The organism is Curtobacterium sp. MCSS17_007 (assembly GCF_003234175.2).
Lineage (GTDB): Bacteria > Actinomycetota > Actinomycetes > Actinomycetales > Microbacteriaceae > Curtobacterium.
The window spans coordinates 1,190,440-1,244,849 of sequence record NZ_CP126257.1 but is presented as its reverse complement, the minus strand read 5'-3'; the positions used below and the strand labels follow the sequence as shown (position 1 = coordinate 1,244,849).

Below are 54,410 nucleotides of genomic sequence, written 5' to 3'. Positions count from 1 at the left end.
CGACGGCGATGGAGTTCATCGCCAGACCGGACTGCACCCCGATGAACGTCGACACGCCGGCGTCGATCCGACCGAGTTCGAGCGCCGCCCAGCCGCGGTACACGGCCGAGTTCTCGAAGTGCCGCACGAGCGGGATGCCCGGCCCGTACATGCCGAGTTCGGCGAGCGGCGCGATGGTCTGCGTCGGGAACTCCGCCCGCGCCCAGTACTGGTCGGCGATCGGGCGCACCTCGGCCTCGAGGTACGCGCGCAGCTGCCCCAGCGACTCCCGCTCGCGGGGCGTGAGCCCCTCCTGGAACCGGTAGAAGTCGGACTCGAGCAGGGGCGTGTCGGTGATCGACGTTGACATGGCACCAACGATGCATCATTCTCAAAAACGTTGCAAGACCGGCGTCGGCACTCAGGGGGAACGGTGAGGAACGAACCACTCGGAACGCTCGGCTCGACGCTCGTCCCGAGCGCGCTGGCCGCCAGACTGGAGGCCCACGGCGACGCCCAGCGCGCGTTCCGTTCCGCACGCCGCGCGTTCATCGACGGTGCACGCATCGACATGGGGTCGCTCGCCGCGTCCCTCGGTGTCGACCGGACGTCGCTGTTCCGCTGGGTCGGCAACCGCGACCAGCTGCTCTCGGAGATCCTGTGGTCGCTGGCCGTCCCGACGCTCGACGCGGCGGGGCGGGCGGCGGCCCCGTCCGGCGCTGCGCGGATCGTCGACGTGCTCGACCACTTCACGGCGGACCTCATCCGGGCGCCGTACTTCCGCGCATTCCTGACCCGCGAGCCCACGCGGGCGCTCCGCCTGCTCACCACGACGGACAGCGACGTGCAGCGCCGGTTCGTGGCCGTCACGTCCTCCGTGATCGCGACCGAACAGGAAGCGGGGACGTTCGACCCGGCACCCCTGTCCGCCGAGGAGCTGGCGCGGCTGCTCGTCCGGGTCTCGGAGTCGTTCACCTACGCCGATCTGATCTCCGGCGACACCCCGGACCCCGAGCGCGCCCGGACGACGTTCGAGTACATCTTGCGGCCCTGACGCTCGAGCATCCTCACCCCCGACGGTCACGGATGGTCGCGGATGATCACCACGGTCGGTACGACGTGTCCGTCCCGTCGTCCGACGCGCTATCGTGAAGCGAGCCTTCGGCTCACCGGGGGGGGGGGGGGAAGCACGTCTGCTCTGGGCAGGCACGGAACGTCCTGCCGCAGGAGTGGGGGCACGGCGACCCTCTTGCGATCGTCGGACGAAACTTGAGTTCGGACCACCACGTCGATCCGACCGACCCCGACTTCAACGCGACGACCTTCGGCGTGGACGGGACCGTGGACGCTGAAGGCGGGCCTCTGTTGACGGGCGTGAAGGACCACGGCGTGCACACGACGGCAGGCAACGGCTACCTCGACCCGAACACCGAGTCGTTGCAAAACGTCGCACTCGCTACCACAGGCCAAGGAGACGCCGTGAGCCCGTACCTCCCGAAGGGCCCGACGCCCGTCGAGATCTTCAGTGGTGCGCCCGGAGGACTCGCATCACGATGACGATCACCAACAACACCACCAGATTGCTTGCCGCGATCGCGATCGCCACCTCGGCCGCGGTCATGTTCGTCGGCTGTACCGGAGGGACCACCATGAACGCCGCCCCGACGAAGGCCAGTGACGAAGCCAAGCATCTCGTCGTCGACATCGTCGACCGATCGACGGCTGCGCTCGGCGGCGAGTGGACGGTCCGAAGTGGTCCAGCCGTGCAGGCGTGTGCCCTCCCGTCCGGAGGCTCAGGCGCTGCATTCGCGTACATCGTCGACCGGGCGGCAGGTGGCGAGCCGACAGCAGACATCGGAAAGCTCAAGACCCTCTGGGAACGAGAGGGCGTCACCACCGAGGTCTACCAGAACGGCGGGTCGAACCCCGTCGGAGGAGTGCGCGGTACCGGCGGTCCGACGACCTCGATCGACCTCTACGCCGATCCGAAGGGCTACACGGTCGAGGGCCTGTCCGTCTGCACGGAGGGCGACGCTGCGGAGATGCAGCGCAACGGGGAGTAGCGCACGGCTCAGACCTCGCAGTGCGTCACCTCTGCGCGGCGAGTTCCAGGTTGATGTCGTCCGGGTCCTGCACTGACAGGATGACCATGCCGGCGTCGCCGAGGTCGGTGACCTCGCCGTGCTCGATGCCGGCGGCGTCGAGACGCTCGGCAGCAGCGTGCAGCTCGTCGACCGACCCGACGACGAAGCTCACGTGGTCGAGGCCGACCGTGTCCGGGTCGAAGCGCTGTCCGCTCGGGGCGACCGGACGCAGCCCGAAGAGCTGGTCGCCGACCGGGAAGATCGCACCGCCGTAGAGCCGCTCGCGGTCCTCGCTGATGCCGGGCTCGTCGATGTGGTCACTGAAGTCCATTGCGGGCGCGGTGCCGAGCAGCTGCTCGTAGAAGCCCTTGCTGCGGTGGATGTCGGTGACGGTGACCCGGACGTGTGCGAGGCCGAGGGGCTTGACGATCTGTTCACTCATGCACCAGAGCCAACGCCGTCAGACTGGGCGGCTCCGGGCAGCGTGCGGCTACTGGCCAGCACGGCCGCGCGCCGGCCGCTCAGGCGTCACACGGTCGTGGTGCCGCGAGCTCGAGGTTGATGTCGTCCGGGTCCTGCAGTGACAGGATGACCAGGCCGAACGGTTCGAGGTCCGTGACCGCTCCGTGCACGATGCCCGCCGCGCCGAGACGATCGACTGCGCCGTGCAGGTCGCCAACGGAGCGGACCCGCAGACTCACGTGGTCGAGACCGACCCGGTCGGGGTCGAAGCGGTCCCGGCGGGCGCCACCGGACGGAGCCCGAGCGTCTGCCCGTGGAACGTGAACGAGCACCCGCCGTAGGTCCGCCGCGGGTCGTCGTGGATCGTCGGGTCGTCGATCTGGTCGCTGGAGTCGCTCCCCGGCGGCATGCCGAACAGCTGCTGGTAGAAGGCCTTGCTCCGACGGATGTCCGTCACCGTGAGTCGGACGTGCGCGAACCCTTGCGGGTCGGCGATTCCCCCGTCGGCGGTGCTCACCGGAAGCCGGCGGCGTCGAAGACGTGCCGAGGGAGTCCGTGGCCCGTGCAGCGGTCCCGGCGACGGACACCGCGGAAGACGTCGCGGACGTGTTCCCCGCAGCCGGTCCACGAGGTCTTGCCGCACACCGGGCACTGGACGGACTCGCACATGGGACCGACGGTACGCACCGGCCCTGCCGGAGGGCACGAGGCAGTGTCCCCCGCACGCTCGACGGTCCGGAACACGCACTCCGCACTCCTCGCTCAGCTGATGCACACCTCGCCGGACACGGCCACTCCGTACTCCGCCCTCACATGGGGTGAGCAAGTCGTCATCCGCGGCGAGGCCGACCGGCAGGGCGTCACGCCCGAAGCGCTGTACGCCGCGCAGCTCGCCGCCGTCGCCGAGCACCAGACCGCAGAGCGGGCACGCATCGCCAGCACCGAAGCCATCGCCGCAGCCATCCGCGACGCACGCCGATGACGCACACCACCGACCGTCCGGCATACCCGGCTGCCGTTACCAACTACCCGCGCCCGAAACCGCACCCGCTGACACATGGCTAGGTCCGAAAGCCCGAAGATTCGTTGCGGCGCGGGACTCGTCGAATCGACAGTCTAGTATCCCCGCCCATGTGGAAGCCCGCCCCGGGCCCGAGCGCTGCGGCGCGGGGAATCAGCGCCCCCGCGGATGCGCCCGCAAAATCCATCTAGCCTCGGCTTTCTGGGTCAAAACGGTTCGTCCCGGATTTCGAGTTCGTCTATGGCATAGCCTTGCCTACCTTCCGACGTAGACACAACAACGTCCATAACGTTATCTGATCGGTTATAGACGACGTCCTGCACGTACCCGACGAAAGATTCATCTCGATAAGCGGGCCTCCCGTGCAGACCCGCGGAGAGCTCAAAAGCCTCTTTGTCCCGAGATGCGATGAACGCATTCACGGCTTGTCGCGCGGCCCCGAGCTTGGCTACGGCAAGTGCCGGGCTTCCGCCGGTGACGGGGAGCGCGGCCTGGTAAACGAAAGGGTTGCCCTGGTTTCGGTCGCGTAACAGATCGAGTATCTCGTCAATCTTGTCTTCCACGGTGCGCGGCCCTGCCGGCTCGCGCGGTGGAACAGCCTCGGTCGAAGCAGTCTTCACGGCATCCTTGGTCGCTTCTTCCAATGCGGGCCAGCGCAGGTTGAACTGCTTTTCCAATCGCTCCTTGTCCAGGGGTCGATCCGCCCCGTCATTGATCGTCGCGACCATCTTCAGCATGTCGTCTTGATCCGAGAAGTGCGTCATTTGAAACCCCTTCATCGGACCCTGATAGTCGGCAGTCTTCATACCGACGAACACCGAGCAGAGTCGCTTTGCGGTTGGCAGCGTGCGCAGCGCTCCGGCTTCGTAATTGAGCCAAGGCTCGTCTTTATTCATGGGCGTGATGAAGAGCACGCCCACGGTCGAGTCCGCAAGGTTCTTGTGGATGGTCTCAAACCAGGCGTCCCCTTTCGTGGTCTCCGTTGAGATATAAACATCTGCCTCTTGGATGACGTCGGGCAGCCATTTAGCGAATTCCAGCGCAACCGCTCGGCTAGCGTCTTTCGACCAGCTCACGAAAACCTTCACATCGAGAGTCTAGCCCGATGCCATGCCCCCCAATGCAGCGGCGCGGACGGCGGCTTCCGCACCCGCGACACCCGATGTTCCAGTTCTTCTGGAGGCACAACTCAAATCCTGCTTGCGGTCGCGGTCACCATTCGTCGCTCGCCGTTCCGACACTCGCCGCATTCGACGGTCCCGCGAGAAGGCTGGCCCCTCCCCACCCCGTGCGTCCTGATCGGGACGGCATAGCGCCTGAGTGTGCGCCTCGTAAGCCCTCTGGTTTTGAAGTCGCTCAGAGCCGCACTGGCCTCTCATCTGCGGTTTCCGCGCAACTGATGTCCCGCAGTCGGGTGCAGAAACCGCGACTTAGAGCACGACTCGCCGCCACTGCCGCCCTAGCGCCACCACCTGATCCCCGAACGGATACCCCATGACCTCCGACCTCTACCTGCCGATGGCCGCGCCGGACGACGACGCGGCTCCGGCGCTCCCGCGCCACTGGAGCGCCGAGGCCAAGCGTGTCCACGTCCGCATCCTCGCCGAGCGCCCCGCCATCGCCGGTGCCGACCTGTCGTCGCTCCACCAGGCATGCACGATGATCGCCACCGCCGACCGGTACGACCGGACGATTCGGGCCGCTGGCTCGACGGTCTCCGGCTCGACCGGCCAGCTCGTCGCTCATCCTCTCGTCTCCGAGGTCCGCCAGCTCCGGACTGCCGCGGCGTCGATCCTCGATCGCCTGTCACCGGTGCAGTCCCGCGCCGAGAAGCGCCAGCAGGCGGGCCTCAACCGCACCGGCCGGGCCACCCGATGATCGCCGTAGACGTTCCCACGCTGCCCCGCGTCGGCCCCCTGCCGACGCTCCGGCTCTACGCCCGGCCGACGACGCTCGACGCTGCCGCCGCGGTCGCCGTCGCCTATGCCGACGACGTCCGCACCGACTCAGCCGTGACGCGGGCCGACGTAGCGGACATCGCAATGCGCGCGCTGCTCTACAACGCCGGACCGGCTCAGGCTGGCCCCTCACCGCTGGCGTTCGCCGACCTCCGCGCCCTCATGGCGCGTGACCCGAGCGCCGACGACCGCCTACGGGCGGCACTCGCCCGCTAACCCCCATTTCAGAGCCCCGACCGCACTCCCTCGGCCGGGGCATTGTCTTGTCCGAAAGGCCCACATGCCCGACTACTCAACCCCGCTCTACTGGCGCGGTCACCGGTTCCTGGTCGAACACCGTCCGCTTGCTCGTGCCCTGAAGCGCGCAGAACGAGGCGCGACCCCGTCCCAGTTTCTGGACGCAGCGCTCAGCGACCGCGACGCCGCCGTCCTGTTCGGCAGCCGGCCGACGGCGATGAGTTCGCCGCACTGGCCGCGCTCCTCTACGAGGACGCCCGGGACCTGTGGCCAGCGAGCCATAACGATGAGATGAGCTGACAGCACAGCAGGGCAAGCACCGCCGAGCTGCACACACTGAGATTTCGGGACGTCAGCTGCGAGCGGAGCGGGGGGACGCAGGGCAGCCCGTCCGCAGGGAGGATGCTGACCTGCGGGAGTATCTCCTGCTCCACCCGTCCAGCGGCGACACCGATTCACTGTTCGGACGATCCAGGAGCAACTGGTCTAGCCGGCCGGACTGGTCGCGCGACATCGACTGCGGGGAGTGTGCACCTACTACCTCGTGCCAGTTGCCCAGCAGGCGGGTGCAGTGCTGCACATGCGCTTCCATGACCTATGCCTCACGTACGCCTCGCTCATGTGAGCCGCGGCTTCAAGCCGTACGAGGTGGGCCGCCGGATGGGGCACTCGTCGGTTTCCACGACAGACACCATCTACGGCCACCTGTACCCGACCGACTACGACGAACAGATCACGCGGTTCGAGGCCTACGTCGCGGAGGTGTGATCCCCGTACTGATCCCAGAATCTCGGGTAGAAGAGGGATAGGGGTGATTCTGCGTCACCGTGCTCGCTGAGCGCCGCCCGACACTGTCGAGCAATCTCCGCCCTGTAGGTGTCGATCTGCGGCACCAGCGTGAAGATGCTCGTCATATCGATCGGAACAGTGCGGAACTGCCCGACGTCGAATGGTAGATGGTCGCCCGACCGGATTAGCTGGACCGCCGGTAGCCGACTCGCGTGCCGCAAAGCGAGCTCGTAGAACACGTTCGGATTGCCGAAGGAAAGGTCCGCGATCACGAGCGGAGCTCGAACGAGATGGTCAATGATCTGAGCAGTGATCATGCCCGGTGTGCTGATGCGATCTGCGCGGACTATTCGCAGCCCAAGCGTCTCCAGCGCTGGTTCAATGAGAGAGCCCAACATGAGGTCCGCATGCATCCGTTGCTCCGACCCCTCCTCCCCGATCGGCGTTACCAAGAAGCAAACGTCCGTGAGGTCAGCGGCGTTGGCTATCACCTGCGCAGGTGACTTGGCACTCTTGCGGGGTGCCGGGGGTGCCCGGTGGAACTCTCGGTGCGGCAGATCAGCCTCAGCTTCGTCCACATCGTTCTCGTCGTCCTCCGGTAGTTCTTCAGCGACCTCGTCCAGGAGGATCTCGAAGGTGAGGAGTCGCTCGGCACCGGCGTACGTCGTGAGTAGTCCGAGGTCACGGGCGTTCGCGAGGAACGTCTCAACGCACTCGTTGGAGTGCGCCTTCGACGTAAGGGCTTGTTCCACGACAAAGTCGACCATGACTGAAGCGGCAGGCATGCGGTTGTTCTTGAACTGTTCGTACAGGGCGTTGAACGGCACGACGTCCGCGATGGCCAGCTGGAGCCGCGCTGCCAGCTTGGCTTGGCCGAGGGACTCGTCGCCTGATGCCAGTGAACCCTTTTCAGTCAGCTCCAAAAACTCAGCCTGATAGCTCCCCTTAGTCAGCCCGTATTGGGAGGAATTCGTCACCAGCTGTCGGCTGGTGCCGGAATCCGCCGAGCGGCCCATCTGGTCGAAGAGCGTCAGCCTCCGCACACGTTGACCAGCGGCGTATCGCTGGATGGCCTCTGCCAGAGGCAAAGACTCGAGGAAAGACGCAGCTGGGTAGGACCGAGGCGTCCGCGTCTTCCGCGGCTTCTTGCTGGGATCCGTTGTCTTTGAGGTCGCGTCGGCACTGGCTTCGGGGATCTCCGTCGTAGGGCCTTCAACTTGCGGCGAGTCGGGTTCGTTCGGCTGAGCTTCGTCAGCTCCCGATTGTTCCGAATCCGCGTTAGGGGCGCTCGCGGTTGTAGTGGGCGACGGGACGTCGGTGTCCGAAGGCATGGCTGCGTTCCTAATGATGGAAGGTGAGGGCTGCTCCTCACAACCTACAGCGGCTGCGCTCCGTCGCCTGGCACCCATCCGGGGGCTGCGCCTCCGCCACGCGTTGACCCGCACAGAGGGGTTTCGGAGGGGTTCGGCCTGAGCGACCGTCACTCGGACGGGCCTAACTTCCCAGTAGCCACAAGAGAGGGGATGACGGGAATCGAACCCGCGTAGCCAGTTTGAAAGACTGGTTTCCACCTCCATACCTCGGCGGAAGCGTGCCCGGTCAGCAAAGCTCTCGGCCCGCTGGAGGTCCTAACGCCCGCCCCCTCGGCGCGCAACGTTCCACGGGCTTCGGGCGTCCGGCATTGTCGTCTTTCGCCACGCCCGTTTTCAACTTCTACCTACCCCGTTCGCATCGATGGCCATCGATGCAATACGAAATCACCCCCTCCCGAGCACACGCCGTCGCCATCCATACCCCGCGCGCTGTGCGCGAAGCTCAGGCCCGCGGCGGCGACCTCGCGTCGATCAGGCGTGCCCAGCAGTACGGCACGCAGCCTGCCGCACCGCGAGGCTGGGACCCGTCTATACCCGGGCTCGGGTACGTCTACTAGCCGGCTAGGGCTGGCCCGTTCCGTTGTCTCGTATTGCATGTCGGTCCTACTCTCGTTCCACCCGAATGAAATTGGACCCTCATGGCGCGCACCGCGGCCTACATCGATGACGCCGTCGGCCTCGATGACCTCTGGGAGAACGACGGCACGGGCACCGCCGCGTTGCCAGCCGACGCCATCGCACTCATCGCCGCCCGCCTCGATGCATGCCGTCGCCAGGTAGACCAGGCCGTCACAACAGCAACGAGCGCAGACCTCGACGCAACATTCTGGGCCTCGCGTCTCGACACGCTCGCATGAAGCCACCGCGCGAGCGCCCCCCACTCATCCGCCTGCGCACCAGCGCGCCAGACCCGACGCCGCGGCTGGCACTTGTCAGCCCCGACGTCTACGAGAAACTGCACCCGGGCCAGACCCTCATCGGCCTCATCAGTGAGGTCGCCGCGCTCTACCCAATCGGGACCGAGGGGACACTCCTCGTGCACACGGTCAAATCGGTCGATCGTCCGCCCTACACCGTGGGCTACACATCGGTCACGTTCGGCGACGAGCACGACGAGTTTCCGATTATCAACCGCATCCGAGAGCGCCGACAGAGCGAATCGGAGTGAGACAAGCGCCGCCCGACCACAACGAATAGCCCCCGTCCCTGCTCCGGTAATGGCGGGGCACTCGTTGTGTCGGCCGCTCATGCTTCACTCGCAACGTGAGCGTTTCCGTGGTGACCGACCTGGCGATCCCGGTCGCCTCCATCCTTGTTCCAACGGCTGTCGCAATCGTGCTCGCTGCCGGCGAGCGTCGGCGATCGATCAGCGAACGCGCAGAGGAGCGGCGACAGGCGCAGCTCGACGCACGCGAGGAACGCCGTCGAGCCGCCATCGACCGCGTGTTCGACTGCTTGCTCGATTCGCTTATCAGCGATCAGGAACTCGATTCCGACGCCGCGGTGATGAAGGCGCGCAGGCTCAACAGCGCGATCGGGCGTCTTCAGTTCGCGCTCGACGGTACGGAGCCGTGGCTAATCGACTGGCTTGCCGTCGAACACAAGGCGCTCGGGATAATCCAGACCGCCGCAAAGCTGCGCAAGACGCGCGCGGACGCAGCGACGGACGTCGCGAACCGTACCGGCCTACTGAGCCTTTACGTCCTGCGGGCTAACCAGCTGTCGCAGCACATCCTCGATTACGAAGCGGCGGGACGCTCTGAGGTGTTGGCACGCGACTGGCAAGCGGAAGCAACAGCCTTCGCTGACGATCCCGTCGGAGGCGCCCAACCGGGTTGATCGGGCCCGATCCGCTGGCATCGATCGCGAGAAGCAATCGACACACGGGCAGCCTCGATGTTGCGGCTGCGCTCAGCTGCCAGTCCTCGTTCGAGCGCGCGGACGTGCGTTCGGTTCGACCGGGTCCGAAGCCCGGTGGCGCCGACGAAGGCCGCAGGACTTCCCCTCATGTCGACGCGGTTGCGAAGATACGAGGATGACTTCCGTTTCCAGGCCCGATCCCGCTATCAGTCAACGACTGAAGGACGCCCTCGCGACCGACGAAGAAGTACTGAAGCTCAGCCTGTCTCGCGCTCGCGCTCATTTCAATCACTCGGGCATGAAGGGTGACGCCGTAGAGGAAGCTGCTCGCGACTTCTTGATGACACACCTGCCCCGACGCTTCGGAGTCGGGCGAGGCGAGGTGATCGACCGGAAGGGGAACCGCACGAGTCAGCTTGACATCTTGATCCTCAACGAGGACCAACCCTTTAACTACCCGACTGATCAACCGGGGGTCTATCTCGCGGAGGGCGTCTCCGCGATCGGTGAGGTGAAGTCGGCCCTGACGAGGACCGAGCTTGCTGACATCGTGAAGAAGGGAGCGCAGGTTCGCGCGCTCCGCGTCGTCCCTCAGAAGGGGGAAATCATGTATTCGAATCCCTCCGACGGTCCGCGTTACATCGACTCGTTTCCTTACTTCGCTGTCGCGACGGAGACGACGATGAGCAGGGATTCGATTCTGGAAGCCCTCAATGACCTCGCGCCGGTGCCTGATTACGAGCCTGAGGACGCGAGCCCCGGACTGGCACCGCTCGATGCGCTCTTCGTGCTCGGCACGGGCGCGTTCCTCAACCTTGGGAACGGCAAGGGCGAGATATCCATGGAGGAGAGCGACGGCAGTCGGGTGAAGGGGTGGGAAGCGGTAGCCGACGACAAGGCCCTCGTGTGGATGTTCGGATGGCTCGATATCGTGATGCCGCGAAGGATTCGATGGAGCAGCATTGCTGCGCCTTACCTCTTCGCTACGACGGATGGAGCCTCGCGAGCCCCGGAGCCGCCAGCAGCCTAGGGACGACCTGATCGATCGTAGATGCTCCGTTGCAGACGGAACGTCACGATCGTGGCTCCTGGTCACCTCGTTGAGCGTCGCTGCGCGCTTCTCCGAACTTAGTGCCCAAGACGAACCGCACCGATCGCTTTCCAGAGGTGGTTCGGCGTCCCGAAGCGGTGCGCCGTGATCGACACCGCCTGCTCGCGGAGGAACGGGAGCAGCTCGATGCGGCCGGCCTCGGTGACGGGCTCCCCGTACACGGCGACGTCGGGGCGCCCGCCGATCGCGGTCGTCAGCGCTGCGGTCTCGCCGCCGATCAGCCGGACGCGGGTCGACTCCCCACGCTCGAGGTGCTTCGCGAAGGCCTCGTCGGACTGCCCCTCGGCGACGGAACGCACGTTCGGCAGCGCCCGGACCGCCGTGGCGACCGACGCGGGCAGGGACCCGACCGACGAGACGTGCACCTGGGTACCGGCTCGCACCGCTGCGGCGACGACGCGCACGAGGTCGGCGACCGCGGGCTCCTCCGCCGATGCCAGGCGGACGTGGACGCCCGGGTACGGCAGGTACCGCGCGATGTTCCGCTCGGCCGAGAGCGCCGAGACGTCGACCGCTGCGCCGAAGAGCGACGACCAGGCCTGCTCGTCGGACGCGGTCGCCCGGTCGAGCGACTCGGACGTGACCCCGGCGGCGCGGAGGAACGAGCGCACGGGCGCGGATGCCGACCCACCGGCCGAGGCCGCTGCGGGCGACCAGGACCCGAGCCCGAGCAGGTAGTTCAGCCCACCGGCCTTGGTGCCGGCACCGACGGCGGACTTCTTCCAGCCGCCGAAGGGCTGCCGCCGCACGATGGCGCCGGTGATCCCGCGGTTCACGTAGAGGTTGCCGGCCTCGATCCGGTCGAGCCAGGTGCCGATCTCGGTGGCGTCGAGCGAGTGCAGGCCCGAGGTCAGGCCGTAGTCGACCTCGTTGACGATGTCGATCGCCTCGTCGAGGGTGTTCGCGGTCATGATGCCGAGGATCGGACCGAAGTACTCGGTGCGGTGGAACGCCGAGCCACGGCGGACGCCGTCTCGGACACCGGGGCTCCAGAGCTTGCCCGTGTCGTCGAGGCGCTTCGGCGCGACGGCCCACGACTCCCCCGCGCCGAGCGTCGTCAGCCCCTCGAGCAGCTTGCCCGCGGCCGGCTCGATGACCGGGCCCATCTGCGTCGTCGGGTCGGTCGGGTACCCGACGGTGAGCGACGACACGGCGTCGAGGAGCTGCGAGCGGAAGCGGCGCGAGGTGGCGACGGATCCCACGAGCACCACGAGCGAGGCGGCGGAGCACTTCTGCCCGGCGTGCCCGAACGCCGAGGCGACGACGTCCTTCACGGCGAGGTCGAGGTCGGCCGACGGCGTGACGATGATCGCGTTCTTGCCCGAGGTCTCCGCGAGGAGCGGCAGGTCGGGACGGAACGACCGGAACAGCTCGGCGGTCTCGTACGCGCCGGTGAGGATCACCCGGTCGACCTGGGGCGCTGCGATGAGCTGCTTGCCGAGGTCGTCCTCGGCCACCTGCACGAAGGCGAGCACGTCGGCCGGCACCCCGTGGGCGTCGAGCGCGGTCTCGATCACCGACGCCAGCACCGCGCCGCAGCGCTCGGCCGGCGGCGCGGGCTTGAGCACCACGGCGGACCCGGCCGCGAGCGCCGCCAGGGTCGAGCCTGCCGGGATCGCGACCGGGAAGTTCCACGGCGGGGTGACGAGGGTGAGGGCGGCGGGGCTGAAGGACGCGCCGTCGACGTCGTCGAGCTGCGCCGCGAACTCGCCGTAGAAGTGGGCGAAGTCGATCGCCTCGGAGACCTCGGGGTCGGCCTGGTCGATCGTCTTGCCCGCCTCGGCCGCCATGACCTCGACGAGGGCGGCGCGGTTCGCCTCGAGCGCATCACCGACGGCGTGGAGCACCGCACCGCGGGCGGCGCCGGACCACGAGCCCCATTCCGCGCCGGCGGCACGGACGCGACCCAGCACGGACTCGAGCTGCTCGGCGGAGGTGAGCCGGGCCTCCTGGACGGCGCGCTCCCCGAGCGTCGAGGTGGCGACGCGAGACGTGATCGCTGCGCCCCACTCGCGGACCGCCGCGACCGACGGGTCGCTGTCCGGGGTGTTCTCGAAGTGACCCGGGCGCGGCCGTTCGACCGCCGCGTACCGGTCGGCGACGCGGTGCGGTGCGGGGGCGTCGAGTCCCCCGGGCTGCATGAGCGGGGCGAGCGAGTCGCGGAAGCGGGACTCCTCGCGTGCGAAGAGCTCGGGTGACGATGCCAGCGAGAACACCGCCGACATGAAGTTCTCCTGCGACGCGCCCTCTTCGAGTCGGCGGATCAGGTAGGCGATCGCCACGTCGAACTCGCCGGGGTGGACGACCGGCGTGTAGAGGAGGAGTGAACCGACGGTGCGGCGGACCGCCTCGGCCTGCCCCTGCGCCATCCCGAGCAGCATCTCGAACTCGATGCCGTCACGGACGCCGCGCTCCCCCGCGAGCAGCCAGGCGTGTGCGACGTCGAACAGGTTGTGCCCGGCGACGCCGACGCGCACGTTCGCGATGCGCTCGGGGGTGAGTGCCCAGTCGAGCACGCGCTTGTAGTTGGTGTCCGAGTCCTGCTTGGTGTGCCAGGTGGCGAGCGGCCACCCGTGCACGGAGGCCTCGACCTGCTCCATCGGCAGGTTCGCGCCCTTGACGAGCCGCACCTTGATGTCGGCACCGCCGCGGGCACGACGCGCGGCCGACCACTCCTGCAGCTGCTGCATCGCGGCGAGCGCGTCGGGCAGGTACGCCTGGAGCACGATGCCCGCCTCGAGGTCGGTGAACTCCGGCTCGTCGAGGAGCTTCGTGAAGACCGCGATCGTCAGGTCGAGGTCCTTGTACTCCTCCATGTCCAGGTTGATGAACTTGTGCGGGCTGCTCTGCACGGCCCGGCGGAAGAGCGGACGGAGCTTCGCGATGATGTCCTCGACCGCGTGGTCGAACGCCCACGGCGAGTGCGGGTGCACGGTCGACGACACCTTGATCGAGACGTAGTCGACGTCGGGACGGGCGAGCAGGCGCTCGGTGCCCTCGAGACGGCGGGAGGCTTCCCCCTCGCCGAGGACGGCCTCGCCGAGCAGGTTCACGTTGAGCCGGACGCCGTCGCGCTTGATCTTCGCGATCGCGGGGCCGAGCTTGGCGTCGGTCGCGTCGACGATCAGGTGGCCGACCATCTCGCGGAGCACCCGTCGCGCGATCGGTACCACGACGCCGGGCAGCACCGGCGCCATGCCGCCGCCGAGCCGGACGAGCCCACGGAGCGCGGCGGGCAGGAAGCCCGGTGCACCGGGCGCGATCTGCCGGAGCTTGCGCGCGGCCACACCGAGGTCCTCGGGGCGGACGACGCCGTCGACGAACCCGACCGCGAAGTCGAGCCCTGCCGGATCGGCGAGGACCCCTGCGAGCTGCTTCGCGGAACCGTCGACCGGGTAGGTCTCGGCCTCGGCCAACCACTGCCGCACCAGGGCGACGGACTGGTCCGCGAGGTCGTGGTGCTCGGTCGGTGCGGCTTCGGCGTCGCGCGCCTGCAGGTCGGTCATGGGATCAGTGTGGAGTTCCGGAAGCGTAAGCGGAAGCAACTCCTGCTGATGCGTACCGTTCAGTTCAGCTACTGTTCCGTCATGCTCGACGTCCGCCGTCTCGTGCTCCTCCGAGAGCTCTCGATCCGCGGCACCGTGGCCGCCGTGGCCGAGGCGATGAACTTCACCCCCTCGGCGGTCTCGCAGCAGCTCGCGGTGCTCGAGCGTGAGGCCGGCGTGCAGCTCTTCCGACGCTCGGGTCGCCGGCTGCAGCTCACCCCGCAGGCCGACGTCCTCGTGGCCGCGGCGGGCGAGGTGCTCGACGTGCTCGAACGTGCGCAGGCCAGCGTCGAGTCGACCCTGACGACGGTCCAGGGCCGGGTGCGCGTCGCGGTGTTCCAGTCCGCCGCGCTCGCCCTCATGCCGACGGCGCTCCGCACGATGGCGCTGAAGCACCCGGACGTCCGGGTCGAGATGGTGCAGCGCGAGCCGGAGACGGCGCTGAACGAGACCTGGGCGCGCGACTTCGACATGGTGATCGCCGAGCAGTACCCGGCGCATGCTGCCCCGCGTTTCCCGGGGCTGGACCAGCGTGACCTGACCACGGACGCGGTGCGGCTCGCGCTGCCGCCGGCGGACACGACCCTGGTGCCCCTGACAGACGACGACCCGGCCGTCGCCCTGGTCGACGCGGCCGAGATGCCGTGGGTGATGGAGCCGCGGGGCGCGGCGTCCCGGCACTTCGCAGAGCAGACCTGCCGCCGAGCCGGGTTCGAGCCGGACGTCCGGTACGAGACGGCCGACCTGCAGGCGCAGATCCGCCTCATCGAGTCGGGGAACGCCGTCGGCCTGATGCCGGACCTCGTCTGGGCCGGACGCTCGACGTCCTGTCGCCTGCTCGACCTCCCGGAACCGGCCCGACGCACGATCTTCACGGCGCAGCGGATGTCGAGCGCGGACTCCCCCGCGGTGACCGCGCTGCGGGCCGCCCTCGAGGGCGCGGCGACGGCGCAGCACGCCTGACGCCCTCCGTGCGTCCGACGGCACCGGGCGGACGGGAGGCTCCCCGCTGGCCACTGAGGAGCTCCTGTCCGTCGTCCGGTCGCCGTGGCTCCACGGCAGCAGCCGCCGTCCCAGCGTGCGGACTCCCGCACGTGCCCCCAGTCCAGGTCACGATCCGTGCGCACGCGCTCGCGTTCCGCGGCTGAACGGCTACGCTCCGATCACGCCGTGGATTCACGGCAGATTCTCACGATCCGGCACCCGACCGGACCTGAACCCTGGGGGAACAGTGCACCGCAGCACCTCCACGACCCGCCGCGCCTGCGCGCTGGGGACCACCATCGCGCTCATCGGCATGTCCACCGGCTTCGGCGTCCTCACGTCGACCGCCGCGTACGCCGACACCTCGACCGCCGCCGTCGCCTCGTCGACCGCGTCCCAGCCGACCGACACCACGGCCCAGCCGACCGACACGACCTCCGACCAGTCGGCCGGCAGCACGGCCTCGCCGGCCCCGACCTCGCCCACCTCGACGACGCCGGCCGACGGCTCCACGAACCCGTCCACGCCCGCGGGCACCGACACCGCAGCTGCGGAGCCGACGGGCACCTCGGACGCGCCGGCAGCCAGCACGGCCCCGGCGCCGAGCGGCGACACGGCCGCGACCGCGGACAGCTCGGCGGCGGCCGCGCCGGCCGAGCAGGACGCCGAGATCCTCGGCGACCCCGCCGTCGGCGAGCGGCTCAACGTCAGGACCGCCTTCACGGCCGAGGGCTGGTCGTGGACCGACGACCAGGGCACCGTGCTGTCGACCGGCCCCTTCCTGGAGGTGGGCACCGAGGCGATCGGTCACCGCATCTCCGTCGTCGTGACCGGGGCGGACGGCGAGATCGCGCGCGGCACCACCGACGCCGCGGTCGCACCGGTCTTCACCGACGCGGACGGCAACCAGTACGTGGACGGCGATTCCACCTCGATCCAGGCCGTAGCGGGCGAAGCGTTCAGCGGCACCTTCACCGCCGAGGGCACGCCCGCGGCCACCTACACGGCACAGTCCGTCTCTCCGGAGGACGGCGAGTACAGCTCGGTCCTGCCGGAGGGCATCACGTTCGACGCTGCGACGGGCACGGTCCGCGGCACGCTGACGTCGACCGACGAGTCCTACGAGATCCTCGTGACCGCGACGGTCGGCCAGGCGAGCTCGAGCCTGTTCGTGGACATCTCCGTCGAGGCGGCCGCACCGGCGGGCATCCTCGTCACCGCCATCGACGCGGGCACCCTGGACAGCGCGGGCCCGACGAACGCGTGGCTCATCGCGCCCGACGGGTCCGTCTCCAGCGGTGACATCACCGACTTCCCCGAGGACTTCACGCCCGGAGGGCGTCCGACCGTGGCCCAGGGCGGCTCGCTGGTCGTCTACGGCACGTCCGTCGACCGCTTCGGCAACGACGTCCTGCCGTTCGACGACGAGACCGGCGAGATCAACTGGCCGAAGACGACCGTCACCTCCGACGTGGCGTCCGACCTCATCGAGGAGCTCTCGGAGGGTGACGGGCCCGCCGTCGCGCAGGTGACGTTCCCGCACGCCTCGACGCACACGCTCACCGTCGCGAGCGCCGGACTGCCGAGCACGTCGTTCGCCGTGGAGGTCACGCCGACCGCCGTCCCGACCGTGCTGACCCCGGCCACGCCCGTCGCCGCCGCGGCACCGGTCACGCCGAAGCGCCCGACCGGACGCCTCGCCTACACCGGCACGGACGAGACCGCACCGATCGCCTGGGCCCTCGGCCTGATCGCCGCCGGTGCCGGTCTGGTCGGTGCTCGCGCCCTCCGTCGCCGTCGCGCCCAGCGCTGACCCGCTGCCTCCGGTTCCGCTCCGTCACGAGACGGTCGGACGGGAGGCACCTCCCGCGGCCCCGCCGTGTCCCGACCGGACACGACGGGGCCGTCCGGCGTCCTGCGGGACCGGATCGGTGGGCTGCCCGTCCACCACGGCTCGGCGTCGGTAGCGTTGGCGCATGCCCACCCTCCTGCACATCGACTCCTCCGCCGACCTCGCCCACTCGCGTTCGCGCGCACTGACCGCCGCGTTCGCAGACGCCTGGCGCGCGCGGGGCCCGGAGTACACCGTGGTGCGGCGGGACCTGCACGTCGACCAGCTCCCGCACCTCGAGACGTCCGCGCTGCACTGGGCAGCATCGGACCGCACGCCGGACGAGACCGTCGCCCCCGAGGCCGAGGCACTCCGCCAGCAGGTCATCGACGAGCTCCTCGCCGCAGACGCCGTGGTGGTGGGGGCTCCGCTGTACAACTACACGGTGCCGTCCACCCTCAAGGCGTGGATCGACCGTGTGCACGTCCCCGGGGTCCTCGCCGGTGACGTGCAGCCCCTCGCCGGACGCCCGGTCGTCACCGTCGTGAGCCGAGGCGCCACCTACGAGGCCGGCACCCCGACCGAGACGTGGGACCACGGCTCGCCCGTGCTGCACCTGATCCTCGGCACCGCCCTCGGCATGAAGCTCTACCCGGTCACCGTGAGCGCGACCCTGGCCGACCGGATCCCCGACCTCGCCCCGCTGGCCGAGCACGCATCGGCCGAGTTCGCCGACGCCAGGACCACGCTCGAGCGCCTCGCCGCCACCGTCGTCTGACGCCGACGCCGACGCCGACCTGACGGCCGTCCGGTCGCGACGACGCGGACAGCCCGCTCAGGCTCGACGGACCTCGTCCGCCCGACCGAGCAGGTCGGCGTGGAAGGCCGTCTGGGTCAGCGCGCTCGCGAGCAGGAACCCCCTCATCGAGCCGATGCCACCGCTGAACGGCACGCGCGACGCGACCTCGTACAGCGTCGGTGCGGACAGGGCGTCGAGCGCAGCGGCGACGTGCCGTGACCGTTCCTCGCGGTGCCGGGCCAGTGCCCGCGCCCGCGTGCCGACGTCGCGGAAGCGGTACTCGTGCCCCGGGCAGACCTCGAGGTCGGCGTACGGCTCGAGCCGGGCGAGCGAGGCCAGGTGGTCCCCCAACGGGTTGGACGTCGTCCGCCCGCCGAGCCCGATGCCCGGGTTGATCCGGGGCAGCACGTGGTCGCCGGTGAACAGCAGCCCGTCCCGCTCGTCGACGAGGCAGAGGTGTCCCGCGGTGTGGCCCGGGGTCCAGAGCGCGCGCAGCTCGCGTCCTGCGACGGGCAGCACGTCGCCGTCCTCGACGAACACGTCGGCGAAGGGCTCCTCCGTCCGCCCGAGCCCGATCCGGCGTCCGCTCCCCCAGGCCGCGACGACGCCGGCGAACAGCTCGTCCGGCAGCCCCCACCCGGCGATGTCGGCGTCGTTCGCGGCGGCGTCCTCGCGCTCGCGCCGGAGCGCCTCGACCTCGAGCCGGTGCATCGCGACGCGCGCGCCGCTGGCACGTCGGAGCGCGGCGGCCGCGCCCAGGTGGTCGGCGTGCAGGTGGGTCACGACCACGAGTCCGACCTCGTCGACCGTGTGCCCGATCGTGGCGAGGGACGCACGGAGGACCTCGAGCCGGTCATCGGCCGCCCAGCCGGGGTCGACGACCGTGAGCGCCCCGTCGGCGCCCTCGAGGACGTACGTCAGCGTGGCGTCGGGGACGCCGCCGCGGAACGGCACCGCGAGCGTCCACGTGCCCGGGCGGACCTCCTCGACGGGCGGCAGGACGCCGTCGCGGAGCGCGGCGGCCTGCACGGGGCTGATCGGTTCCGGTGCCGGCACTGCCGGCGGGGGCACGGTCGTCACGCGACCACCCTAGGACCCCGGCGTGCACGGAGCACCGCACCGCGCCTCCCGTCCGGTCCGTCCGACGCGCGCTCGGCGGCGCGCGCGGTCGCGTCGAGTAGACAGGGCACATGGAGATCGCACCGATGCTCGCCAAGGCCGTCGCCACCGTCCCCGATCCGGACAGCGTCCGCGGCGGCCTGCGGTACGAGCCGAAGTGGGACGGCTTCCGCGGGATCGTGACGGTCGACGGCGACGACGTCGAGATCGGCAGCCGCGGTGCCAAGCCGCTCACCCGGTACTTCCCGGAACTCGTCGACGCGTTCCGCGAGCAGTTCGGCGGACGCGATCACCCCGTGGTGCTCGACGGCGAGGTCGTGCTCCGATCCGGCGAGCCCGGTGCCGAGCACCTCGACTGGGAGGCCCTGTCCCAGCGCATCCACCCCGCCGAGTCACGCATCCGCAAGCTCAGCATCGAGACCCCCGCGCAGTTCGTCGCCTTCGACCTGCTCGCCGTCGACGGCCAGGAGCTCCTCGACCTGCCGTTCGACGAGCGCCGGGAGCGGCTCGAGGCACTCGCGAGCGGCATGGCCGATCCGCTGTTCGTCACCCGCACCACGCTCGACGTCGACCTCGCCCGCGAGTGGCTCACGACCTTCGAGGGTGCCGGTCTCGACGGCGTCGTCGCGAAGCCGCGCACGCGGCCGTACGAACCGAACAAGCGCTCGATGCTCAAGGTGAAGCACCACCGCACCGCCGACGTGGTCGCGATCGGCTACCGGGTGCACAAGAGCGGCACCGGCGTCGGCTCGCTGCTCGTGGGCCTGTACGGCGCCGACGGCGAGCTGCGGCAGGTCGGCGGCGTCTCCGCGTTCACCGACAGGGTGCGGCAGCAGTTGGTCGAGGAGCTCGACCCGGTCGTGCTGCGCGACGCGGACGGGAGGCCCGTCACCGGTGACGGGGAACGGTCGCGGTTCTCGTCGGGTCGCGACACCTCGTTCGTGCGGCTCGAGCCGTCGCGCGTACTCGAGGTGCGGTACGACCAGATGGAGGGCGACCGGTTCCGGCACACGGTGCAGTTCGCCCGCTGGCGCCCGGACCGCGATGCACGGTCGTGCGGGTTCGAGCAGCTCGATGTCCCTTCTGCGTACGACCTGCGCGACGTGTTGTCGTAGCGCTTGCACCGCCCGCTGCTCGTCAATATGCTCGCAGTAGTTAGGCTAACTAGTGACTTGCGGACGGGGATCCGCAGCACGGGGAGACGGGAGCGGGACATGATCATCGACGGCATCAGCGACGCACACCGCGGCACCTGGTCGCGACTGACCCGCCTGCACACGGCGAGCGTGACCCTGCCGATGCACACGACGCGCGTAGCGGAGAGCGACCGGCGCGAGGACCTCACCGCGGCCTGAACCGGCCCGGCCCGAACCTGCCCGGCGCCGGCGCCGGTCCCTCCCCGGTCTCAGGCCTTCTTCGCCCGCGAGGGCTGGACGCGTGGGGGCTCCCCCGGCATCTTCGGGAAGTCCGGAGGGAACGGCAACTCGCCGAGCCCGTCCGACAGGTCCCGCTCCCACCACCCGAGCAGCCCAGCGATGTCGCCCGGCTCGTCGTGCATGGTCTCCCACGGGTCGCCGATGGTGGCCAGGCGGTCCGGCACGGTCCGCACGGTGAAGGCCGTCGGATCCGTTCCGTCCAGTTCGTCCCACGAGATCGGGGTCGAGACGCTGGCGTGCGCGAGCGCTCGTGGGCTGTAGGCGCCGGCCATCGTCCGGTCGCGGTTCGCCTGGTTGAAGTCGACGAACACGCGCTGTCCGCGCTCCTCCTTCCACCAGGCCGTGGTCACCTGCTCCGGCATCCGCCGCTCGAGCTCCCTGGCCGCGGCGATCACCGCGTGCCGCACGTCGAGGAACTCGTGCTCGGGACGGATCGGCGCGAAGACGTGCAGGCCGCGGTTGCCGCTCGTCTTGATGAACGCGGTGAGCCCGACCTCGGCGAGCACCTTCCGGAGCTCGTGCGCGATCGGCACCGTGTCGTGGAAGTCGGTACCCGGCTGCGGGTCGAGGTCGATGCGGAGCTGGTCCGGGTGGTCGGAGTCCTCGGCGCGGGACGCCCACGGGTGGAACACGACGGTGTTCATCTGCGCCGCCCACACCGCCACGGCGGGCTCGTCGATCACGAGCTGCGGGTGCGACCGCGCGCTCGGGTACGTCACCACGACGTCGCGCACGTACTCCGGCGCGCCCTTCGGCGGGTTCTTCGAGAAGAACGAGTCCCCGTCGATCCCCGAGCCGAAGCGCTGCAGCGAGATCGGACGGTCGCCGTTCGCCCGGACGAAGGCGTCGCCGACGGTGACCAGGTACTGCGCGAGCTCCAGCTTCGTGATGCCGACCTCGGGGAAGAGCACCCGGGACGGGCTGCTGATCCGGACCTCCCGGTCGCCGTGGGGCCCCGGGACCGTCAGCGTCGTCGCCTCGCTCGCCATGCAGCGGAACCTACACGGCCCGCTCGGCCCGGGGTCACATCGTGTTCCAGTGCAGGTCGCCGTTCCCGTCCGGCCCGTGACCGCCACACCGGTACGACTTGCCCGTTGCCGCCTGTGCGACCGCGCCTGCCTGCGCCGGCGAGCAGTACGCACCGGGTCGGATCACCTCCTGCGCCGGCGCCTGCTGCACGGGTGCCGGCGCGGCGGGCGCCTGCTGCGCGGGTGCCGCCGGGGCGGGGGCCACGGGGGCCGGAGCGACGTACGAGCCGATCGCGGTCACCTCGGCGACGGGCGTCTTCGTGACCTCATTGCCCACCTCGACCCGGTCGGTCTCCACACCGTCGGTCGTGGTCACGCGCCAGGTGGTCGTCTCGACGCCGTCGACCCCGGCCGTGGTGACCTTCGTCTGTCCCTTCGGCAGCGCCGGGTCGTCGATGGTCGTCCGGTCGAACGGCACCGGAGCGTCCGACGTGACCTCGCTCACCTCGACGACCGGCGTCGGGGTGGGGGTGGGGGTCGGCGTGCGGGTGACCTCCGGCGCGGTGGTCGGGTCCGCTGCGGTCACGACCGCAGCCGGACGGGTCTCCCCGACGCTCGCTGCGACCGACCCGACGAGTGCGCCGGCCGAGCCGACTCCCCCGAGCCAGACCGCTGCGGCCACGGCGACGACGACCGTCGCCTTCGTCTTCGTCGTCAGTGCTGCCCACCGCATGTCGTCCGCCCCTTCCGGCTGTCCGACGAAGAGGATGACGACTGCTCACGGTCGAGGACGACCCCCCACAACGGGGCGCCGCGTTGCTCGGACACGGCGCCCTCGTGCACTCTGCCCGCTCGCCTGCCCTCCTCGATGGAGCAGATCCTGTCGGGTGAGCCGGACGCACCCGACGTCTCCTGCTCCGTCGACCGGGGCGACCAGCGGTCGGAGGTGGTGACAGGGGTGGGGGCGGCACGGTGCACGATGGTGGGGTGACGGCGTACCTCGGGGTGGACCTGGCGTGGGGGCTCGGCTCCGACCGGAAGCCCGCGAACGAGACCGGGCTCGCCGCGATGGCCGCCGACGGCACGATCACGGACGCTGGCTGGGCCCGCGGCGTCGATGCCGTGACGGACTGGATCGCGGCGCACCTCGGACCGACGACCCTGATCGCCGTCGACGCCTCCCTCGTCGTGACGAACCCCACCGGGATCCGCGAGGCCGAACGGCAGGTCGGGCAGCGCTACGGTCGGTGGAAGGTCGCCGCGAACCCGACGAACCTGGGCTCCGCGGCGAGCGCCGGCGCCCGGCTGCTCGACCAGCTGACCGCCCTCGGCGTCGACTACGTGTCCTCGACCGCGGCCATGCTGGAGCGCCGCGGTCCGGCGGTGTTCGAGTGCTACCCGTACACGACCCTCGTCGGCGTCGAGGAGCTCGGCTACGACGACGAGCGTCCGCGCTACAAGCGACTCGACCTGAAGGTGCCGGCGGCCGAAGCCCGGGCGGCCCGCGCCGTGGCGTTCGACGACCTCGTGCACCGGCTGCGCACGACCCCGCTCGACCCGCCGCTGCTGCTCGACGCGCACCCGCTCACGGCGGGGCTCGCCGAGCCCTCGGTGCTGCACGGGCCGACGCACAAGCACCGGGAGGATCTGCTCGACGGCGCCCTCTGTGCCTGGACGGCCGCGTTCTGGGAACGGCACGGCGACGGACGGGTGCAGGTGCTGGGCGGTGATCCGGCCCTCCCCACCGGCACGGCCGCGCCGCCGCTGGCGCGTTGCCGCGGAACCGGCGGCGTGGCCCCACCGTCCGACGCCCTGGACGAGGCCGGCCGACGGCCCGCCATCGTCGCGCCCGCGCGCCCGTCGCAGCGGCGACCCGCTCGGTAGGCTTGTCCGGTGAGCACCACCCCTGAACCCCTGCGCATCGGGCTGGTGTCGCTGCACACCTCCCCCGGCGACGAGCCCGGCTCCGGCGAGGTCGGCGGCATGAACGTCGTCGTCCGCCACCAGGCCGAGGCGCTGGCAGACCGGGGGCACCAGGTCGAGATCATCACGCGACGGTCCGCGCCGACGCAGCCGGACAGCGTCTCGCTGGTCCCGGGCGTGTGCCTGCGCTTCCTGTCCGCGGGGCCCGCGGAGCCGGTGCCGAAGGGCGAGCACGACGCGTTCATCGAGCCGTTCCGCCGAGGGCTCGAGGTGCTCGGACCCTACGACGTGCTGCACTCCCACCACTGGTTCTCCGGCGCGGCCGCGCTGCCCGTCGCCCGTGAGCGCGGCATCCCCCACGTGCAGTCCTTCCACTCGATCGCGGCCGACTCGGACACCCCGCTGTCGGAGGGCGAGCGCCCGGAGTCCGCGGGCCGCATGGCGGGTGAACGCCTGCTGGCGCGGGAGTCCGACGCCGTCGTCGTGGTCTCCGCGGCCGAGGCGTCGACGGTCCGCAGCCGCCTCGGGGGCGACGACGCCCGCACCTGGATCGTGCCGCCGGGCGTCGACGGGTCGGTCTTCCGCCCCGCGGGCTCCGGAGCTCGTCGTGCCGCGTCGCCCTACGTCGTCGCCGCGGCACGCGTGCAGCCGCTCAAGGGCCTCGACCTCGCGATCGAGGCGGTCGCGGGCATCGGCCAGGAGGCACGTCCCACCCTCGTCATCGCGGGCGACGCCTCGAGCGAGGCGGGCGACTACGTGGACGAGCTGCGTCGGCTCGCCTCGACGCACGGCATCGCCGACCGCGTCACCTTCGTCGGTCCGCAGTCGCGGGCCGACCTGGCGTTCCTGTTCCGCGGCGCGGCGGCCGTGCTCGTGCCGTCGCACTCCGAGACGTACGGCCTCGTCGCGCTCGAGGGTTCCGCTTCCGGGGTGCCCGTCGTCGCCGCGGCTGCCGGTGGCCTGCGCGAGGCCGTGGTCGACGGGGAGACCGGCGTCGTGCTCGAGTCCCGTGACCCGGGCGTCTGGGCGGCCGAGATCGAGCACATCCTGACCGATCCGGCCTACGCCTCGGGGCTGGCGGCCGCAGGGCGTGAGCACGCGGAACGGCTGAGCTGGGAGCGGTCGGCGGCCGGGCTCGAGGACGTCTACCGCCGGGTGCTCGGGCGCGCCTGATGCCCGACAGCGCAGGGACCGGAGCGGCGGCAGCGCGCTTCGACGCGTTCTGGGCGGCGCTGGATGCCGTGCCCGTCGCGGACGACGCCGAGGCCCTCTACGTGCCGGCCAGCGCCGAGGGGCGGCTCCGGCGGGCGAACCTCGCCGCCTACCTGGAGCACGTCGGGGCCACGGCGAACACCGTCCTCGTGGCCGAGGCGCCCGGCTGGCGCGGCATGACGAACACGGGCATCCCGTTCACGAGCATGCGGGAGCTCGACTCCCTGGGGTTCGACGTGCGCACCCCGTCCGCTCCGACGGCCCCGTGGGAGGCGTCGTCACGGATCGTGCACGCCGCGCTGCAGGACTGGACGGGCCCGCTCCCCCTCGCCTGGGCGATCTTCCCGCACCATCCCTTCGTCGCGCCGGACAGGTCGACGAACCGCACGCCGCGACCGGCGGAGGTGCGTGACGGTGCGCCCGTCGCGCTCGCACTGCTCGAGGCGCTCCGGCAGGCCCGCGGCGGTGCGGACCGGGTGCGCGTGGTCGCGGTCGGGCGGAAGGCGCAGGGGGCGCTCGCGCTGGCGGGCATCGACGCCGTCGCCGTGCGGCACCCGGCGCAGGGCGGGGCGGCGCAGTTCACCGAGCAGGTGCGGGCGCTGCAGGGGTAGGGGCGCGGGCGACGGGCGGCAACGCACCCTGGGCCCGCGTCGACCGGGTCAGGCGGAGCGGATCCGCCCTGGGCCCGCGTCGAGCAGGTCAGGCGGACTGTACCTCGACGCCCTTCGCAGCGAGCCGCTCGGTCACGTGCGCGGGCAGCGGCGCGGCGGCGTACACGATCGACAGGGCCGGCAGGTCGAGCACGTCGTCCCAGTTCTGCGGGTCGTAGCGGTCGTCCGAGCCGTCCCATCCGGGGTGGACGTCCTGCAGGACCTCGAGGTCCGAGTCGACCGTCAGCTCGGTGACCATCGCCAGGTGCGACGGCAGCAGGTCGAGGTCGTCGTAGTACTCGCGGGCGCGGTCGTCCTGCCCCTCGACGTCGAGGTCCTCGCCTGCGTCCTCGTCGTCGTCGCCGTCGTAGGGCTCCAGCACGTCGAGGTCGTAGCAGAGGACGTCGAGGACGAGCAGCTTGGCGTTGAAGTCGGCGAACTCGACGGGCTCTTCGGTGGTGTTGGACTCGTCGTACATGGCTCGGAGCGTAGCGACCGGCACCCGTGAGCGACCGCGCGATCGTGCGACGGGCGTGTTGCAGGCAGCGTCGACCTTCCTGTGCGAGTAGACAGAGTGCCACCCCGCGGGAAAGGCTGACGTATGACCACCACCAAGACGGACGGAACGCAGCAGGAGCAGCCCACGCTCAAGCGCGTCATCGGCCCCAAGCTGCTGCTGCTCTTCATCGTCGGCGACATCCTGGGAACGGGCGTCTACGCCCTGACCGGGCAGGTCGCGGCCGAGGTCGGCGGAGCGGCGTGGCTCCCCTTCCTCATCGCGTTCGCGGTCGCGCTGCTGACGGCGTTCTCGTACCTCGAACTCGTCACGAAGTACCCGCAGACCGCCGGTGCCGCGCTCTACGTGCACAAGGCGTTCGGCATCCACTTCGTGACGTTCATCGTGACCTTCATCGTCATGTGCTCGGGCATCACGTCCGCGTCCACGGCGTCGCGGGCCTTCGCGGCGAACCTCGGTGCCGGCTTCGGGCTGGAGCTGCCGAACGGTGTCGTGATGCTCATCGCGATGGGCTTCATGCTCGCCGTGATGGCGGTGAACTTCCGCGGCGTCAGCGAGAGCGTCAAGACGAACGTCGTGCTGACCCTGGTCGAACTGTCCGGTCTCGTGATGGTGATCCTCATCGGCTTCTGGGCGATCGCCGGCGGCAACGCCGACTTCTCGCGCGTGGTGATGTTCGAGACGCCGGAGGACAAGACCCTGCTGCTGTCGGTGTCCACGGCGACGTCGCTCGCCTTCTTCGCGATGGTCGGCTTCGAGGACTCGGTCAACATGGCCGAGGAGACGAAGGACCCCTCGCGCATCTTCCCGAAGGTGATGCTGACCGGGCTCGGGATCACGGCCGTCATCTACGTGCTCGTCTCGATCTGCGCCGTCGCCGTCGTGCCGATCGGTGAGCTGGCCGGCAACGAGACGCCGCTGGTCACCGTCGTGCAGACCGCCGCGCCGGACTTCCCGATCGCCGACCTGCTGCCCTTCATCTCGATGTTCGCCGTCGCCAACACCGCCCTGATCAACATGATGATGGCGTCGCGGCTGCTGTACGGCATGAGCAAGCAGGGCGTGCTGCCCGGGTTCCTGTCGCGGGTGTCGCCGGCTCGTCGCACCCCGTCGACCGCGATCGTCTTCACCACGGCGATCTCGCTGCTGCTCATCGGTTGGGTGTCCCTCGACCCGGACTCCCCCATCGTCGTCATCCTCGGTGGCACGACCTCGCTCCTGCTGCTGTCGGTATTCGCGGTCGTGAACCTCTCGGTGCTCGTGCTCCGGCGCGACCGGGTCGGCCACAAGCACTTCCGCGCCGGCGTGGTGATACCGGTCATCGGTGTCGTCACCTGCCTGTGGCTCGTGCTGCCGTTCTCGTCGGGTCGCGACCCGCAGCAGTACCAGATCGCCGGTGCCCTGCTCGCGCTCGGCGTGCTGCTCTGGCTCGTCACCTGGTTCACCCACGGCCGCAAGCAGACCGAGAAGGCACCGACCGGTCTCGTCACGGAGCCGACCGCGGTGATCCGCCCGGGCACCGGGCACCGCCACCACGAGGACGGCTCCCACGCGGCGGACCAGGACGGACGCGACCAGCACGCGGCACCTCGACGCTCCGACACGGGACGCGAGGACCGCGGACACCGGGACCACTGATGGTTGCGGCCGACGTGATCCTCGCGGTCGCGGACGGGACGATCGTCGTGCTCTCGCTGTCGGCAGCGGGCGTCCCCCACCGCCGCTGACCAGCGACAGCGGGGACGGTGGTCGCCGGCGGCGGGAGCGCCCAGCGCGCTCCCGCCGGTGGCACCGATCCGACACACCCCCGATCGGGCGGGTGTGGTTCCCAGCACGTGCCCGTACGCTCGTCCTGCCCTGCACTCGACCGTCCGCAGCACCGCCGTCGGACCGCCCCTCCCGGAAGGACCCGTCATGCGCCGCGTCGGCATCACGATCGCCTCGGTGTTCGGCGCCGGGGTGCTCGCTGCCGTCATCGGGGTCGTGGTGGTCGTGGTGATCGCGGTGCACTCGCTCACCGGAGCCGCGAAGCCCGTCACCGCCGCCCCGGCCTGCCCCGAGGTGGCGTCGAGGACGATCGGCGGGACCGTCGTGCCGGCCGGCCCGATCGCCGGGTTCTGCCAGGACCGTCTGGTCAACGCCGCGTACGTCATCGAGGCCGCGCAGGACCTGGGCATCGGACCGCACACGCAGGCGGTGGGCGTGATGACCGCCATCGGTGAGTCCAGCCTGGTGAACATCGACCACGGTGACGCCGCTGGGCCCGACAGCCGCGGGCTCTTCCAGCAGCGCGACAACGGCGCGTGGGGCACGTACGAGCAGCGGATGGACCCGTACACGGCGGCGACGATGTTCTACACGAAGCTGGTGAAGACGCCGGGCTGGAAGACGATGACGCCGACACAGATGGCGCACGCGGTGCAGATCAACTCGGACCCCGACCACTACGCCAGGTTCTGGCCCGAGGCGAAGGCCGTGGTCGAGGGCCTGACCGGCCAGACCGTCCCCGACACCGCTCCGCAGGGCTGACCGACACCGGTCTGAACCACACGGCGCTGACCGGCCCAGCGCTGACCGGCCCAGCGCCGACCGGCACGGCGCTGACCGACACGGCGCTCCCGGCCGCAGGGAGGACACCGCCGTCACGGCGCCGCCGGCAGGGCGTCGTCGTCGGCGCCGTCGGGCTCCACCACTGCCGTCCCGGACGCGAGCACGGCGACCTGCGCCCGCAGCCGCACGGCTCGCTCGGCGAAGGCACGTGCACAGGCGTCGATCCACTCACGGTCCACCGGGAACAGGTGCGTCTCCCCCGGACGCTCCCAGACGAGCACGACCTCGGCCGCGGCGTTGTCGACGCTGACCTCGGCCACCAGTGTCGCGAAGTCCTCGACGTGCTCGTCCGGCTGCAGCGGCAGTTCGCTCACGGGCAGGACGAACGGCACCGGCAGCGCCCGTTCGTCGAGGAACAACACCCAGCACTGCCGTCGCAGGGGGCGCCCGACGACCCCGGTGACGAGGGTGACAACGTCGTCGTCGGTACGGGCGGGCGTGGTGAACAGACGGTCCAGTGCTTCGGTTGCTGACATGCTCCGAGCTTCGCGCGCCGACGCCGCCGAGCACGGGCCACGCGGGCGACCTGTGGATCGGCTGCCTCCCGGACAGCGCTGTGCAGGAGGACCGTCAGAACCCGTGCCGCACGGCGCTGTCGACCAGCAGCAGGGCCGCCGAGAACACCACCACCTGCGCCGCGATCCCGACGAGCGCGACCGGCCACGCGAGCCGCCGCCGCACCAGGCGCAGCGTGCACCCGAGCAACGTCACCACGAGCACGAGGGCGACGAGCACCGGCCCGACGGAGACGACCGCACTGCTGAGCCCGAGGTCGCAGGTGTTCCCCGGGGCAGCGCAGGAGTGGAACGCCATCGACAGGAAGACGATCCCGCCGCCGGCGGCCGCCGACTCGACGACCAGCAGCACCAGCAGCAGGACCGTCGAGACCACGTCGGCGACGCGGCGGTGTCCGTGGATGACGAGCCGTGCCTCCCGGCCGGCCGTGACGGGCTCCGCCAGGCCGACCGCACCGGCTGCGCCACGATGACCGGACGGTACGTCCGGGTCGCGTGGCACCGCCGGGCCGGACATCAGCGCACCGGACGCGCCGGGCCGCGGGTCGACCACAGTGCCGCCCAGATGAGCAGGGGCTGCCCGAACAGGCGCGCGACGCGCTTCTCGTCCGAGTCGAGGCCGAAGGCGTCGCGTCGGTTCACCCACTGGGACAGGTTGCCCGGGAAGATCACGGTGAAGAACAGGGCCGCGATCGTGCCGACGGTCCTCCGGCGACGACGCGGCGTGAACAGGAGGGCGCTGCCGAGTCCGATCTCCGCGACGCCGGAGGCGAGGACCGTCGTGTCCGTGTCGAGCGGCACGAAGTCCGGCACCTGGGCACGGAAGTCGCGGCGGGCGAAGGTGAGGTGGCTCGTGCCCGCGAAGACGAGGGCGGCACCGAGGAGGACACGGACGAAGGAACGCATACCTCCATCGTGCTCGCTCCGCAGCCGGGTCGTCCGGCGCGTCCGCGGTCGCGCGCGGCACGCCGGGGGCGGCGTCAGCGGGACGGGACCGTCCCGGGAACGCGAGTGATATTCGCGGCCGGTGGGCGCGGGATCCCCGGTGCCGATACTGTTCGGGACATGGCCGTCGTCCGCGACCACGAACCGCCAGCCGCCCTGGCGACGGTCGCCGTGCTGCTCGCACCGCTGTCGCTGTGGATGGGCGTCATCGTGCCCGCCGCCGACATGGCCCGGCACGTCTTCCTCGGTGCCGCGTTCGGCATCGTGGGCGTGCTCTGCGGGCTGCGGGCCACCCGGATCGCCGGTCGCCGTCGCGCCGTGCGGGTGTGGGCGTGGATCGGCACGGTGCTCGCTGCACTCGGGCTGGTGATGATGGCCTGGCAGCTGCTCACCTTCGCGACCGGAGGCGGCTTCCCACCGCCGTTCTGGTCGCCCTACGCCCGGCGCTGAGCGGACGGGAGGCGCGGGTCACGTCGGTCCGCTCGCGCACCGCCGACAGCTGGTCACCGTGTCGGTCACGCAGTGTTGCGCACCGCCGGCCGGCTGGCGGGGTGTGGTCACCAGCCGAGCGTGCCAGGTCCGCCCTTGAACGGACCGACCACCCGCGACGTGATCCACCCGCCGTAGAAGTCGCCCTCCTGCGCCTGCACGACCTCGCCACCGACCTCGCACGAGTCCATCGCCGACGGGTAGATCGCCACACGGTCCCGCAGGTCCTCGTAGCCCGGCTCGGGGGTCGGGTAGTTCCACGCTGCACGCGGAGCGACGACCCCGTCACCACCGACGACGTCGAAGTAGCGTGCGCGCCCCTTGAACTCGCACATGCTCGACCCCTGCGCAGGACGTAGCTCGACCCCGGCCATCGGCACGTAGTACACCGGCGGGTGCGAGGTCTCGAGCACCCGCACCGCGTCGGTGGTGTCGACGACCACCGCCCCACCGAGCCGCACGACGACCCGTTCGGGGACCGCCTCCACCGCGGGAGGACGCGGGTAGTCCCAGACGGACTCCTGACCGGGACCGGGTTCGACACGAGCGGCACGACGCATGCAGCCGGGTCTACCACCGCCGCCGCAGAAGGAGCAGAGTGGGCGCGTGACGACGACGACACAGGGGATCTTCCGGCGGAAGCCCATCGACACGATCGACGACGACCCCGAGGGCGAGGGCGGCCTCAAACGACACCTCGGCCTCTGGCAGCTCACCGCGATCGGCATCGGCGGCATCATCGGCGCGGGCATCTTCACCCTCGCCGGCACCGTGGCGAACGGCGTCGCCGGCCCCGCGGTCCTCATCAGCTTCCTCATCGCCGGTGTCGCGAGCGCCGCAGCGGCCCTGTCCTACGCCGAGTTCGCCGGCCTCATCCCGAAGGCCGGCAGCGCCTACACCTACGGGTACGCGGTGCTCGGCGAGGTCGTCGGGTGGTTCATCGGCTGGGACCTGCTGCTCGAGTACACGGCCATCGTCGCCGTCGTCGCGATCGGCATCTCCGGCTACGTCGGGTTCCTGGTCGGGCAGTTCGGCATCGACCTCCCCGCGTGGATGCTCGGCGCGCCGGGTACCGGTGACGGCCACGTCGTCGACGTGTTCGCGATCGTGCTCTGCCTGCTCACCGCGTTCGTCCTGACCCGGGGCATCCGCAGCGCCGCGCGCTTCGAACTCGTGGCCGTCGCCATCAAGGTCGGACTGGTCGTCCTCATCGTCGTGCTCGGGGTGTTCCACATCAACAGCGCGAACTACTCGCCGTACTTCCCGTTCGGGTTCGGCGGGGTGATGACCGGCGCCGCCACCGTGTTCTTCGCCGTGTTCGGGTACGACGCCATGTCCACCGCCGCCGAGGAGTCCACCGACGCGCGGAAGCACATGCCGAAGGCGATCCTGCTGTCCCTCGGCATCGCGATGGTGCTCTACGTCCTGGCGACGCTCGTGCTCACCGGCATGCAGCGGTACACCGACATCGACCCGGCCTCGGGGTTCTCGTCGGCGTTCGCGTCGGTCGGGCTCGGCGGCATCGCGAACGTCATCGCGATCGGGGCGATCGTCGGCATCGTGACGGTGCTCGTCACCTTCATGCTCGGTGCCTCACGCGTCTGGTTCTCGATGAGCCGCGACGGGCTCATGCCGAAGTGGTTCGCGAAGACCGACCCGAAGCGCCACGTGCCGACCCGGGTGACGTGGATCCTCGGCGTCGCGTCGGCGGTGCTCGCGGGGGTGCTGCCGATCGGCGTCGTCGCCGAGCTGACGAACATCGGGATCCTGCTCGCGTTCGTGGTCGTCTGCTCGGCGGTGATCGTCCTGCGCTACCGGCAGCCCGACCTCGACCGGCAGTTCCGGCTGCCGTTCATGCCCGTCGTGCCGATCATCGGCGTCGTCGCGTCCCTGTGGCTCGTGACGTTCCTGCAGTGGGAGACGTGGGTGCGGTTCGGGATCTGGTTCGCGATCGGGCTCGGGGTGTACTTCGGGTACTCGCGACGACACAGTGCCCTCGCGGATCTCGGGGCCTCTACGCCTGCTCAGTCCGCAGACGGTCCGCAGGATCCTCCGGCGAGCTCATGAGCGACGCTGCCGCGGCGCGCGTGTGGTCCGCAGCGTCGGGCCAGAGGTGGGCGTACACCTCGAGGGTGATCGACGGCGAGCTGTACCCCATCGCCTTCGCGGCAGCGACTGGGTCCAAGCCCGTCTTTCGTGCGCGAATCGGAGAGGCCGGACGGGACAATGCCGCTGCTCAAGCAGGGTCTGGCTCTACACGGCCGCGGCTTCAGCGGTCTGGCGGTAGCTGGATGTCAGTGGGCCTCGGTACCGTGACCTTCCCGTTCGACCGATCCTCGAGGGGGATAGACGCAGCCAGACATCAGTATCACCGCCGACCCGAACGACCTGAACCTCGAGCAGCTGATCGAGGACGCGGCCTTCTACATCGCGCGCGGCAGCCTGGAGAAGCGGACCACTGTCCTCGTGCTTGTTGCCGATCAAGAGGGCAATGAGCTCTTCACGCGTGAAGTCGACGTGGCTCGCGCGGACGACCGCATCCCGTTCACCATCGGCGGCGACCCGCTCATGGTGCCTGCCGGTTCCGCGGCCGTGGCAGCGATCGAAGCGGTTCCAGCGCAGCACAGCGCAGAGCTCCACTCGGCTCTCGAGCCCTTTGGCTACAGGTCAGCGGACATCCGCAGCTCGTGGACGCGGCCACTGTTCCGTGACGAGGTCCACGGCTAGGTATTGCAACGAGAGAGCCCCATCCGTATCGACGGGTGGGGCTTTTTCGTCGTTCAGCCCTGGTGAGCGGGGTGAACGAACGCAGCGTCGGTGCCCGTGGGGCCGGCGATCACGTGTCCCCGGATGAACTCGACGGGAGTGCTCGAGGACATCCCGAACTTCCGGGAGGGCGTGAACGCGATCAACGACGAGCCGTTCCGATCGCGTGAGTCGCTGCGGGTGCGCGAGCAGACGTCGCACGTGGACTACCAGGGCTCTCCGTACCCGTCTGCTCCCGCGGCGCCGGCGGCCGCTCCTACCTCTCCGGCCCCGCGTCGGCGTCGCCGGACCTCGACGCCGAACTCGAGCGGCTCGCAAGATTCCACCAGTCCGGCGTCCTGACCGACGAAGAGTTCACTGCGGCGAAGCGGAAGCTCCTCGGTCTCTGATCCCAGCATGACGCCGGTCAAGTGAACGTCCGGCGGGCGTTGTCCGGGTCGGAGGGTACTGTGCTGAGCATGGCGATCAGCAAGATGCAGGCAGAGCAGGTCGATCCCAGAGACGTGCAGACGGAGGTCGAGACATCGATCTACCGCGTCTACTTCGCGGACGAAGCCGGAGCCACGGACGAGTGGCGGCTGACGGGTGCCACCGATGTTCGTGCCGTGCTCGAGTGGGGCAGCGCAAACGCGGGTGGAAGGTCGTTCCAGCTGTTCGTCGAGACAGATGGCCCGAGCGGGCGTCGGCTCGACCTACTGGCCACTGTGCATTGAGACGTGAGAAAGGGGGCCGGCTGCTGGTTGCAGCCGGCCCCCTTTCTTCTTCGTTCGGGCGTCTTACGGCACGTAGATGAAGGCGGAGGCGGCGGCTCCGATGTTGAACGGCTTCAGCGGCGGAGCGGCCTGCCCGGAGTGGGAGCCTCGGAAGTACGCGTTTCTGGCGATGTGAGTGGCCGAGCCTTGTGCAGGCACGTACCAGGTCTGCGACATCAGTCCGTTGGGGTCGGCGGCCACGTTCTGCACGTAGTTCGACTCGGCGACGATCTGCAGCGAATTGATGCTGTTGTGGGTCGTCCTACCGAGCAGCGACTCGACGCGGATGGGCACCGTCGCCGTCGGGCCCTTGCACGTGACGCGGGTCTTCGCGATCACGCTAGCGGCACCCTTCGACCAGTGCGGGTTGTCGGTCTTGCCGTTGCAGACCCAGGTGGCCTGCGCGGCGAAGGTGCGGACCTTGCCGGCTGCGTCGGTGTACTTGCCTGCCGGAACGGTGAACGTCGATGTCGACGTGTCCTCCGGCCCTGTGAGGGCCTGCAGCGCGAACCGAGGGAGCTGCTCCGGCGTCGCCGCTTCATCGGCCTGCGCCGGCCCAGCGATAAGGAGCGGCAGTGCTACGGCGGTGGCGACACCCAGCGCGGTGAGCGGCTTCGTGAGCTTCATGTTCTGTCCTTCCCCGAGGAGAACTCCCCGGCCCCTCCGGCGACGTTTCCCTCGATGGCAGCCTCCTCTCGGCGAAGCCGTGAAGCAATCGAACGCCCCGCATCCAATCCTGCAGTGTGACCAGCACAGCCGATCGGCCACGCTTTCCACCCGAGTGGCTATGCGAGAGGGTCCGCCGACACGTCGTCACGTTGCCGCGGTTCTGCCACGCGATGCGAATGGCTAGCTTCCTCCCAACCAAGACGAGGAGCGAGCGTGATCGAAGAAGCAGCACAGCGGACGCCCCATGGCACCACGAACGACCGAAGGGCGCGAGGCGACGGATCCATCTGCCGCGTGCCAGCGGATGCGTCCAAGCCACTGACCTACTGGCAGGTGGCACTCGACTTCCCTCAGGTCGACGGGCGCCGTAAGCGCGTCGCGCTTCGGTCGCGGGACTACGACACGGCGCTTCGGAAGCTCGCAATCCTGCGCCTCCAGCGGGCGGAGCGACGCCGCGTCCGCCAGCACCGACCGAGGTACCAACTGCTCCCCCACTGGTCCCCAGCTCATCGCTCACCGCGTGGCTGAGGTACTGGTTGGCGGAGATCGTCGACCAGGAGGTTCGCCCGAAGACCGCCGAGAGCTACGGGTCCCTCGTTCGCGTGTACATCGAGCCCGCAATTGGAGCGCGAACCCTCGTTGAAGTCACTGCCGCCGACGTGCGCGAACTACATCGTTTCATGCGCGACGCTGGCCTTGCCGCTTCAACCGTTCGGCAGGAACACCGATCCGCGCCGAACCAATGCATGCACCACACGCCATCACCGCACTGCCACGGGTGTCGTGTACTTCGGGTACTCGCGGAAGCACAGCAAGCTGGCCACGGAACAGCGCTGAAGCTCCTCGCCCACACGGCGACGGCGCGCGTCCTCTCGTCATGGAAGCACGCGCGCCGCCGGTCCTAGTCGAGCCAGCGAACCTCGGTCGGATCGGGCACGAGTCCTTCCGCCCAGTCGACGTCCTTCCGCTCTCCGTCCCCCGACGGGGCCGTGATGTCGGACACCCATGCTTCCGTCGCGAGCCACTGCACCGTCTCGCCACCGAAGAGCGCCGAGTACTCCTTCAGCGGGTAGCGCCGACCGAGTACCGGACCGCCCGGACGGTCGCGGTAGAGGATGGTCGCCACGTCCGGAGGCTGGACGCCGCCGGCGACCCACTCCATGCCGTCGCGCAGGAGGTCGCTGTCGCGGAAGCGGGCTCGCACAGCGGCCACGAACTCGTTCGTGAACGCCTCGTCGACCGTCTGGGAACCACTCATACCGTCTGATCTCCCTCGCTCAATCGGTCGGGATCGAGTCGTCGATCCCCGTCGGCACCGCGGCCAGAGGCAGGTACGTCAACCTGGCCCGCTCCTGGGCTGCCGACGACGAGTCCGAGGACGTCTGGGACCTCGCGCCGAAGTCGATCGGAGTAGCGAGTGCCTTGTCCACCCATGATGGGCAGTCCTTGGCCTTGCTGTCACTCAGGCAGTACGCCGTACTGATCCCGATCTTCTGGTCGCGCAGCCCTCCGCCTCGCCGCCGTTCGGGTTCGCCACGACGAACTTGAGCGAGCTGATCTTGTGGAGGTTGTGACGATCGCGGATCTTCTTCATCCCGAAGCCTTTGCCTGATGTCGCGTTGTACGTGCCCTCGCGCACGAAGACCTGACGCCCCTTGGCGTCCTCCCACGAATCGAGGATGACGTTGCCCGCGGTCGCTGCGCTGGCCGCCGTCGTCGGCACCACCACCCCCGTCAAGACGATTGTGGCTGCACCGATCGCGCTCGTCAGGCGAACGGACCGCTTCTGCATCGAAGCCATGTTGCTCCTCCCCTCCGAGGCCGCTACAGGGAAGCCCCTCCTCCCCCGTGTGCCCCGTTCGAGGGACGGTACGGCAGGGCGGAGGTGCCTCATGTAACGGGAACCTGACCTGGGCTGAACGCTCGTGAAGGTGGGAGCGTCCCGTGGGTACGGTTGCCTCGTGGTGGGGGAAGCAACACGGGCCGTCGACGCGGTGCGCCCGGTCACGGTCCGCGGGAGTGTCATCGCTCCGATCGCGTGGACGGCATTGTGCGCGGGCGTCGTCGCACTCGGGATCTGGCTGGCCTCGACCCGTGCGGTGTCCGGAGGCGCCTGGTTCACCCAGCTCTGGACGAGCGGCCTGCTGCTCGCCGTCGGCGGATTCGGCCTGTACCTCGGTGTGGGCAGCATCAGGAACCGCATCCGCGTGTTCCCCGATCGGCTCGAGGTGGTGCCACACATGCGTCGGACCCTGACGATCGCGCCCGGCGAGCTCGTCCAGTTCAGCGCATCGGGGACGGGCAACACCACGATCCGAGGCAGGACCGCACGCGGTCGAGGGTTCTCCACCGATCGGTTCCACCGCCACCACGACGTCCTCGTCCACTGGCTCGAACAGAACGCTACCGAACCCTGGGAGGAGTTCACGGGCTTCTTCCGCAAGCTCACCGTCGACCGACAGCCCCGACGGTGGCGCAACCTGCTGTTCACGCTGACCTCCGTGGGTTTCTTCATCACCACTCTGGCGATGTTCCCCGGTCTGCCCGTCATGATCGCCTACGACGACGCGCACAAGGAGCAGGTGGCCTGCACGATCACGTCGGCACAGGGCATCACCGTGTCGAACCGATCAGTCAAGGGCATCGGTTCCTCGCACCCGGCTGTGTCGCTCGAGACGACCGACTGCGGCCATCTGACCCTGTCGCGTGGCGTGTACTCCGACAATCGCGACGCCGTTGCCCGACGCTACGACCGGGCGCCGGGTCCGTACCGGCTCACCGTGGGCGGTGGCGGGTTCTGGCTCTGGCAGCACGCGTCCGTGCCCGTCCTGGAACCGACGGTGTACAGCGTCGACGAACCCGTCGGCGCGGCCACCCGCTGACGAACGAGCGCGCGCCGCAGTGGCTACTCCGCCACCACCCACACGTGCTGCGCCTGCCACCCCTCGGGCACCGTGTTCCGGTACGCGGCGAGCGCCGCCTCGTAGTTCGGCCCCGACGCCTCGTGCTCCCGCGTCTCGGTCGACCGCGCGGTCGCCTTGATCGTGGTCTCCCCCGTCGCCTTGCTCTCGACCGCGTTCGTCTGCAGCAACGCGAACCCGTCGAGGTCGAGCGCGGCGACCGCTGCCTCCTTCGCTGCCACGACGGAGTCGGCGTAGCCCTCGGCCTCGCGCGTCTCGGTCGAGCGGATGGTGCCTCGCAGTGTCGTCACCGAACCAGTATGGACCGACCGGTCACCGGCGCCCGGCCCGCGTCGCCGGACGCGGTCAGTCCTCGCGCCGGTGCTTGCCCTTCGCCGCCGTCGGGTCGGCCATCGGGTGGTTCCGGAACCAGCGCAGCAGCTCGCGGGGACGGCTCTGGTCCGCGCTCTGGTCCCCCTGATCGAGGAACGTGCTGAACCCCTCGGGCACCTCGACCCCGTCGGACTCCCGGTCGTAGGCCATCGACCACTCGGGGAACCGTCGCGTGTGGATCGACTCCTCGACGAGGAGTCGGACCTCGTCGTGCCGGTCGTCCTCGAGGATCCGGGCGTAGGTCGCCATCACCGCGTCGTACGGGCCTTCGAGCAGCTGCATGAAGCGCCCGCCCCGGTGGACGAGCATCCCGGTCAGGCCGTCGACGGTGTTGCGCGTCCGCGCGTGTTCGAGCACCGCGTCGAGCGCCTCGTCGTCGAACGGCTCCTTCGCGGAACTCATGTACACCAGTGACTGCAGCACGCTTCGATCCTGCCCCCGAACGCCTGGACGCGACGCCCCCAGATGACGGCACGTGCCTGTCGGTCCCGCCTGGCACGATGGACGCGTGCCAGCCGCCCCGATGATCGACGCCGTCGACGTCATCCGGTTCGTCGGCCCGCAGACCTTCGGCCGCGCCCGCGACGTCGTCCGCGCCGGCCTGGTCGAGGAGGCCACCTGGCACGACGACGGCACGGTCACCGCGATCGTCAGCGGTTCCGCAGACGAACCCTACGAGCTCCGCGTCGAGACCACGGTCGCCCGCGGCGAGTTCGTCCGCCCGGTCCGCAGCACGTGCTCCTGCCCGCTCGGCGGCGACTGCAAGCACGTCGCCGCCGCGCTCCTCACCATCAACGCTCGTGCCCTCGCCGCGGCCGCCGCACCCCGCACGGCAGCGCCCACGAGCGCCCCACCTGCTCCGGACTGGAGGCACGACCTCGCCCGTCTCGCCGGCGACGACGCGCAGGTGGCCACCCCGCAGGGCACGCCGATGGGCCTGCAGTTCGAGTTGCGTGACGCGGTCCCCGCCGCACTCGCCTCCCGTGCGCGAGCCGCCGGTCGGGCACTCCCGTCCCGCGCCCGCAGCGTCCGGCTCGGCGTCCGCCCGGTCACCCGGAGCGCCGCCGGCAACTGGGTGCGCGGGCAGCTCACCTGGGGCACGCTCCCCTACTCGATGAACCGGCTCGGCATCGCACCCGAACAGCACGCCTGGTTCCTGCAGTTCTCCGCGCTGCACCGCGCGGGGCAGCTCGCCGGACTGCCGGGCGAGAGCGACTGGGTGCACCTCGACGACTTCGGCAGCCCCCTGCTCTGGCCGCTGCTGCGGCAGGCGCCCGGGCTGGGCATCGCCTTCGTCACCGGCAAGCGCGAGGGCGGAGCAGTCCTCGGTGCCGAGGCGCGGGTCCTCCTCGACGCAGCCCGCCACGACGGCGCGCTCGTCATCGGTGCGAGTGCGGTCGTCGACGGCCGACCGGTGCCCGAGGGCGCGGCCCGCACGATCGGCGACCACGGCGTCTACGCGTTCCGTGAGAGCCCGGAGTTCCACGTCGCACTCGCGCCGACCCCGGCTCCCGTGCCCGACGACCAGCGCCGCATGCTCGTCGACGGCACCCGCATCACCGTCCCGGCCGAGGCGGTCGACGAGTTCCTGGCCGACTGGACGCCGAAGCTCCGAGGATCCCTCGGCCTCGTGAGCTCCGACGGGTCGGTCGAACTGCCCGACCGGACACCGCCGGAACTCGTCCTCACGGCGACGTTCGAACCGGCGCGGGCGCCCCGGACCGACGACCGCGTGCACCTGCAGTGGCGGTGGCACGTCGACGGGCGGAAGGACCCCGTCGCGTTGCACGGGCCGCTCCCCGACCTGACCGGCCTGCACGCGGCGGACGAGACCGAGTCGTCGGGCCCCGGCGGCGGTCTGGACTGGTTCGCGGACGGCGCCTTCGACGGCGCGGACGTCGCCGTGTTCGCCCACGAGCTGCTGCCGGCGCTGCCCGGGCTCGGCGTGCGGACCGTCGTGCAGGGCGAACCGGGCGACCACGAGCGGCTGACCGGGCGACCGCACGTCCGCGTCACGACGATGCCCTCGGACAAGCACGACTGGTTCGACCTCGGCATCTTCGTCACCGTCAACGGCAAGCAGCTCCCGTTCACCCCGCTGCTCCGCGCCCTGGCGAACCGCGACCGCCGGATGAAGCTCATCGACGGGTCCTACCTGTCGCTGGCGGATCCGGCGTTCGACCGGCTCAAGGAGGTCATCGAGGAGGCCCGCGAGCTCGACGAGTGGGAGCCCGACCAGCCCCTCACGGTGACGCCACTGCAGGCCGGGATCTGGTCGGAGTTCGACCAGCTCGCCGACGAGACCGAACACGACGAACGGTGGCAGCGGATCGCCGCGGGGCTCCTCGACGCGACGCCGCCGGGCGACGTCCCGGTACCGGACACCGTGCACGCCGAGCTCCGGCCGTACCAGCACGCCGGGTACGCGTGGCTCCGGTTCCTCCGCGAGCACGGCATCGGCGGGGTGCTCGCCGACGACATGGGACTCGGCAAGACGCTGCAGGTGCTCGCGATGATCGCCGCAGCACGGGCCTCCGAGCCGGACGGTGCCCCCTTCCTCGTCGTCGCGCCCACCTCCGTCGTCGGCAACTGGGCGGACGAGGCCGCACGCTTCACCCCGTCGCTCCGCGTGACCACCGTCACGGCGACCTCGCTGAAGGACCACGCGCGCATCGGTCGGGCGGCAGCCGCGTCCGACGTCGTCGTGACCTCGTACGCCCTGCTCCGGCTCGACGCGGCGGCGTACACCGAGCTGCCGTGGTCCGCGCTCTTGCTCGACGAGGCCCAGTTCGTGAAGAACCCGCAGTCCCAGACGCACCGGGTGGCGGCTGACCTGCACGCACCGGTGAAGTTCGCGATCACCGGCACGCCACTCGAGAACGGGCTCACCGACCTGTGGGCGCTGTTCCACGTCGTCGCTCCGGGCCTGCTGTCGTCGTGGTCGCGGTTCGGCGACGACTTCGTCAAGCCGCTCGGCTCCCCCGACCTGCGCGGGGAGGCCCGCAAGGAGCTCACGGCCCGGCTCCGGCGACGCATCCGGCCGCTCATGCTCCGACGGACGAAGGAGAGCGTGGCCGCCGACCTGCCGCCGAAGCAGGAGCAGGTCGTGCGTGTGACGCTCGACCCGGCGCACCGGGCGCTCTACGAGACGACGCTGAACCGCGAGCGCCTGAAGGTGCTCGACCTCATCGACGACCTGCCGCGGAACCGCATGATCGTCTTCCGGTCGCTGACGCTCCTGCGGATGCTCGCGCTGTCCCCGGCACTCGTGCAGGAGTCGCACGACGGCGACGAGTCCGGCGCCGATCGGACGCCCGTGCCGTCGGCGAAGCTCGACCTGCTGCTCGACGAGCTCGAGCAGCTCGCCGCCGAGGGCCGTCGCGCGCTCGTGTTCAGTCAGTTCACGACCTTCCTGCGGATGGTCGCGGACGCCCTCGACGCGCGGGGCATCGGCTACGAGTACCTCGACGGGTCGACGAGGAAGCGCCCCCAGGTCATCGACCGCTTCCGCACCGGCACCGCGCCCGCGTTCCTCATCTCGCTGAAGGCCGGCGGTTTCGGCCTCACCCTGACCGAGGCCGACACGGTCTTCGTGCTCGATCCGTGGTGGAACCCGGCTGCCGAGTCGCAGGCGGTCGACCGGACCCACCGCATCGGGCAGACCCGATCCGTGAACGTGCAGCGCTTCATCGCCGAGGACACCATCGAGGAGAAGGTCCTCGCGCTCGCGGCGAAGAAGGCCGAGCTGTTCGCCACCATGATCGACGACGACGCCCTGTTCGCGGACGACCTGACCGCCGAGGACATCCGCTCCCTGCTCGCCTGAGACCCGTCGACGCCGAACCGTACGACGACGGCGGGCTCCGGCCGTTCCCGACCCGAGCCCGCCGTCGTCATCGGTCAGCTGGCGAGACCGTCGATGCGCGCCACCTCGTCCGCGGTCAGCTCGAGGTGTGCACCCGCCGCGTTCGACCTGATGCGCTCCGGGTTCGACGACTTCGGGATCACGACGAACTCGTGCGCGACGTGCCACGCGACGATGACCTGCGCGCTGTCGGCGTCGTGCGCCTCCGCGATCTCGACGAGCGTCGGGTCCTGCAGGTTGCTCGCCTTGAACGGGCTGTAGCCCTCGAGCACCACGCCGCGCTGCTGCAGCCCCGCGGCGACCTCGGCGTCGTACTCCACCGGGCTCCAGCGGATCTGGTTCACCGCCGGGGTCGTCCCCGTCGCACTCACGAGCTCGTCGATCTGCGCGAGCGAGTAGTTGCTCACACCGACCGCTCGGGTGAGGCCGTCGGCCTGCGCCTGGACGACCTGCTCCCACACGTCCGGGCGGGCCTCACCGTTCGGCGGCCAGTGCACGAGCCACAGGTCCAGGTGGTCGAGTCCGAGCTGCTCGAGGCTCTCCTCGATCGTCTGCCGGACCCGGTCGGCGTTGTCCGGCGGCAGCTTCGTCGTGACGAAGACGTCGTCGCGTGCGAGGCCGGAGTCGGCGAGCGCCTTCCCCACGCCGCGCTGGTTCGAGTAGCCCGTCGCGGTGTCGATGTGGCGGTAGCCAGCCTCGAGCGCTGCGCCCACGGCGGCGGGAGCGTCGGCGTCCGGGATCTGCCAGGTGCCGAAGCCCAGGAGCGGCATCGACCCACCGGTGACGGACACGGAGGGGTTCGCATGATCGGTCATGCCCCGTGTCTACGCCCTGGTTCGTCGGTGCCTCACGGGATGATCGGTGACGGTCCGCCCGGGCCCGCTCCACCGCACCACCGAAGGTCCCTCACCATGACGTCCCGTCGACGCCGCCCGCGTTCCACCCGCTCCACCTCCTCGCGCCGCACGGCCCGGACCGCGCTGACGTCGCTCGGCCTCGTCGCGGTGTTCGCCCTGGCCGGCTGGCTGCTGCACAGCACCGGCGTGACCGACGCGGACGCCGACGCCGCGGCGGAGGGGCCGCTCCCGTCGACGACCGCACCGACGATCACCGCCGCACCGACGGCGGGAGGGTCGGACCAGACCGACGCGAGCGGTGGGACCGAGGCGGGTCGCGCCTCCCGGCCGACCGTCGAGGCGACCAGCCCCACCGGAGCAACGGACGCCGAAGCGACCGCAGCCGCAACCGCGCGCCGCCAGCTCGATGCCCTGCCGGTGAAGGGCAAGGCACCCGCGACCGGCTACGACCGCGAGGGCCGGTTCGGCACCGCCTGGCTCGACGTCGACCACAACGGCTGCGACACGCGCAACGACGTGCTCGCCCGCGACCTGCGCGACATCGAGCGGCAGGGCCCGTGCAAGGTGCTGCGCGGCACCCTCGTGTCGCCGTACACGGGCGAGCGGGTGGACTTCGTGCGGGGCAACCGGACGTCGACCCTCGTGCAGATCGACCACGTCGTCGCGCTCGAGAACGCGTGGCGCACCGGCGCGCAGCAGCTGACGCAGACGGAGCGTGAGGCGCTCGCGAACGACCCGACGAACCTGTTCGCCGTCGACGGGCACTCGAACGCGCAGAAGCGATCCGGCGACGCAGCCACCTGGCTGCCCGCGGACACGGCGTTCCGCTGCACGTACGTCGAGCACCAGATCGCGGTGAAGACGACATACCGGCTGTGGGTCGCGCCAGCCGAGCACGACGCGATGGAGCGGGTGCTGCGGCGCTGCTGAAGAACGTCCATGCCTCGCGCAGAGCCACGGAGGAGTTCAGCAAGGTCGAACCGACCCGGGCTCCGGCTCCGTCGTCCCGGCCCTGGGGCTGGAGGCTCGACCTCTGCCCGCATCGCGTGGGACGCTGACGACATGGCCGAGATGCTCACCGTCCCCGAGTCGTTCGCGCTGCTGCAGACCACGCCCGACGGTCGGCGGTCCGCGAACGCGACGCGCTTCGACCTCGGCCTCGCCGGTGCCGTGCTCTCCGACCTCGCACTCCGCAACGCCGTCACCCTGCACGTCGACCGCGTGGTCCTGGCGTCCTGGGAGCCGACCGGGAACCAGGTGCTCGACGCCGCGCTCGGATCCATCGCCGCGGCTCCTCAGCACCCAGCTGAGTGGTGGGTGCGGCACCTCGGCAACGGTTCGCTCCGCGAGGCGGTCCTCGCCGGCCTCGTGCAGCGCGGGATCCTCGCCGAAGAGCGGCGGCGCACGCTGCTCCTCTTCACCACCACGCGACACCCCGAGCGCGACGGAGGCCCCGAAGCACTCGTCCGGTCAGCCGTGGCGGACGTCCTCGCCGGTCACGCCGTCCCGTCCGCGTACACCGCGACCCTCATCGGGCTGCTCGACGCGACGAACACGCTCGTCGCCCAGTTCGGCCCTGTCGACCGGGAGCACGTCCGCGCCGTCGTCACCGGCGACTGGGCATCGCCGGCGGTGCGATCCGTGCTCGCTCAGATCCAGCAGGTCGCGGTCGGAGCAGCGACGTCGGCGGCCATGACGTCCGTCATCGTCTCGACGAACTCCTGACGAGGCTGGGCCCTGCGCGTCCGTGCGCTCGTCCGCTCGTGCGCTCGTGGGAGGCGCGGCGTACGACCGGCAGCACCGTCCGTGGGAGCATGGCCGAGCACACCACGGCGGAGGGAACCCCATGAGCAGCAACGACACGAGCGGGTCGGCCTTCGGTCCGGGCGCAGGCAAGACCGAGTCACCCGCCGGGGCGCTGCGACGCCGGATGGCATCGTCGGCGCAGGGATTCCTCGGGAGCGCCGCGTGGGTGCCCTGGAAGCCCGCGGACGATCCCGAGGGCGGCAGCATCGCCCACGTGATGATCCGCGACCTGCCGTTCGTGCCGGTCTTCACCGACCCCGCTGAGCTCACCGAGGGCGTTCCAGGCACCGAGGCCCGCCCGGTCCGCATGGCCGAGCTCGTCACCGCGGTGCCCGAGGAGTTCGGCATCGTCGTCGACCCGACCAGCGCCGAGGCAGCGAACTTCCTGCACGCCGACGTGCTCGCCGGGATCAGGGCGCAGATGCGCGGCCAGATCCCCGCCGAGGACACCGAGGACGGGGAGCCCGCTCAGGGCTGACCTGGGGGCCTCGCGCCTGCCACCGCGAAGAGACCCGCGACCGGGAGCGTCTCAGCGGCGCGGCTCGACCAGCTCGATGAACCGGGAGAGCAGCGACAGCCCGCTGATGGACGGGGGCAGCCCCGTGGTGAGCGCCGGCGAGTACACGAGGTACGCCGCCCACTGCGCTCGAGACAGCGCCACGTTCAACCGGTTCGGCATGAGCAGGAAGTCGAGGCCGCGCGGGATGTCCGCCGCACTCGAGGCCGCGAGCGAGGTGATCGACACCACGGCCTCGCGCCCCTGGAACATGTCGACCGTCCCGACCTGGGTGCCGCGGAGTCCGGCGCGGTCGAGGGCCTCGCGGATCAGGGCACCCTGCGCGTTGTACGGCGCGACGACGATGACGTCCTCGTCCGTGACCGTCCGCGTCACCTCGCCGTCGACCCACCGGCGACCGATCAGGCTCTGCGCGAGTTCGACGACCCGCGCTGCCTCCTCTGAAGACGACGTCGTGTTCCCGCTGTGCACGACCGGCACGGGGTGGACGCCCGGGTCGAGGTCGTCGAGGTGCCGCCCGCTCACGATCGAGGTCAGCTGCCCGTCGTACGACAGGCCCGAGACCGACGCGGTCAGTGCGGGCTCCATCCGCCGGGTGTGCGCGAGGAAGTAGCCGAACTCCGGCGGGAGCACGTGCTCGCCGTCCGCCAGCCACCCGAGCGCCGACTGATCGACCGGCTCGGGGTGCGAGCCCTGCGACACCTGGGGCAGCTGCTGCGGGTCACCGAGCAGGAGCAGACGCTGCGCGGCAATCGAGGACGCGATCGTCGGCGCGAGCGAGAACTGCCCGGCCTCGTCGACCACGAGCAGGTCGAGGGAGCGCCGCGGGATCGTGCCCTCGTTCGCGAACGTCCACGCGGTCCCGCCGACGACTCCCCCGGTGCCGGTCTCGGCGCACGACGACAGGAACGCCGAGACGGCGGCGTTGTTCTTCATCGGTGTCCACGCGGCGGCCTCGAGCTCGTCCTCGGTCGCACCGGACTTCGGCACCTTCACCACTCGGTCCGCGGGCACGCCGGCGCGGACGACCGACGACAGGAAGTTCTCGGACGTCGCGTGCGACTGCCCGACGACCCCGACGCGCCATCCGTGCTCGCGGACGAGCCGCGCGACGACGTTCGACCCGACGTAGGTCTTCCCCGTGCCGGGAGGGCCCTGGATCGCCAGGTACGACCGGTCGAGCCCGAGCAGCGTCGTGACGACGGCGGACACCGTGTCATCACCGTCTACGGAAGCGAGCGCACCACGCGGCGGAACCCGGCAGAGCAGGTCGAGCGCCGGGTCGGGCAGCATCGACGGGAGGGCGTCGAGAACCTCCTGCCCCCACTCGGCGATCGCCTCGGGCTGCGGCTTCGCCCGCGGCGGGGCGGCCGGCGCCAGGACGACCGGGAAGTCGGAGTGCGGCTCGCCGCCGCCGACCGGCAGGCTCTCCTTGACCAGGACCTCGAACGCGTCGCCGTTGTCGGCCGCTTCCAGCACGACCGCGCGAGCCGACGCGCCCTTCGAACCCGGCGCCGGAGCGGTGACCGACGGCGGGAGTGGGTCGTCGTAGACGAGGTGGGGCGTGCCTCCCGGCCGGATGCGAGAACCGGGCGCGAGCGTCCCCGACAACCGGATCTCTCGTGACAGCGAGCGGGCACGCGGCAGCGTGTCCCAGTCCCGCTCGACCGACGCACGCTCGACGACCAGGACGTCTCGCGTGTCCGCCCAGTCGTCGACGGGGTTGCGGAGGCGGTCGAAGTGGTCCTGCCAGAAGGTCTTGGCCTCGCGGCGGTGGTAGTCGATCGCGGCGGCGGCGAGCGCCAGGGCCGTCTGGTCGGCGTCGCGATCGAGGGGGTCGACGTCCGCGATCTGCGCGGCGAGGGCCGTGTACACGGGGTTCGGCTCGCGCTCGACGGGGATCGGCGGCAGGAGTTCCGTGTCCTCGGTCGCCGACTCCGTGCGCGGGAGCCGGAGCGACAGCAGCCAGTCGCGGAGCCGGAGTGTGGAGCGGCAGTCGTAGGCGTTGTAGTCGGCGACCTGGTCGAGCATGCGCTGCCCGACGGTGGGGTCGCCGGTGCGGAGTTCCTCGATCGCCTCGACGTAGGCGGTGATGCTGTCGGCCGCGTTCGTGACGTCGCTCGTGCGGAGGTCCTCGCCCATGTACAGCGGCTCGAGCTTCTTGATCGAGTAGCTGTGGCTGCCGACCACCAGGGCCTTGCGGACGATCGGGTACAGGTCGACGAGGACTCCGGCGCGGAGCAGTTCGTCGACGTCGTCCTCCCCCACGCCGTGCCGGGCGGCGAGGGACAGCAGGTGCGTCCGCTCGTACGCGGCGTAGTGGTAGACGTGCATGCCCGGGTGCTGCGCGCGACGTTCCTTGACGAAGGCGAGGAAGTCCACCAGCGCCTGCCGCTCGTCGCGGATCGTGTGCGCCCAGAAGGCGGTGAAGTCGGCGCGGTCGTCGACCAGGCCGAAGAGGTAGTCGAGGCCCCAGTGGACGCCGTCCTCGGTGTGCAGGGGGTCGCCCTCGAAGTCGAAGAAGACGTCGCCGGGGTCGGGCTCCGGGATCGCGTCGAGGGCTCGGGGGTCGTGGAGTTCGAAGCGGGGCTTGGCTGTGCTCTTCTTTGCCTGGCTTGCGCGCTGCTCCGCTTCGGTCTCGGTCTGGAGGCGCGCCTGACGCACCAGCCGATCTTGCGTCGACCGCGACATGCCGGGAACGGCCGCGGTGCGGTCCGCCAGGTCGTCGATCGTCCGCACCCCCTGCCGGATCAGCTTCGTTCGCTGGTCGAGGCGCATGCCGGCGACGAGGACCAGGTCGCGGTGCTGCTGCACCTGGGTCTGGCAGATGGTGCAGCGGCCGCAGCTGGAGTAGCGGGGGTCGCCCCAGTGGAGCTCCTCGGTCTCGCTCATGCGTTCGGCGATGACCCGTTCGAGCTCGGCGCGCTGCGTGCGGTACACCGGGGCGATTTCGGCGAGGTCGTGGGTGGTGGTCGTGCGGTCGCCGAGGACGAGGTGGACCTGCGCGCCCGTCGGGATGTCGTTCGCCTGCATCTGCTCGGCGTAGGCGGCGAGCTGGAGCAGGGCGCTGATCTTGGCGTGGCGGGCGAGCTTGGTGTCGTAAACCTCGTAGGAGCCCTGGTCGTTGCGGAGGATGAAGTCGGCGAAGCCGATGAAGCCCGGGCGGTCCGGGGTGGGCGGCTCGTGGAAGGTCGGTTGGTAGAGGACGTCGGCGCCGGTCTCGAACGCTGCTCGTGCTTCTTCGGCTGCTCGGGCATAGTCCCGCGGTGCGGGGCGGTCGAACTCGACGACGTCGCGGGTCTGCTTGAGGATGTCGAGGTAGTCGAGCTCGTGCTGGTCCCCCAGGCGAGCGGTGCGCTCGAGCATGTCGTCGTGCTCGGCAGGGAGGGGGCCGCCGCGGCCAAGCTTGGCGTCGAGGCGGCGGAGGAACGCCCACTCGCAGGTCGCCCACGTGCTGAGGTCACTCGGGCTGAGCAGGACCTGCCCGTCGGTGGTGATCTGCATGCGCTCCTCCCTGTCGTTCGGTGCCGTTCGAGCCTAGGGGCGAGCGCCGACAGCTCGTTCGTCCGATCGGGTGATCGTCGGCGGTAGCCTCCCCACCGTCAACGCCGTGGTCGCTTCGAAACATCTCGAATCGGTCGGGGTGTGGGCCGACCTACCCCGATCCGTCCTGAGATGGACAGGATCGTTCTCGTGAGGTGACATTTCGACCGATGCGCGGTGACGGTCCATCCGGATCTGCGCGCCGGGTGCGAGCCCTCCCCGGAAGGCTATCCGACGCCCGTCGGTGCGCTCGGTGCAGTTGCACGATCTTCATCGCGCCGGTTTCACCGGTGGCGTCAGCGCGGATGGATCAGGGTCCGCAAGCGCTCTCGCAGTGCTCGGTCGACCACGTACACGTAGGTGCCCAGCACCCCGCGCGTGAGCAACACCGAGTACACGTTCGTTACGAACCGGAGGACATCGTCGTCCGAGTACACAATCCCGAGACGAGGATTGTTCTCAATGCCCTTCTTGTCGAAGTAGTTCGAGCGGTCGAAGACGATCCGCTGCGATTCTTCGTCGAATCGCAGGTCCGGGCCGATAATCACACCTGCGAAGTTCAGGTCGTACCCCTGCACAGTGTGGATAGATCCGACCTCTTCGAGAGCTCCCGCCGACGTGATCCAGTCGGTCTGCGTCTGGTTCCACTGCAGACGCTGACCGTCGATCTCGATGTCGTGCGCCTTCGGATCGCTCTTGCTTTTCCACTCCCATGCGTACCCAGCCACGAGTCGGGAAAGCCCGACCTCCGCGTCCCTAGCCCGGATCGCCGCGTGCATGTCGCCGAGGTCGTCAAAGAGTCGGAGCTCGTAGTCGCCGAAGTCCTCACGCTCTCTAGGGAGCCCGCCCACAAGCGCTCGGGCAAAGGACACGTAGTCCCTCCCGCCCTGCACTCGCATCTGCGTGAAGAGACCGTAGTGGCGGTGCGAACGGTCCGCCTCGGCGATGAGTGCCTTCTGTGTCTCCTGGGGCAGATCAGCTGGTCGTACACTCTGTCGCGAGTCGATCAGGAAGATCTGGTGCCGGCTCTGCTTGCGGATCCAGTCAACCTGCGTCAAATGGTCGGCGTCCGCGCCGAACAGCTTGTGATTGATTTCGCCGAAGCTCTTGTTCTGCATGCCGGACGCCTGGTTGGCGCGGTGATTGAGTCGGTGCGATTCATCCACGACGAGCAAATCCCACGGCTCGTCGCTCTTACCGACCTCGAACGGTGTGAGCACCATCGTCCTGTCAAGCCCAGGGGTCTGCGCGAAAACGCGCTTCAGCGACGCGCGCAGCGCCTGCTGCGGAACGACGAGCCCGACTCGAGAGGCACCAAGCCGGCGGTGATTGTCTGGGGTGAAGAAGTCGGAGAAGAGCGCGTCGCCCTCCGGGTCGTCGAGCCCGTTGCCCTCTGCTATGTCCCGGAGCAGCTTGAGCAGGTAGACCGCTACGATGGTCTTACCCGTACCGGGATCTCCCTGAACCGTGATCGGCGCCGCTGCTTCGTCTTCCCAGTCGTCGAAAAGGCCTTCGAGGATGTCCTCCATCACGATTGCCTGGTCACGGTTCAGAGCTTTGAAGGGAGAAAGCTTGAAGAGCTCGCGGTTTTCTAACTCAGGCAAGCTGCGGGTGAAGACCTCCTGCTCGCGAAGGGCGTCGAACACCTCCTTGAAATTTTCGCGGTACTTCGGCCGATCGTAGTAATCGGCGTCGACGATGCCCTTGTTGCTGTTCAACACCGTAAACTTGCCGTCCGCGGCGAGCAGAGCGATGAGTTGCGATTCAAGGTCCAGGCAAACGGACTTGTTGAACGTGTCGTCAAGGATGAGCCGAACCACTTTGAGCGTTCCGCGTGTCGGCGATTCGAGATGCTGCCGCATTCGCGCGGCAGTGTTCAGCGTCTCGCCGACGTACACGCGCTTGCCGTCGTCGAGGACGTACACGACCGGCCAGTTGATGAAGCGTCGATCCTCCTGCTGCCAGATCCGCAGGTGCTGCGGCGTGAACGGGAGCTTCTCGATGTCAAAGCTGGTCATACTTCGTGCTCCGGCCACGCGCCCGTTCGATCGGGTACTTCTCCTTGGTGATCATGAGCTTTTCCCGAATGAGCTCCTCGGGCGACGCACCGATCCGGTCCGCCAAGAGGAAGCAGTAGGTCAGGACGTCCGCCAGCTCGCCACGGACGCGTGCGTGATCTCCCTCGGGCCGCCACTGGAAGCACTCGAGGAGTTCTGCGGCCTCGATGGCAATGCTCTTCGCGAGGTTCTCCCCCGTGTGGAACTGCGCCCATTCGCGTTCGGCGACGAACGCCCGAAGTTCGTCCCGAACTTCCTCAAACCCCATGTCGGAACGCTAGCACCGGAGCGTTCGCGGTCCGGCACGCTGCTCGCTGTCGGTCGCCCGCGGACCCGCCTCACGTACGACCGATCTCCGACGCTGCGGCGAGCAAGTCGCGGCGCGGGTCAGGACAGTTCGTACCGCTCGGCCTCCCTGCGCTGGAATCGTCGGTGATGAGCGAAGTACCGTTCTCGCGACTCGTCCCAGAAGGAGCAGCTCCGGCCCAGGAGCCCACCGACCACACTCGCCAGCTCAGATGTCATTGGCCGTCGGCGCGGACCGGCTTCGATTATGCCGGCCCTCGAGACGGTGAGGTACCCGAGCTCGAACAGGTCGTCACATCCGAGCACGCACGCCGGCATCACGTTGTCGGTTCGACGTCGCTCGGCGATCGAGGTGTCGGCCCGGCGCTTGATGTGCGCGGCGACGAGCATCGCGACGGGGAGCTCACGGCCGCACAGCGCACACGTGTCGACGAGGCGTCGGCCGAACAACGCTCGACGCAGACTCGACTGTTCGCCGCGCTGGTAGGAGACCACCTGTCGGTCGCCGGAGTAGGACAGCTCCGGTCGAGCGTCGCGGTCAACTGGCCAGGAGCGGTTCTGAGCAACATCGCTGCTGAGGCCCAACCGGTCGAGGAGCCACTCCGCGAGCTCACCGCCCACTTCGTGCAGGTAGGACTGCTTCACCGCTCCGTCCGTCCGGAACGGCCACCGCGTCGAGTTCTCGGACACGCGGAGTTCGAACGGGATCTCGTCGCGGGCAATCGGGATATCGAGGTCTTCGACGTCGACGCGCAGAACCCGACCGTCCGAGGACCATCGCGTCGTTGGGTCCTCGAACGGCGGGGCGCCATCGTAGGCAGGTTCGAGCACGCTGCTCCAAGCGCGGACCTCACCCCCGGAGTAGTGCAGGACGAGATCGCCCGGCTGCGCTTCGAGCATCCGCTCCCAATGCGACTGGGGGCGGCCAGGCCGTCCGTCTTCGCTCGGCCGGGAGCGTTTCGGTGCCCACAGAACGCGTGCCCGACGTTCCTGATCGAACGTTTGCCCTTGATTCACCCAGAAAACTCGCACGGCATTCCCCTCACGCCCGACAGCCAAACGATCGAGATGCTAGCTGCTGACCGAACGAGCAGCCGCAGCAGCACGACCCCCCACAACGGGTGCTCGAAAACCCCCTTCCGTAACCTCGAGGATGGTTCAATACGCGTTTCCAGGGTCGGGCACGCTCACAGTCGCCTAGGGGGCAACACGATGACGATCGCCGGCGAATCCGCAGGCCTCGAAGCGCACCGCCAGCGCAGCCTCGCCCGCGAGCACCGCCGCCAGGCCGACGACGCCGAACAACGAGCGGCACGCTTCGAGATCGCCGAGCGCACCGAGAGCGAGACCGCCCGCGTCCTCGCCCCGCTCGCCGGCATCGGCTACCACCTCCTCGCCGACCGCCGCTGGCCCGGCAGCCGCACCGCACAGGTCGACATGGTCGTCGTTGGGCGCGCCGGCGTCTTCATCGTCGACACGAAGGCCTGGCGCGAGGTGGCGGTCCACGGCGACCGGATCACCCGCGGGCAGGAGGACGTCACCGACGACGTCGCCCGCCTCGCGGACCTGGCGTACGCCACCGAAGCAGCGCTCGCCGAGACGGGCCTCGCGCCGAACGAGGTGCACGCGATCGCAGCACTCGCGGGCCAGCGGAAGATGCACGCCCGTGTCGCGTCGGTCGACGTGCTCGGCGTGCACGACGTCATCGGGCACATCACGAAGCGCGGCGCCCGCCTGTCGGCGTCCCGCGTCGACGACGTCCTCGCCGCCCTGCTGCGCTACTTCCCCGTCATGGGCGAACAGGCGGCCGAAACCGAAGCCAAGGACGCAACAACAGCGCCGCCACACACCGTCGTCCCCGCGCCAGTCCTCCCCCGCGAGCAGCCCCCGGCGGTCGCCGACCTCGACGACGACCTCGCCGACCAACTCCTCGACGGCGTCCTCGACGCACCCATCGAGGACTGGATGGCCTTCCTCGACCCCGCCCAGGCGAAGCTCGTCCGCCGCAGCTTCAACGGCCCAGCGCGCATCCGCGGCGCCGCCGGCACCGGCAAGACCGTCGTCGGCCTGCACCGCGCCGCCTATCTCGCCCGCGCCACCGGCGAGCGGGTCCTGTTCACCACCTACATCGCGACCCTTCCCAGGGTGCTCGAGTCGCTGCTCGCACGGCTCGCGCCCGACATGGTCGGTCACGTCGACTTCGTCGGCGTGCACAAGTTCGCGAAGGACCTCCTGGACGAACGCGGCATCCCCTTCCGTGCCCCTGGACTGGAGGCGCGACTCGCGTTCGACGACGCATGGAACGCGATCCGCGCCTCCAGTCCGCTCCGGTCGGCGCGTTTCACGCGCCGCTACTGGGAGGACGAGATCAAGCACGTCATCAAGGGGCGCGGCTTGACGCGCTTCGACGAGTACGCGGACCTGGCGCGTGTTGGGCGGAAGCACGCGCTGCCGCTGGAGACGCGGCAGGCGGCGTGGGACCTGTACGACGCGTACGAGTCCGGGCTGCGGAAGCGCCGCGCGCTCGACTGGGAGGACGTCGTCCTCCTCGCCCGACGGTCGCTCCGGGACCGGCCGCTGGAGCGGTACGGCGCGGTGATCGTCGACGAGGCGCAGGACCTGTCGTGCGCGATGGTCTCGATGCTGCACGGGCTCGTCGGGGACCGCCAGGACGGCCTTACGCTGATCGGCGACGGCCAGCAGACCATCTACCCCGGCGGGTACACCCTCGGCGAGGTCGGCATCAGCCTCGCCGGCCGTGGTGTCGTGCTCGACGTGAACCACCGGAACACCGCCGAGATCCTCGACTTCGCGAAGGAGATGGTTGCGGACGACCAGTTCGTCGACATCGAGGGCGTCGACGGCGTGGGTGACGCCGTGTCCGACGTGACCCGGTCCGGGCGCGTTCCGACCGTGCACCGTGCGACGAGCCGCGCCGACCACGACGCCGCGATGACGGCACACATCGCCGAGGTGCTCCGCTTGGTCGGGACGAGCCGGGGCGACGTCGGCGTCCTGGTGGCGACGAACCGGCAGGTCGACGAGGTGACGGCCGCGCTCCGGAGCACCGGCACCCCGGCCGTGTCGTTGAAGGACTACGACGGGAAACCCGTCGACGCAGTGAAGGTCGGCACGATCAAGCGGGCGAAGGGCCTCGAGTTCAAGCAGGTCCTGCTCGCACACGTCCCCTCGCGGCTGCTCGCCCCGGTGACGGGCGACCCGTCCGAGGCTGCCCGCGAGCGTCGGGAGCTCGACCGGCGCGAGCTCTACGTCGGTATGACGCGTGCACGCGACGGACTGTGGGTGGGCGTGCGGGGCTGATCGCCGCGATCGACGACGACACCGTCGACGCCCTGCTCGCCACGAACATCCGCGCACCCCACGTCCTCGTCGCCGCCCTCGCTCCCGGCATGGCGGAGCGCGGCAGCGGCCACATCGTCAACATCGGCTCGTGGATGGCTCGCGTCGGCGTCCCGTTCATGGCCCTCTACCCCGCCACGAAGGCCGCCGTCGAGCAGCTCACCCGCGCCTGGGCCGCCGAGTACGGGCACCGCGGCATCCG

58 protein-coding genes, 1 tRNA gene and 1 pseudogene (2 of these 60 only partly in view) are annotated in these 54,410 nt (G+C 70.0%); 33 read left to right on the top strand and 27 right to left on the bottom strand.

Going from position 1 to position 54,410, the window contains the following annotated elements; all coding sequences use genetic code 11:
- Positions 1-349, bottom strand: partial view of an acyl-CoA dehydrogenase family protein gene (locus DEJ22_RS05895; protein WP_111225755.1) — the beginning only. The gene continues 845 nt to the left of window position 1, outside the view; the window shows 349 of its 1,194 coding nt (coding positions 1-349); it begins with the start codon at positions 347-349; its stop codon lies off the left edge, out of view.
- A 63-nt stretch (positions 350-412) separates the two neighbouring features.
- On the opposite strand from DEJ22_RS05895, the gene DEJ22_RS05890 reads away from it, so the two are divergent.
- From DEJ22_RS05890 to DEJ22_RS05880, 3 genes are all read left to right on the top strand, one after another.
- A complete protein-coding gene (locus DEJ22_RS05890; RefSeq protein ID WP_181430633.1) occupies positions 413-1,033 on the top strand; it encodes a QsdR family transcriptional regulator in 621 nt (206 codons plus the stop codon).
- 215 nt (positions 1,034-1,248) lie between these two features.
- Positions 1,249-1,536: a hypothetical protein gene (locus DEJ22_RS05885; RefSeq protein WP_146241653.1), complete on the top strand. Its 288-nt coding sequence runs from the start codon at positions 1,249-1,251 to the stop codon at positions 1,534-1,536.
- Entirely contained in the window at positions 1,533-2,042 is a 510-nt protein-coding gene (locus DEJ22_RS05880; protein WP_146241652.1) for a hypothetical protein, read from the top strand. The genes DEJ22_RS05885 and DEJ22_RS05880 overlap by 4 nt, the downstream gene beginning before the upstream one ends.
- 25 nt (positions 2,043-2,067) lie before the next feature.
- Here the strand turns inward: DEJ22_RS05880 and DEJ22_RS05875 are convergent, their stop codons facing one another.
- From DEJ22_RS05875 to DEJ22_RS05860, 4 genes are all read right to left on the bottom strand, one after another.
- Positions 2,068-2,505 carry a VOC family protein gene (locus DEJ22_RS05875; protein WP_111225753.1) on the bottom strand — a complete coding sequence of 146 codons (438 nt, stop codon included), beginning with the start codon at positions 2,503-2,505 and terminating at the stop codon, positions 2,068-2,070.
- A gap of 79 nt (positions 2,506-2,584) precedes the next feature.
- A complete protein-coding gene (locus DEJ22_RS05870) occupies positions 2,585-2,764 on the bottom strand; it encodes a VOC family protein (RefSeq protein ID WP_349775159.1) in 180 nt (59 codons plus the stop codon).
- A complete protein-coding gene (locus tag DEJ22_RS05865) occupies positions 2,761-3,042 on the bottom strand; it encodes a VOC family protein (protein ID WP_220033752.1) in 282 nt (93 codons plus the stop codon). The genes DEJ22_RS05870 and DEJ22_RS05865 overlap by 4 nt, the downstream gene beginning before the upstream one ends.
- Entirely contained in the window at positions 3,039-3,194 is a 156-nt protein-coding gene (locus DEJ22_RS05860) for a DUF8730 family Cys-rich protein (protein ID WP_181430632.1), read from the bottom strand. The genes DEJ22_RS05865 and DEJ22_RS05860 overlap by 4 nt, the downstream gene beginning before the upstream one ends.
- Positions 3,195-3,294: 100 nt before the next feature.
- Here DEJ22_RS05860 and DEJ22_RS05855 point away from each other — a divergent pair, with 100 nt between their 5' ends.
- Positions 3,295-3,507, top strand: a complete 213-nt coding sequence (locus DEJ22_RS05855) for a hypothetical protein (RefSeq protein WP_146241651.1) — start codon at positions 3,295-3,297, stop codon at positions 3,505-3,507.
- A 245-nt stretch (positions 3,508-3,752) separates the two neighbouring features.
- Here DEJ22_RS05855 and DEJ22_RS05850 read toward each other — a convergent pair whose 3' ends face one another.
- Positions 3,753-4,634 carry a toll/interleukin-1 receptor domain-containing protein gene (locus tag DEJ22_RS05850; protein ID WP_111225751.1) on the bottom strand — a complete coding sequence of 294 codons (882 nt, stop codon included), beginning with the start codon at positions 4,632-4,634 and terminating at the stop codon, positions 3,753-3,755.
- A gap of 406 nt (positions 4,635-5,040) precedes the next feature.
- Between DEJ22_RS05850 and DEJ22_RS05845 the strand changes: the two genes are divergently transcribed.
- The 3 genes from DEJ22_RS05845 to DEJ22_RS05835 all read left to right on the top strand — a co-directional run bounded on the left by DEJ22_RS05845 (position 5,041) and on the right by DEJ22_RS05835 (position 6,509).
- Complete coding sequence (locus DEJ22_RS05845; protein WP_111225750.1) at positions 5,041-5,424, top strand: P27 family phage terminase small subunit; 384 nt, start codon at positions 5,041-5,043, stop codon at positions 5,422-5,424.
- Positions 5,421-5,720 carry a hypothetical protein gene (locus DEJ22_RS05840; protein WP_111225749.1) on the top strand — a complete coding sequence of 100 codons (300 nt, stop codon included), beginning with the start codon at positions 5,421-5,423 and terminating at the stop codon, positions 5,718-5,720. The genes DEJ22_RS05845 and DEJ22_RS05840 overlap by 4 nt, the downstream gene beginning before the upstream one ends.
- Before the next feature lie 642 nt (positions 5,721-6,362).
- On the top strand, positions 6,363-6,509 hold the full coding sequence (locus DEJ22_RS05835; protein WP_181430631.1) for a hypothetical protein: 147 nt from the start codon (positions 6,363-6,365) through the stop codon (positions 6,507-6,509).
- Here DEJ22_RS05835 and DEJ22_RS05830 read toward each other — a convergent pair.
- Positions 6,491-7,861: a hypothetical protein gene (locus DEJ22_RS05830; RefSeq protein ID WP_146241650.1), complete on the bottom strand. Its 1,371-nt coding sequence runs from the start codon at positions 7,859-7,861 to the stop codon at positions 6,491-6,493. The genes DEJ22_RS05835 and DEJ22_RS05830 overlap by 19 nt on opposite strands.
- 187 nt (positions 7,862-8,048) lie before the next feature.
- Positions 8,049-8,112: transfer RNA gene (locus DEJ22_RS05825), tRNA-Ser, on the bottom strand.
- A gap of 429 nt (positions 8,113-8,541) precedes the next feature.
- Here DEJ22_RS05825 and DEJ22_RS05820 point away from each other — a divergent pair.
- The 4 genes from DEJ22_RS05820 to DEJ22_RS05805 all read left to right on the top strand — a co-directional run bounded on the left by DEJ22_RS05820 (position 8,542) and on the right by DEJ22_RS05805 (position 10,793).
- Positions 8,542-8,760 carry a hypothetical protein gene (locus DEJ22_RS05820; RefSeq protein WP_111225746.1) on the top strand — a complete coding sequence of 73 codons (219 nt, stop codon included), beginning with the start codon at positions 8,542-8,544 and terminating at the stop codon, positions 8,758-8,760.
- Positions 8,757-9,071: a hypothetical protein gene (locus DEJ22_RS05815; RefSeq protein ID WP_111225745.1), complete on the top strand. Its 315-nt coding sequence runs from the start codon at positions 8,757-8,759 to the stop codon at positions 9,069-9,071. Before DEJ22_RS05820 ends, DEJ22_RS05815 begins: the two co-directional genes overlap by 4 nt.
- Before the next feature lie 95 nt (positions 9,072-9,166).
- The gene (locus DEJ22_RS05810) at positions 9,167-9,742 is read left to right on the top strand and encodes a hypothetical protein (RefSeq protein ID WP_146241649.1); all 576 of its coding nucleotides are present in this window, start codon (positions 9,167-9,169) and stop codon (positions 9,740-9,742) included.
- Positions 9,743-9,938: 196 nt separating this feature from the next.
- A complete protein-coding gene (locus tag DEJ22_RS05805; protein ID WP_349775158.1) occupies positions 9,939-10,793 on the top strand; it encodes a DUF6602 domain-containing protein in 855 nt (284 codons plus the stop codon).
- 98 nt (positions 10,794-10,891) lie between these two features.
- Here DEJ22_RS05805 and DEJ22_RS05800 read toward each other — a convergent pair whose 3' ends face one another.
- Entirely contained in the window at positions 10,892-14,380 is a 3,489-nt protein-coding gene (locus DEJ22_RS05800) for a proline dehydrogenase family protein (RefSeq protein ID WP_111225742.1), read from the bottom strand.
- 81 nt (positions 14,381-14,461) lie between these two features.
- On the opposite strand from DEJ22_RS05800, the gene DEJ22_RS05795 reads away from it, so the two are divergent.
- The 3 genes from DEJ22_RS05795 (at position 14,462) to DEJ22_RS05785 (ending at position 18,012) form a co-directional block, all read left to right on the top strand.
- Positions 14,462-15,382 (top strand): LysR substrate-binding domain-containing protein, encoded by a 921-nt coding sequence (locus DEJ22_RS05795; protein ID WP_111226358.1) that lies wholly within the window; start codon positions 14,462-14,464, stop codon positions 15,380-15,382.
- A gap of 268 nt (positions 15,383-15,650) precedes the next feature.
- Entirely contained in the window at positions 15,651-17,216 is a 1,566-nt protein-coding gene (locus tag DEJ22_RS05790) for a putative Ig domain-containing protein (protein WP_111225741.1), read from the top strand.
- A gap of 163 nt (positions 17,217-17,379) precedes the next feature.
- Positions 17,380-18,012, top strand: a complete 633-nt coding sequence (locus DEJ22_RS05785) for an FMN-dependent NADH-azoreductase (protein ID WP_111225740.1) — start codon at positions 17,380-17,382, stop codon at positions 18,010-18,012.
- A 57-nt stretch (positions 18,013-18,069) separates the two neighbouring features.
- On the opposite strand, the gene DEJ22_RS05780 is transcribed toward DEJ22_RS05785, so the two are convergent.
- Positions 18,070-19,113 (bottom strand): MBL fold metallo-hydrolase, encoded by a 1,044-nt coding sequence (locus tag DEJ22_RS05780; protein ID WP_111225739.1) that lies wholly within the window; start codon positions 19,111-19,113, stop codon positions 18,070-18,072.
- 110 nt (positions 19,114-19,223) lie between these two features.
- On the opposite strand from DEJ22_RS05780, the gene DEJ22_RS05775 reads away from it, so the two are divergent.
- Complete coding sequence (locus DEJ22_RS05775) at positions 19,224-20,267, top strand: ATP-dependent DNA ligase (RefSeq protein WP_111225738.1); 1,044 nt, start codon at positions 19,224-19,226, stop codon at positions 20,265-20,267.
- Positions 20,268-20,366: 99 nt separating this feature from the next.
- Positions 20,367-20,507, top strand: coding sequence for a hypothetical protein (locus DEJ22_RS05770; RefSeq protein ID WP_181430630.1), 141 nt, complete (start codon positions 20,367-20,369; stop codon positions 20,505-20,507).
- 50 nt (positions 20,508-20,557) lie between these two features.
- Here DEJ22_RS05770 and ligD read toward each other — a convergent pair whose 3' ends face one another.
- Together ligD and DEJ22_RS05760 are read right to left on the bottom strand one after the other, a co-directional pair.
- Positions 20,558-21,577 carry a non-homologous end-joining DNA ligase gene (ligD, locus tag DEJ22_RS05765; RefSeq protein WP_111225737.1) on the bottom strand — a complete coding sequence of 340 codons (1,020 nt, stop codon included), beginning with the start codon at positions 21,575-21,577 and terminating at the stop codon, positions 20,558-20,560.
- Between the two features lie 34 nt (positions 21,578-21,611).
- Positions 21,612-22,289, bottom strand: coding sequence for a G5 domain-containing protein (locus tag DEJ22_RS05760; RefSeq protein ID WP_220033733.1), 678 nt, complete (start codon positions 22,287-22,289; stop codon positions 21,612-21,614).
- A gap of 254 nt (positions 22,290-22,543) precedes the next feature.
- Here DEJ22_RS05760 and DEJ22_RS05755 point away from each other — a divergent pair, with 254 nt between their 5' ends.
- The 3 genes from DEJ22_RS05755 to DEJ22_RS05745 are packed head-to-tail and all read left to right on the top strand — an operon-like array spanning position 22,544 to position 25,302.
- Positions 22,544-23,440: a DUF429 domain-containing protein gene (locus DEJ22_RS05755; protein WP_181430629.1), complete on the top strand. Its 897-nt coding sequence runs from the start codon at positions 22,544-22,546 to the stop codon at positions 23,438-23,440.
- A gap of 9 nt (positions 23,441-23,449) precedes the next feature.
- On the top strand, positions 23,450-24,652 hold the full coding sequence (locus tag DEJ22_RS05750; RefSeq protein WP_111225735.1) for a glycosyltransferase: 1,203 nt from the start codon (positions 23,450-23,452) through the stop codon (positions 24,650-24,652).
- Positions 24,652-25,302 carry a uracil-DNA glycosylase gene (locus DEJ22_RS05745; RefSeq protein ID WP_111225734.1) on the top strand — a complete coding sequence of 217 codons (651 nt, stop codon included), beginning with the start codon at positions 24,652-24,654 and terminating at the stop codon, positions 25,300-25,302. Before DEJ22_RS05750 ends, DEJ22_RS05745 begins: the two co-directional genes overlap by 1 nt.
- An 88-nt stretch (positions 25,303-25,390) precedes the next feature.
- Here the strand turns inward: DEJ22_RS05745 and DEJ22_RS05740 are convergent, their stop codons facing one another.
- Positions 25,391-25,819 carry a DUF6892 domain-containing protein gene (locus DEJ22_RS05740; protein WP_111225733.1) on the bottom strand — a complete coding sequence of 143 codons (429 nt, stop codon included), beginning with the start codon at positions 25,817-25,819 and terminating at the stop codon, positions 25,391-25,393.
- A gap of 123 nt (positions 25,820-25,942) precedes the next feature.
- Between DEJ22_RS05740 and DEJ22_RS05735 the strand changes: the two genes are divergently transcribed.
- Together DEJ22_RS05735 and DEJ22_RS05730 are read left to right on the top strand one after the other, a co-directional pair.
- Complete coding sequence (locus tag DEJ22_RS05735; protein WP_258379495.1) at positions 25,943-27,496, top strand: APC family permease; 1,554 nt, start codon at positions 25,943-25,945, stop codon at positions 27,494-27,496.
- A 276-nt stretch (positions 27,497-27,772) separates the two neighbouring features.
- Positions 27,773-28,387, top strand: coding sequence for a hypothetical protein (locus DEJ22_RS05730; RefSeq protein WP_111225732.1), 615 nt, complete (start codon positions 27,773-27,775; stop codon positions 28,385-28,387).
- A gap of 113 nt (positions 28,388-28,500) precedes the next feature.
- Here DEJ22_RS05730 and DEJ22_RS05725 read toward each other — a convergent pair whose 3' ends face one another.
- The 3 genes from DEJ22_RS05725 to DEJ22_RS05715 form a co-directional block, all read right to left on the bottom strand.
- Positions 28,501-28,944 (bottom strand): hypothetical protein, encoded by a 444-nt coding sequence (locus tag DEJ22_RS05725; RefSeq protein ID WP_111225731.1) that lies wholly within the window; start codon positions 28,942-28,944, stop codon positions 28,501-28,503.
- A gap of 94 nt (positions 28,945-29,038) precedes the next feature.
- Positions 29,039-29,500, bottom strand: a complete 462-nt coding sequence (locus DEJ22_RS05720) for a hypothetical protein (RefSeq protein WP_146241647.1) — start codon at positions 29,498-29,500, stop codon at positions 29,039-29,041.
- Positions 29,500-29,889 (bottom strand): DoxX family protein, encoded by a 390-nt coding sequence (locus DEJ22_RS05715; RefSeq protein WP_111225729.1) that lies wholly within the window; start codon positions 29,887-29,889, stop codon positions 29,500-29,502. Before DEJ22_RS05715 ends, DEJ22_RS05720 begins: the two co-directional genes overlap by 1 nt.
- Before the next feature lie 159 nt (positions 29,890-30,048).
- Between DEJ22_RS05715 and DEJ22_RS05710 the strand changes: the two genes are divergently transcribed.
- The gene (locus DEJ22_RS05710; protein WP_111225728.1) at positions 30,049-30,378 is read left to right on the top strand and encodes a hypothetical protein; all 330 of its coding nucleotides are present in this window, start codon (positions 30,049-30,051) and stop codon (positions 30,376-30,378) included.
- Between the two features lie 107 nt (positions 30,379-30,485).
- On the opposite strand, the gene DEJ22_RS05705 is transcribed toward DEJ22_RS05710, so the two are convergent.
- Entirely contained in the window at positions 30,486-30,977 is a 492-nt protein-coding gene (locus DEJ22_RS05705; protein ID WP_111225727.1) for a DUF427 domain-containing protein, read from the bottom strand.
- A 46-nt stretch (positions 30,978-31,023) separates the two neighbouring features.
- Between DEJ22_RS05705 and DEJ22_RS05700 the strand changes: the two genes are divergently transcribed.
- The 4 genes and pseudogenes from DEJ22_RS05700 (at position 31,024) to DEJ22_RS05690 (ending at position 33,896) form a co-directional block, all read left to right on the top strand.
- Positions 31,024-32,484, top strand: a complete 1,461-nt coding sequence (locus DEJ22_RS05700) for an amino acid permease (RefSeq protein WP_111225726.1) — start codon at positions 31,024-31,026, stop codon at positions 32,482-32,484.
- A 783-nt stretch (positions 32,485-33,267) separates the two neighbouring features.
- Complete coding sequence (locus tag DEJ22_RS05695) at positions 33,268-33,525, top strand: hypothetical protein (protein WP_284174812.1); 258 nt, start codon at positions 33,268-33,270, stop codon at positions 33,523-33,525.
- Positions 33,519-33,572, top strand: a pseudogene (locus tag DEJ22_RS15830) (hypothetical protein); the annotation flags it as partial. The gene DEJ22_RS05695 and the pseudogene DEJ22_RS15830, both read left to right, overlap by 7 nt.
- A gap of 69 nt (positions 33,573-33,641) precedes the next feature.
- Positions 33,642-33,896, top strand: coding sequence for a hypothetical protein (locus DEJ22_RS05690; protein WP_146241646.1), 255 nt, complete (start codon positions 33,642-33,644; stop codon positions 33,894-33,896).
- A gap of 63 nt (positions 33,897-33,959) precedes the next feature.
- On the opposite strand, the gene DEJ22_RS05685 is transcribed toward DEJ22_RS05690, so the two are convergent.
- From DEJ22_RS05685 to DEJ22_RS05675, 3 genes are all read right to left on the bottom strand, one after another.
- Positions 33,960-34,562, bottom strand: coding sequence for a hypothetical protein (locus DEJ22_RS05685; RefSeq protein ID WP_111225723.1), 603 nt, complete (start codon positions 34,560-34,562; stop codon positions 33,960-33,962).
- A gap of 943 nt (positions 34,563-35,505) precedes the next feature.
- Positions 35,506-35,862 carry a hypothetical protein gene (locus DEJ22_RS05680; RefSeq protein WP_111225721.1) on the bottom strand — a complete coding sequence of 119 codons (357 nt, stop codon included), beginning with the start codon at positions 35,860-35,862 and terminating at the stop codon, positions 35,506-35,508.
- A gap of 204 nt (positions 35,863-36,066) precedes the next feature.
- On the bottom strand, positions 36,067-36,405 hold the full coding sequence (locus DEJ22_RS05675; protein WP_146241645.1) for a hypothetical protein: 339 nt from the start codon (positions 36,403-36,405) through the stop codon (positions 36,067-36,069).
- Between the two features lie 160 nt (positions 36,406-36,565).
- On the opposite strand from DEJ22_RS05675, the gene DEJ22_RS05670 reads away from it, so the two are divergent.
- Positions 36,566-37,486: a hypothetical protein gene (locus DEJ22_RS05670; protein WP_146241644.1), complete on the top strand. Its 921-nt coding sequence runs from the start codon at positions 36,566-36,568 to the stop codon at positions 37,484-37,486.
- Positions 37,487-37,509: 23 nt separating this feature from the next.
- Here the strand turns inward: DEJ22_RS05670 and DEJ22_RS05665 are convergent, their stop codons facing one another.
- Positions 37,510-37,815, bottom strand: coding sequence for a hypothetical protein (locus tag DEJ22_RS05665; RefSeq protein WP_111225718.1), 306 nt, complete (start codon positions 37,813-37,815; stop codon positions 37,510-37,512).
- 55 nt (positions 37,816-37,870) lie between these two features.
- A complete protein-coding gene (locus DEJ22_RS05660; RefSeq protein WP_181430627.1) occupies positions 37,871-38,320 on the bottom strand; it encodes a BLUF domain-containing protein in 450 nt (149 codons plus the stop codon).
- 85 nt (positions 38,321-38,405) lie between these two features.
- On the opposite strand from DEJ22_RS05660, the gene DEJ22_RS05655 reads away from it, so the two are divergent.
- Positions 38,406-41,723, top strand: a complete 3,318-nt coding sequence (locus DEJ22_RS05655) for a DEAD/DEAH box helicase (protein ID WP_146241643.1) — start codon at positions 38,406-38,408, stop codon at positions 41,721-41,723.
- A gap of 74 nt (positions 41,724-41,797) precedes the next feature.
- Here the strand turns inward: DEJ22_RS05655 and DEJ22_RS05650 are convergent, their stop codons facing one another.
- Positions 41,798-42,577 carry an aldo/keto reductase gene (locus DEJ22_RS05650; protein ID WP_111225715.1) on the bottom strand — a complete coding sequence of 260 codons (780 nt, stop codon included), beginning with the start codon at positions 42,575-42,577 and terminating at the stop codon, positions 41,798-41,800.
- Positions 42,578-42,673: 96 nt separating this feature from the next.
- Between DEJ22_RS05650 and DEJ22_RS05645 the strand changes: the two genes are divergently transcribed.
- From DEJ22_RS05645 to DEJ22_RS05635, 3 genes are all read left to right on the top strand, one after another.
- Entirely contained in the window at positions 42,674-43,549 is an 876-nt protein-coding gene (locus DEJ22_RS05645) for an HNH endonuclease family protein (RefSeq protein WP_111225714.1), read from the top strand.
- A 132-nt stretch (positions 43,550-43,681) separates the two neighbouring features.
- The gene (locus DEJ22_RS05640) at positions 43,682-44,344 is read left to right on the top strand and encodes a GOLPH3/VPS74 family protein (RefSeq protein ID WP_181430626.1); all 663 of its coding nucleotides are present in this window, start codon (positions 43,682-43,684) and stop codon (positions 44,342-44,344) included.
- Between the two features lie 121 nt (positions 44,345-44,465).
- Positions 44,466-44,903, top strand: a complete 438-nt coding sequence (locus DEJ22_RS05635) for an SseB family protein (RefSeq protein WP_111225712.1) — start codon at positions 44,466-44,468, stop codon at positions 44,901-44,903.
- A gap of 51 nt (positions 44,904-44,954) precedes the next feature.
- On the opposite strand, the gene DEJ22_RS05630 is transcribed toward DEJ22_RS05635, so the two are convergent.
- The 4 genes from DEJ22_RS05630 to DEJ22_RS05615 form a co-directional block, all read right to left on the bottom strand.
- The gene (locus DEJ22_RS05630; protein ID WP_111225711.1) at positions 44,955-48,446 is read right to left on the bottom strand and encodes a TM0106 family RecB-like putative nuclease; all 3,492 of its coding nucleotides are present in this window, start codon (positions 48,444-48,446) and stop codon (positions 44,955-44,957) included.
- Between the two features lie 335 nt (positions 48,447-48,781).
- Positions 48,782-50,503, bottom strand: coding sequence for a DUF2075 domain-containing protein (locus DEJ22_RS05625; RefSeq protein WP_111225710.1), 1,722 nt, complete (start codon positions 50,501-50,503; stop codon positions 48,782-48,784).
- Positions 50,490-50,810 (bottom strand): nucleotide pyrophosphohydrolase, encoded by a 321-nt coding sequence (locus DEJ22_RS05620; protein ID WP_111225709.1) that lies wholly within the window; start codon positions 50,808-50,810, stop codon positions 50,490-50,492. The genes DEJ22_RS05625 and DEJ22_RS05620 overlap by 14 nt, the downstream gene beginning before the upstream one ends.
- A 119-nt stretch (positions 50,811-50,929) precedes the next feature.
- Positions 50,930-51,748, bottom strand: a complete 819-nt coding sequence (locus tag DEJ22_RS05615; protein ID WP_111225708.1) for a hypothetical protein — start codon at positions 51,746-51,748, stop codon at positions 50,930-50,932.
- A gap of 312 nt (positions 51,749-52,060) precedes the next feature.
- Between DEJ22_RS05615 and DEJ22_RS05610 the strand changes: the two genes are divergently transcribed.
- Positions 52,061-54,169, top strand: a complete 2,109-nt coding sequence (locus tag DEJ22_RS05610; RefSeq protein ID WP_111225707.1) for a UvrD-helicase domain-containing protein — start codon at positions 52,061-52,063, stop codon at positions 54,167-54,169.
- Positions 54,148-54,410, top strand: partial view of an SDR family NAD(P)-dependent oxidoreductase gene (locus DEJ22_RS05605; RefSeq protein WP_111225706.1) — the 5' portion only. The gene runs 217 nt beyond the window's last position; the window shows 263 of its 480 coding nt (coding positions 1-263); it begins with the start codon at positions 54,148-54,150; its stop codon lies beyond the right edge, outside the window. The genes DEJ22_RS05610 and DEJ22_RS05605 overlap by 22 nt, the downstream gene beginning before the upstream one ends.

What these genes read in the sequence shown, in the direction of transcription:
- DEJ22_RS05880 (WP_146241652.1), top strand. Translation starts at nt 1,533, where the DNA reads ATGACGATCACCAACAACACCACCAGATTGCTTGCCGCGATCGCGATC.
- DEJ22_RS05875 (WP_111225753.1), bottom strand. Translation starts at nt 2,505, where the DNA reads ATGAGTGAACAGATCGTCAAGCCCCTCGGCCTCGCACACGTCCGGGTC.
- DEJ22_RS05860 (WP_181430632.1), bottom strand. Translation starts at nt 3,194, where the DNA reads ATGTGCGAGTCCGTCCAGTGCCCGGTGTGCGGCAAGACCTCGTGGACC.
- DEJ22_RS05855 (WP_146241651.1), top strand. Translation starts at nt 3,295, where the DNA reads ATGCACACCTCGCCGGACACGGCCACTCCGTACTCCGCCCTCACATGG.
- DEJ22_RS05845 (WP_111225750.1), top strand. Translation starts at nt 5,041, where the DNA reads ATGACCTCCGACCTCTACCTGCCGATGGCCGCGCCGGACGACGACGCG.
- DEJ22_RS05840 (WP_111225749.1), top strand. Translation starts at nt 5,421, where the DNA reads ATGATCGCCGTAGACGTTCCCACGCTGCCCCGCGTCGGCCCCCTGCCG.
- DEJ22_RS05830 (WP_146241650.1), bottom strand. Translation starts at nt 7,861, where the DNA reads ATGCCTTCGGACACCGACGTCCCGTCGCCCACTACAACCGCGAGCGCC.
- DEJ22_RS05820 (WP_111225746.1), top strand. Translation starts at nt 8,542, where the DNA reads ATGGCGCGCACCGCGGCCTACATCGATGACGCCGTCGGCCTCGATGAC.
- DEJ22_RS05815 (WP_111225745.1), top strand. Translation starts at nt 8,757, where the DNA reads ATGAAGCCACCGCGCGAGCGCCCCCCACTCATCCGCCTGCGCACCAGC.
- DEJ22_RS05805 (WP_349775158.1), top strand. Translation starts at nt 9,939, where the DNA reads ATGACTTCCGTTTCCAGGCCCGATCCCGCTATCAGTCAACGACTGAAG.
- DEJ22_RS05800 (WP_111225742.1), bottom strand. Translation starts at nt 14,380, where the DNA reads ATGACCGACCTGCAGGCGCGCGACGCCGAAGCCGCACCGACCGAGCAC.
- DEJ22_RS05795 (WP_111226358.1), top strand. Translation starts at nt 14,462, where the DNA reads ATGCTCGACGTCCGCCGTCTCGTGCTCCTCCGAGAGCTCTCGATCCGC.
- DEJ22_RS05785 (WP_111225740.1), top strand. Translation starts at nt 17,380, where the DNA reads ATGCCCACCCTCCTGCACATCGACTCCTCCGCCGACCTCGCCCACTCG.
- DEJ22_RS05775 (WP_111225738.1), top strand. Translation starts at nt 19,224, where the DNA reads ATGGAGATCGCACCGATGCTCGCCAAGGCCGTCGCCACCGTCCCCGAT.
- DEJ22_RS05770 (WP_181430630.1), top strand. Translation starts at nt 20,367, where the DNA reads ATGATCATCGACGGCATCAGCGACGCACACCGCGGCACCTGGTCGCGA.
- ligD (WP_111225737.1), bottom strand. Translation starts at nt 21,577, where the DNA reads ATGGCGAGCGAGGCGACGACGCTGACGGTCCCGGGGCCCCACGGCGAC.
- DEJ22_RS05760 (WP_220033733.1), bottom strand. Translation starts at nt 22,289, where the DNA reads ATGCGGTGGGCAGCACTGACGACGAAGACGAAGGCGACGGTCGTCGTC.
- DEJ22_RS05745 (WP_111225734.1), top strand. Translation starts at nt 24,652, where the DNA reads ATGCCCGACAGCGCAGGGACCGGAGCGGCGGCAGCGCGCTTCGACGCG.
- DEJ22_RS05740 (WP_111225733.1), bottom strand. Translation starts at nt 25,819, where the DNA reads ATGTACGACGAGTCCAACACCACCGAAGAGCCCGTCGAGTTCGCCGAC.
- DEJ22_RS05735 (WP_258379495.1), top strand. Translation starts at nt 25,943, where the DNA reads ATGACCACCACCAAGACGGACGGAACGCAGCAGGAGCAGCCCACGCTC.
- DEJ22_RS05730 (WP_111225732.1), top strand. Translation starts at nt 27,773, where the DNA reads ATGCGCCGCGTCGGCATCACGATCGCCTCGGTGTTCGGCGCCGGGGTG.
- DEJ22_RS05725 (WP_111225731.1), bottom strand. Translation starts at nt 28,944, where the DNA reads ATGTCAGCAACCGAAGCACTGGACCGTCTGTTCACCACGCCCGCCCGT.
- DEJ22_RS05720 (WP_146241647.1), bottom strand. Translation starts at nt 29,500, where the DNA reads ATGTCCGGCCCGGCGGTGCCACGCGACCCGGACGTACCGTCCGGTCAT.
- DEJ22_RS05715 (WP_111225729.1), bottom strand. Translation starts at nt 29,889, where the DNA reads ATGCGTTCCTTCGTCCGTGTCCTCCTCGGTGCCGCCCTCGTCTTCGCG.
- DEJ22_RS05710 (WP_111225728.1), top strand. Translation starts at nt 30,049, where the DNA reads ATGGCCGTCGTCCGCGACCACGAACCGCCAGCCGCCCTGGCGACGGTC.
- DEJ22_RS05705 (WP_111225727.1), bottom strand. Translation starts at nt 30,977, where the DNA reads ATGCGTCGTGCCGCTCGTGTCGAACCCGGTCCCGGTCAGGAGTCCGTC.
- DEJ22_RS05695 (WP_284174812.1), top strand. Translation starts at nt 33,268, where the DNA reads ATGAACTCGACGGGAGTGCTCGAGGACATCCCGAACTTCCGGGAGGGC.
- DEJ22_RS05690 (WP_146241646.1), top strand. Translation starts at nt 33,642, where the DNA reads ATGGCGATCAGCAAGATGCAGGCAGAGCAGGTCGATCCCAGAGACGTG.
- DEJ22_RS05685 (WP_111225723.1), bottom strand. Translation starts at nt 34,562, where the DNA reads ATGAAGCTCACGAAGCCGCTCACCGCGCTGGGTGTCGCCACCGCCGTA.
- DEJ22_RS05680 (WP_111225721.1), bottom strand. Translation starts at nt 35,862, where the DNA reads ATGAGTGGTTCCCAGACGGTCGACGAGGCGTTCACGAACGAGTTCGTG.
- DEJ22_RS05675 (WP_146241645.1), bottom strand. Translation starts at nt 36,405, where the DNA reads ATGGCTTCGATGCAGAAGCGGTCCGTTCGCCTGACGAGCGCGATCGGT.
- DEJ22_RS05650 (WP_111225715.1), bottom strand. Translation starts at nt 42,577, where the DNA reads ATGACCGATCATGCGAACCCCTCCGTGTCCGTCACCGGTGGGTCGATG.
- DEJ22_RS05645 (WP_111225714.1), top strand. Translation starts at nt 42,674, where the DNA reads ATGACGTCCCGTCGACGCCGCCCGCGTTCCACCCGCTCCACCTCCTCG.
- DEJ22_RS05640 (WP_181430626.1), top strand. Translation starts at nt 43,682, where the DNA reads ATGGCCGAGATGCTCACCGTCCCCGAGTCGTTCGCGCTGCTGCAGACC.
- DEJ22_RS05635 (WP_111225712.1), top strand. Translation starts at nt 44,466, where the DNA reads ATGAGCAGCAACGACACGAGCGGGTCGGCCTTCGGTCCGGGCGCAGGC.
- DEJ22_RS05630 (WP_111225711.1), bottom strand. Translation starts at nt 48,446, where the DNA reads ATGCAGATCACCACCGACGGGCAGGTCCTGCTCAGCCCGAGTGACCTC.
- DEJ22_RS05625 (WP_111225710.1), bottom strand. Translation starts at nt 50,503, where the DNA reads ATGACCAGCTTTGACATCGAGAAGCTCCCGTTCACGCCGCAGCACCTG.
- DEJ22_RS05620 (WP_111225709.1), bottom strand. Translation starts at nt 50,810, where the DNA reads ATGGGGTTTGAGGAAGTTCGGGACGAACTTCGGGCGTTCGTCGCCGAA.
- DEJ22_RS05615 (WP_111225708.1), bottom strand. Translation starts at nt 51,748, where the DNA reads ATGCTCGAAGCGCAGCCGGGCGATCTCGTCCTGCACTACTCCGGGGGT.
- DEJ22_RS05610 (WP_111225707.1), top strand. Translation starts at nt 52,061, where the DNA reads ATGACGATCGCCGGCGAATCCGCAGGCCTCGAAGCGCACCGCCAGCGC.